Below are 56,449 nucleotides of genomic sequence, written 5' to 3' on the forward strand. Positions count from 1 at the left end.
ACCCCGCAAGTAGAAAACCAACAACCACCCAACCCCCCCCCCCCCCTCCCCCCCTCCCCCCCCCCCCCCCCCCCCCCCCCCCCCCCCACCGCCGTGTCCTCACCGGGTCACGGTGTGCCGTTCGTTCGGGACGCAGTGCGTCATGGTCAGCCCGCTCACGTCGCGCGGCGGGTTCTCCCCGAGGTTGGCCAGCCGCTTGCGGTCCTCCTCGGTCAGCTCCTGGCCCGCCAGTGGTTCGAGGCCCGCCACGTCCTTCGGGCCGACGCCGATGCCCTCGCCGACCTTCAGGCCCAGCTCGTTCTCGACGAGCAGGAAGTGCCACACCATCCGCTCCTGGACCTCCCGGGGGCACTGGGAGAGCAGGTCGACGAAGTTCCGCACGAGGTCGTCGCGCTCCCACTGCTCCATCAGGCAGTAGCGCTGGCCCGCCTGGAGGTAGTCGTTGGTGCGCGGGATGCGCTTGCGGGTGAGCCGGCCGCGGATCTCCGGCCCCTGCTCGTCCTCGGTCGCGTACGGCGCCTCGCGCAGGCCGCCGGTGATGGACGGCTCGTAGTTGACGATGGGGTTCTCGCCGCCGCCGTCGACGTGGTACGCCATCTGGCCGTCGCGCTGGTTCGTGCGCACGCGGGCGTTCTTGGCCTGGTTGACGGGCAGCTGGAGGTAGTTGGGGCCGACGCGGTAGCGCTGGGTGTCGCTGTAGGAGAAGGTGCGGCCGACGAGCATCTTGTCGTCGGAGAAGTCCAGGCCGTCCACGAGCACGCCGGTGCCGAAGGAGATCTGCTCGTTCTCCGCGAAGTAGTTCTCCGGCATCCGGTCGAGCACCATCCGGCCCACGGCCCGCGGCGGGAAGTCCTGCTCGGGCCAGGTCTTCGTGTCGTCGAGCGGGTCGAAGTCCAGCTCGGGGTGGTCGTGGTCGTCCATCACCTGGACGAGCAGCTCCCACTCGGGGTACTCGCCGCGCGCGACCGCCTCGTACAGGTCCTTGGTGGCGTGTCCGAGGCCCTCGGCCTGGACGTTGGCCGCGTCCTGTTCGGTCATGCTGCGCACGCCCTGCTTGGGCATCCAGTGGTACTTCACCAGGCGGGACTCCCCCTGCGCGGTGACCCACTTGTAGGTGTTGACGCCGAAGCCCTGCATGTGGCGGTAGTCCGCCGGGATGCCGCGCGGGCTGAAGAGGTTGACGAGCATGTGCATGGACTCGGGGGTCTGCGACATGAAGTCGAAGATCCGCCGGGGCTGCTGCTCGAAGGTCACGGGGTCCGGCTTGAGGGCGTGGATGACGTCGGGGAACTTGATCGCGTCCCGGATGAAGAACACGCCCAGGTTGTTGCCGACCAGGTCCCAGTTGCCGTCCTCGGTGTAGAACTTCACCGCGAAACCACGCGGGTCGCGGGCCGCCTCGGAGGAGTCGCGGCCGCCGATCACCGTGGAGAAGCGCACGGCGACGTCCGTGCGCTTGCCCGGCTCCTGGAAGAGCTTCGCGCGGGTGAAGCGGTGGATGGGCTCGTCGCCGAACTTCCCGTACGACTCGAAGTAGCCGTACGCGGTCACGCCCCGGGCGTGCACGACACGCTCGGGGATGCGCTCGCGGTCGAAATGGCTGATCTTCTCCAGGAACTGGTAGTTCTCCAGCGTCGCCGGGCCGCGGGCGCCGACGGTGCGCTGGTTCTGGTTGTCGTGGACCGGGTGGCCCTGCCGGTTGGTGAGCGTCTCGCGGTCGTCGCCCGAGGCGGGGCCCTTGCTCGATACGTCCGTCACGTTCGTCGACTCCTTCGACCCGTTCGTCCCTTGTTGCCGTGCGTGTGTGGTGCCGTGAGAGTTCCTCTTGCTCCGGTTTATCAAGTTATGCGACTTATGGGCTGTGCGCCCTTCTCCCGGGGTACCCGCCCCGGGCCGCGAACAGGCCTGCGAGTGAACCGACCCACGACTTGGAGGACCCCATGACCGTCCCCACCGCTTCCGCCACCGGGGTGGCCGTCGTCACCGGCGCCGACTCCGGCATCGGCCGGGCCACGGCCGTCCGGCTCGCCGAGGCCGGCCTGGACGTCGGCATCACCTGGCACAGCGACCGGGAGGGCGCCGAGAGGACGGCCGAAGAGGTGAGCGGGCACGGGCGGCGGGCCGCCCTCGCCCACATGGACCTGACCCGGCTGCCCGAGGCGGCGGACGCCGTCGACGACCTCGCCGAGCGGCTCGGCCGCATCGACGTCCTGGTCAACAACGCGGGCACCGGCACCGCGACCCCCTATCTCGACCTGAGCCTGGAGACGGTCCGCGAGGTCATCGACGTCGACCTCGTCGGCCCGTTCCTGTGCGGCCAGCGCGCCGCGCGCCGCATGATCGCGCAGGGCGGGGGCGGCCGGATCGTCAACGTCACCTCGGTGCACGAGCACCAGCCGCGCGTGGGCGCGGCCCCCTACTGCGCCGCCAAGGGCGGGCTCGGCCTGCTCACCCAGGTGATGGCCCTGGAACTCGCGGAACACGGCATCACCGTGAACTCCGTCGCGCCCGGCGAGATCGCCACCCCCATGACCGGGCAGGAGGACACCGACGTGCACGGCGAGCGCCGCCCCGGCATCCCCCTCGGCCGGCCCGGCGACGCCCGGGAGATCGCCGCCGTCATCGCCTTTCTCGCCGGGCCCGAGGCCTCGTACGTGACCGGCGCGTCCTGGGTGGCGGACGGCGGCATGGTGCGGATGGGCCCCCAGGCGGGCTCGCACCTGCGCGGCGACGAGTGGCGGCGCCCCTGAGGGGTGCCGCGCGAAGAGGTGGCGCCCCGCGCCCTGCGGTATAAGGGAAATCCGAGTACAACAACTGGCCCGTGTCGAACCCGGCGGTCCGGGTACCGGAGCTGCCTGGAGCAGGGATCGTCGGAGACCGCCGGCCGGCACGCGCAGTGCGGCGGCCGGCGTCCCGGAAACGGAGCAGCAGGTGACGCCGAACGCAGAAGACACCACCCCCGAGGCGCGAAAGCCGCTCACCGAACTGCCCCCGACGGGCGGGTGGGCCGGGGGGTCCACGCATCACGAGGTGCCCGCGGAGGAGCTTCCGCCCGACCTCAACCAGGCCATCCTGGAGGCGACCAAGCAGGTCGGGGCCATCCTCAAGAGGCACGACCACGATTTCGCCCTCGCGGGCAGCGTCGCCGTGTACGCCCATGGCGGCACCGGCAACCTCCAGCACGACGCCGACTTCTGCATCCGGCCCGAGGACGCCCCGGCGGTCGCGGCCACGTTGGAGGAGGCCGGGCTGCCGGTGTTCGCGCCGCCCGAGGACTGGCTGCTGAAGGCCAAGTGCCTCGGCCAGGACATCGACCTCATCTTCGAGCTGGCCGCTCAGCCGGTCACCACGGAGCTGCTGCGCCGCGCCACCCCGCTGCCGGTGGACTCGGTGCAGATGCCGGTGCTCGCGCCGACCGACCTGATGCGGTCGCTGCTCGCCGCCTTCTCCGCGCACCACTGCGACTTCGGCGCCGTGCTGCCGATCGCCCGGCAGCTGCGCGAGCGGGTCGACTGGGAGGCGGTCCGCGAGGAGTACGGGCACGCGCCGATGCCGGCCGCCTTCCTCTTTTTGCTGGAACGCCTGGAAGTCATCGCACCGCGAGGAGCAGACCGATGAACGACCACGCCAACGTCGAATACCGCATCGCCCATCTCAAGGAGCGGCTGGCCGCCGAGGAGCTGGGCGAACTGGGCATCCGCGTCGAGTCCCGCGGGTCGTCCGTGGCCGTCGTCGGGACGGTGCCCTCCTCGCACTGCCGTGAGGAGCTGCTGCGCACCGTGCACGAGGAACTGGCCGGGCAGACGGTCCACTTCGACGTCGTGGTGGCCGGTGCCGCCGCCCCCGACCACCCGGAGGAACTGGCATGATCCGCATCGCCGCCGTGGGCGACATCCACATGGGCCTGGACAGCAAGGGCCTGCTCCGCCCCGCCTTCGAGACCCTGCACGAGTGCGCCGACCTGCTGCTGCTCGCCGGGGACCTCACCCGCCACGGCACCGTGGAGGAGGCCGAGGTCGTCGCCGAGGAGGTGTCCGGGCTGCCGGTGCCGGTCGTGGCCGTGCTCGGCAACCACGACCACCACGACGAGCGGCCCGAGGAGGTCACCGCCGTCCTGCGCGAGGCGGGCGTCCAGGTGCTCGAAGGGCAGGGCACGGTCGTCGAGGTCGACGGCGCCAGGGTCGGGGTCGCGGGCACCAAGGGGTTCGGCGGTGGTTTCGTCGGGCGCAGCGGGAGCGAGTTCGGCGAGCCCCTGATGAAGGAGTTCATCCGCTACACCCGCCGCTGCGCGGAGGGGCTGCGGACCTCGCTGGAGGAGCTGGCCGCGCAGGGCTGCGACACGCGGGTGGCGCTCACCCACTTCGCGCCCGTGCCGGACACCCTCGCCGGGGAGCCGCTGGAGATCTATCCGTTCCTCGGCAGCTATCTGCTGGCGGAGGCGATGGACGCGGCGGGCGCCGACCTCGCCGTCCACGGCCACGCGCACGCCGGCACCGAGCACGGCATGACCAGCGGCGGCGTGCCGGTGCGCAACGTCGCCCAGCCCGTCATCCGCAAGGCGTTCAACGTGTACCACCTGTCGGGCAGCCACCCGGCCCAGGCGGCCACGGCCGCCCGCGGGAGCCGGTAGTCGCGGGCCCGGCGGGTCAGCCGCTGCTCTTGAGCAGCTTCTGCACGCCGCGCAGCACGTCCTGGGCGGTGACCTCGCCCAGGCAGGGGTGGCCGGGCACCGGGCAGTGGCGGGCGCGGGTGCCCGCGCACGGACTGTCGCGGTCCCCGAGGAGCACGGCGTCCACCCCGTAGGGGCCCCGGCGCTCCGCCGGGACGACCGGGGCGAACGGGGAGACGACCGGGGTGCCGGTGGCGGCGGCGAGATGGGCCGGTCCGGTGTTGCCCGCGATGACGACATCGGCGGCGCGCAGCACACCGGCCAGGGTCCGCAGGTCGGTGCGGCCGCCGAGGTCCACGGCCGCCTCGCCGCTCACCCGGCGTGTCAGGTCGGCCTCACCGGGTCCGCCGGTGACGACGACACGGTGGCCCGCGTCGGCGAGCAGGGCGACCGCCTCGGCCGCGCGGTCGGCGTCCCAGGTGCGCGCGGGGGTGCCGGCGCCGGGGTGCAGGACGACGTAGGGGCCGTTGCCGGTGAGGCCGGCCGTGTCGGGGGTGGGCAGGACGCGCAGCCGCCCGTCGTCCCCGGCGCGGGGCGGGAAGCCGAGGGCGGCGGCCGCGTCGAGCGCGGCCTCGGCGTCGTGCCTGCCGGGCAGCCGCCGGTGGGGTACGTCGATGAGGGTGCCGGAGTCGTCGGCACTGTCGGCGCCGATATGACGTACGTACGCCATGCGCAGCAGGAGCGCGGCGGGCAGCGGGCTGTGCCCGTAGGGGGTGCAGACGAGCGCGACGTCGTACGCCGTGTCCCGCAGCCGCCGCAGGAGGCCCTCGACGTCCGCCTCGTCCACCGTGGGCGGGCGGGGTCCCACCCACGGCGCCTCCCACACCAGGACGTCGTCGACGTCGGGCAGCAGCCGGGCGGCGGCCTCGCCGCGCGGGCCGCACAGCAGCGTCACGCGGTGGGCCCGGGTGGCGACGGCGCGGACGGCGGGTCCCGCCAGCAGGACTTCCGTCATGCCGTCCAGGCAGACGACGAGCGCCTTCACGCGGCCCTCCCCCGGTCACCAGGAGCACGCAAGGTGTCCACCTCCCCCGGCGTTCGGCGGGGTCGGGGGCCTGTTCCGCGCGGGTCGGTCGAGGAAGTCGGCGACGGTGCGCTTGAGCCCCTCGTCCAGCAGGACCCTCGGCGTCCAGCCGTAGATCTCGTGGGCGAAGCCGGTCTCGGGCAGGGGCGGTCCCGGCTCGTCGGTCCGCGTGCCGGTGCACTCCAGGCGGGCGTGCGAACCGGTCAGGGCGATCACCCGGCGGGCGATCCCGGCGACGGTCTCCTTGGGCTCGGCGCCGATGTCGACCGGCCGCACCGAGCGGCTCGCGGCCACCAGGAGCACGCCGTCGACCGTGTCGTCCACGTAGCACAGGGAGGGCGCCCGGCCGCCGTCGCCGGGGACGGTCACGACGTCGCCGCTAAGCGCCTGCCGGATGAGGGTGGGGATCAAGGGGCCGTCCTCGGGCTCCATGCGGGGGCCGTACGCGGGAAAGAGCCGCACGATTCCCGCGTCGGCGTCCTTCGCGGTGACGAACGCGGTGGTCAGCGTCTCCGAGGAACGCCGTGCCGCGTCGTGCGCCCGGTGACCGCCCGCCTCGCAGGTGGAGACGAGCAGGAAGCGCGCCCCGTCCCGGGCGGCGACGGCGAGGGCGTTGCGGGTGCCGGGGCTGCGTGCGTCGGGCGGCGCGGGCGGGGGCGCGGCACCGGCGGCGGACGCGGTGGGGCAGGCCAGGTGCAGGACGAGGTCGTACGGCCCGGCGAGGGCCGCACGGCAGTCGGGCCGCTCGATGTCCTGGCGCACGTAGCGGAAGCGGGGGGCGGCGGCCAGGTGCGCGACGTCGGGGGCCGCGTCGGCCGGTACGCCGTCCACGCACGTGACCTCGACGCCCGCGCCGAGCAGGCGTTCGCACAGGTGCGAGCCGAGGAACCCGGCGCCCGCGGTCACCAGCGCCCTCTCCCACGGGGGCGGGGCCGCCGGTGTCATGGAGAACATCGTCGGCGTCATGGGACGACCTTCCTTCCGCCGGTGAGACGTGCGGGAGCCCGGTGCCTCACGGCCAGGACGGCTCCCTGCGCGGCACGACGACCAGCTCGGAGACGGCGCTGCCCGCGGGGACCGACAGCGCGTACAGCAGCGCGTCGGCCACGATGTCCGGGCTCTGCAGCATGGACACGTCAGTGTCCGGGAAGCGCTCCATGATGAACGGGGTTTCCATGCCGCCGGCGATGATCCCCGTGACGCCGATCCCCACGCAGTCGCGCTGGGCCTCCTTGAACAGCGTGTGGGTGAACGCCCGCAGGCCCGATTTGCCCGCCGCGTACGGGCCGGCCTCGGTCCAGGTGCGGTTGGCGGCGGTGGACAGGATGTTCACGATGTGGCCGCCACCGCGGGCGACCATGCGCCGGTAGGTCTCCAGGCACAGGTACATCGGGCCGAGGAGGTTGGTCTCCACGACCCGGGTCACCTCGGAGGCGGTGAGGTGCTCGATCGGCTTGGAGACGTCCACGGCGGCGTTGTTGACCAGGATGTCGACCGCCTCCCCCGCCTCCTCCAGGTCCCGGAAGACGGCGGCGACCGCGGCGGCGTCCCGTACGTCCAGCTCCACGAAGCGGGCGTCGCCGCCCTCGCGGACCAGTTCCTCGCAGAGCTGCTGGGCGAGGTCCTTGCGGACGTCGGCGGCGAGCACCCTCGCCCCCGCCCCCGCGAGCTTCCGCGCGATCGAGGCGCCCAGACCGCGCGCCGCGCCGGTCACCAGCGCCTGCTTGCCGTGGAGGTCGACCTGCGCCGCGCCGCCCATGCCCGTGCCTTTCCTCGTACCGGTTGCCGCGGCTCGCGCTCGGCGGCCGCTCCGCCTCCCACTGTGACGCGGCGCGCACGCTCCGGCACCTCGGGGCGGCCGCCCGCGCGCCCCCTGCCGCTGTGTCCCCCGTCACCGACGCCGGGGCGCCGGCCCCTGCCAGGAGCCGTGTGAGCAAGCACACCAGAAGCGCGAACGAGCGCTGGCCGCCCGGGACTTGGCCTCTCTCGACGGGGCGCCCGGGCACACTGCGCCGGACCCTCCGAGAGCCGTCTGCCACCATGGTCGACGCCGTACTCCGCAACGTCCGCCCGCCCGGCGCGCCCCAGGAGACGCCCTTCCGGCGACACGGCGCCCCCCAGATCCGGTGGAGTGACCGCGCAGTGCTGCCGGTGCCCCGCAGCTCCTGCCGGTCCTCCGCCCCGCCCGAGTCCCTTCGGGCTGCCTCCGAGTCCCGAGTACCTGTGCCTTCCTCTCTCGCCTCCCCTGCCCCTGCCGCGCCCGCTTCCGTCCCGCCCGCCGACGGCTCGCGCTCCCCGTGGCGGTCCCTGAAGTACCGCAGCATGCGCTGGTGGTCCGTCGCCAACTTCGTCTCCAACGCCGGTACGTGGATGCAGCTGACCGTGCAGAACCTGCTGGTCCTGCAGATCACCGGGTCCGCCGCCGCCACCGGCCTGTCCATGTCCGTGCAGGCCGCGCCCGCCCTGCTCATGAGCGTGGCGGGCGGCGCCGCCGTCGACCGCTGGCCCCGCAAGGTGACCGCCGCCGTCAGCCAGACCCTGCTCGGCGCCATCGCCTTCACGACGGCCGCCCTCGTGGCGTGCGGGCGGCTCGACCTGACCGTGCTGCTGGTCCTGGCCGGCCTCACCGGCGTCGTCGCCACGGTCGACGGTCCCGCGTGCGCCCTGCTCGGCAACGATCTCGTGCCGCCGCAGGACGTGCCTTCCGCCATCGGCGTGGGCTCGCTCGTACACAGCGCGGGCCGCCTCGCCGGTGCCGCGCTCGGCGGTGTCACGGTCGGATTCCTCGGCACGGCGGCCGCCTACGCCGCCAACGGCGTGTCCTTCCTTTTCGTCGCCTCCGTCATCCCCTTCCTGCGTCCCGTCTACGGGGCGGTCCAGGCCGCCGCGCTCGTGCCGCGCGACCCCGAGCACGTAGACCCCGGGCCCGACCCCGACGGCCAGGACATGACCGTGCGCCAAGGTCTCGCCTTCTTCCTGCGGCGGCCCCGGCTGGTGGCCCTCGCGGGCATCACCGGCATCAGCGCCGTCTTCGGGCGCAACTACACGCTGACCCTGGCCGTGCTCGTCACCGGGCCGCTCGCCGGGGGCGCCGGGTCGTTCGGCACGGTCTCGACCGTCCTCGCCGTCGGGGGCATCGTCGGCGCCGTCCTCGGGGCCCGGCTGCGCCGGCCGTCGGTGCGGCTGGTGGGTCTGCTGGCCGCGGCGGGCGCGCTGCTCCAGGTGGTGGCGGGTTTGTCCCCCTCCTTCGCGGTGCTGCTGGTCCTGGTGCTGCCCATGGCGGTCGTGGAGACCGTCTCCGACACCGCGGGCACGACGATCCTCCAGACCGACCCGCCGGCGCGGCTGCGGGGCCGGGTGCTCGGCGTGTGGGGCAGTGTCAGCACGGCCTGGGGCCTCGCGGGCCCGCCCGCGCTCGGCCTCCTCATGGAACTGGCGGGGCCGCGGGGCGCGCTCGTCTCCGGGGGCCTGATCATCGCCGGTTCCATCGGCGCGGGCTTCCTCCTCCGCGGACGCGAAGACGTCCCGGTGCCCGTGCCGGTACTCCTCCGGAGCGACGACCCGACAGCCCGCCCGACGCTGGGCGCGGCAGCGTAACGCCGCCTTACACCTCCTCGCGCCCCTGATAGGGCGCACTGCCACCCCCCAAGGGGCACGGGGAACTGCGCGACCAGCCCACGACAACCCGCAGCGACCAACCCCGCGTCTGCCCCCGAACGCCTCGCCCCCACATGCGGCCCGGCTCACAGTTGCGCGCGCAGTTCCCCGCGCCCCCAACGGGGCGCCAGCGACGGGCCGCAAGAAGGTGGTCGCACGCCGGGCCCCGCGAAGGGGCCTCACCGCCCGCGCGCGGGCAGCGCTTCCAGCGTCGAGCCCCCCGGCAGCATCCGTACCGCCTCCAGCACCTCCTCCGGAGTGATCCGCAGCAACCGTTCATCCGGGCGGAGCCCATGCGCGTCGCCCGGGCGGGCGGCCCCGTCGCCGTCGGGGTGCCACAGCGCGCGATGCCGGGGACCGGGCGGCGGCCCCCAGAGCCGGGGGGCGACGGGGCCGAACAGCACCACCGAGGGCGTGCCCAGCGCCGTCGCCAGATGGGCGAGCCCCGTGTCCCCGACGATGACGCACCGCGCGTGGGCCACGAGCGCCGTGAGCCGGTCGAAGGGCACGTCCTCGGCGCCGCCCAGCATGGCCCCCGGGGCGAGACCGGCTTCCTCGGCCACGCGCCGCGCGGTGGCCTCCTCCCCCGCTCCCGCGGTCACGACGACCTCGTGGCCGTCCCCCCGCAGCCGCCGCGCCACGGTCGCGAACCGCTCGGGCGGCCACCGGCGGGCCCCGGCGTCGGCGCCGGGGTGCACGACGACCGCGCCGGGCGCCGGGGAGGGCGTCGCGGGCACGGGGATGCGCAGGTCGTCCGGGTCCGCGTGGACGCCGTACCAGGTCAGGAGCCGGCACCACCGCTCCCGTTCGTGCTCGTCGTCCCGCCAGGCGGGGCCCTCGATGTCGGGGGTCCCGGGATGCGCGTAGGCCAGGAGCCGCCGGGGACGCAGCCGTTGGAGCAGGAGGTGGCTCGGCGGGCCGTTGCCGTGCAGGTCCACGGCGAGGTCGGGGGGCGGCCCCGTCCAGGGGAGCAGGGCGGGCACCCGGCGGCCGGGCGCCGAGGCGGGCAGCAGCCGGTCCACCAGGCCGGTCGTGGCGGCGGCGGGGGCCAGGCGTTCGGGCGCGGCCAGCACGATCTCGTGGTCCGGCAGCCGCCGCCGCAGGGCGCGCAGCGCGGGTACGACGGTCAGCAGGTCGCCGAGCCCGAGCGCCCGCAGCACCAGCGCGCGCGGCCGGTGCGGGGTGCCGTCCGGCGGCCCGCTCACGTCGGTGTCCCGGCGGCCGCCGCCGCCCGCCGGGTCAGCAGCGTCGTGGAGCGGCCGTCGAGGTAGGGCAGGACGACGGCCTGCCCGCCCCAGGCCCGCAGCGCCCGCGCCTCGGGCAGGTCCTGGACGGAGTAGTCGCCGCCCTTGACCCATACGTCGGGCCGCAGCTTGTTCAGGAGTTCCTGCGGGGTGTCCTCCTCGAAGACGGCGACGGCGTCGACGCTGGCGAGCGCCCGGAGGACGCGTACACGGTCCGCCTCCTGGTTGAGGGGGCGGCCGGGGCCCTTGCGGCGGGCCAGTGACGCGTCGGAGTTGAGGCACACGATCAGGCAGTCGCCGATGGCCCGGGCGCTGTCGAGGAGGCCGACGTGCCCGGCGTGCAGCAGGTCGAAGCAGCCGCCGGTCGCGACCACCGTGCCGCCGCGCGCGCGGACCCGCTCGGCGAGTTCGAACGCGTCGGTGGCCGGTGTCTCCTCGGCGCCGGGGGCGGGCGTGACGCGCCACAGGCCGGGGTTGGTGGCGCCGCCCGCCGAGACGAACGCGGCGGCTTCGGCCACCGCCCGCTGGAGGGCCTCTTCGGGAAGCGCGCCGTCCGCGAGCGCCGCGGCCGTGGTGGCGGCGAAGCAGTCCCCCGCGCCGCAGGGGTCACCGCCGGCGCGGAACGGCGGGGGGACGAGCATCGGCGTCCCGGAGCCGGGCCGGGTCAGCAGGACACCGCGCTCGCCGAGGGTCACGGCGACGCCGCTCACCCGCCAGCGGTCGGCGAGTTCGGCGCCCCGTTCGGCGTACGCGCGCAGGGTCTCGCCGCCGCCGGGGCACAGGGCGCGGGTCTCGGCCGCGTTCGGGGTGACCAGCCGGGCGCCCGGCACGGGGGTGTCGCCCTTGGGGTGCGGGTCCCACACGAGCGGGGTGCGCGGGGTGACGGCCGCGAGGTGGTCGCGTACGGCGCTCGCGGTGTGCCGTCCGTAGTCGGCGACGAGGACCGCGTGGGCCTGGGCCAGCGCGTCGCGCACCGCCGCGTCGGGTTCGCCCGGTGTGCCGCCTCCCCGGTCGATGCGCACGAGGGGGCGGCCCGAGGCCAGGACGCGGGTCTTCACCGGCAGGGTGCCGTTCAGCGGCAACTCCACCAGCCGTACGCGGCCCGTCAGTTCCCGGCGGACGGCCTCGCTCGCGGGGTCGTCGCCGAGTGCGGTCACGAGGACCACTTCGCGGCCGCCGCGGGCCGCGAGCGCCGCGGCGAGGCCGGCGCCGCCGGGGTGGCGCCGGTCGACGGTGACGTCGACGACCGGGGCGGGCGCGTCGGGGGCGAGCCGGGTGGCGACTCCTTCGATGTCCTCGTCGAGCAGGACGTCCCCGACGACGACGAGCGGCTTCGGCCCGCTCACGGCGTCCTCCCGTGGACGGGGACCGCGGCGGGCGCGGCCCGGCCGACGGTGGTGGCGGCGGCGACGGGTGGTGCGGCGAGCGCCGCGTCGAAGGCCTCGCAGAGCAGGTGGACGGCGACCAGGTGGGCCTCCTGCACGGTGGCCGTGGTGTCGCCGTCGATGTACAGCGGCTCGTCGGCGGCCTCGCCGAGCGGGTTGGGGCCCGGCCCGGTGAGGGACCAGACGCGCAGGCCCGCGGCGCGGCCCGCGACCGCCGCGGTGATCAGGTTGGCGCTGCGGCCGGAGGTGGACAGCAGGAGGAGGATGTCGCCGGGCCTGCCGTGGGCGGTGACCTGGCGGGCGTACACGTGGTCGAAGCCGTAGTCGTTGCCGATGGCGGTCATGCTGGAGGTCTCCGCGTGCAGGGAGATCGCCGAGTACGCCGGCCGCTCGTGCCGGTAGCGGCCCACCAGTTCGGCGGTCAGGTGCTGGGCCTGGGCCGCGCTGCCGCCGTTGCCCGCGGCGAGGAGCCGGTTCCCGGAGGGCAGCGCGGCGGCGAGCCGCCCGCCCCACTCCGTGATCCGGCCGAGGCTGTCCCGGCGCAACCGCCGAAGCGCCTGCTCCAGTGACCGGCAGTGCAGATGCGCGGCGTCGAGTGCGGGGGTTTCGTTCATGCTGCTCGGGCGCGCCGCCGCGCTGACGGGCGGCGACGGGCCCTGCCTCCTTCGGATGTCGGTGCTCCGCGGTGGGTCGGGGCGGGGCTCACACCACGCCGGCGCCGGTCGTGACGGGCTGGGGGTCCAGGACCTCGCAGTACGCCGCCTCGGTGGCCGCGGCGACCCGGTCCCAGCCGAACCGGCGCAGGGTGCGGCGGCGTCCCGCCTCGCCGCAGGCCTCCCGGGCGGCGGGGTCGGCGAGGAGGTCGGCGACGGCGCGGGCGAGGGCCTCGGGGTCGCGGGGCGGCACCAGGCGGCCGGTGGCCGGGTCGGCGACCGTGTCGAGCTGGCCGCCGACGGCGCTGGCGACGACGGGCCTGCCGCACGCCATGGCCTCCAGGGGGACGATGCCGAACGGCTCGTAGTCCGCCGGGCACACCACGATGTCGGCCGCGCGCAGCAGCGCCGGCACGTCGGCGCTCGGCACGCCGCCGGTGAAGCGGACCCGGTCGGCGACGCCCGCCTCCCGGGCGAGTGCGCGCAGCCGCCGGACCTCGGGGTCCTGGTCGAGGCGGTCGGCGGGGGGACCGCCGACGACGACCAGCTCCGTCTCGGGCAGCCGGGCGAGCGCGGCGATGGAGACGGCCGCGCCCTTGCGCGGCACGAGGCGGCCGAGCTGGAGCAGTTGGTGCCGTTCGGTGCCGCGTTCGGCGACCGGGCCGCGCGGGGCGAACAGCTCGGTGTCGACACCGCAGGGCACGACGGTGGTCTTGGCGGCGGGGACGCCCATCCTGCCCAGTTCCATGACCTCGTCGCGGCAGGTGGCGATGATCCGGTCGCAGCCGGAGCCCACCTCGGTCTCCAGGGCGATCCGTCTCGGCGGGCTGGGGTCGGCGAGCTGCTGGTGGCGCCGCTTGACGGTGCCGAGCGCGTGATACGTGTGCAGCAGCGGCAGGCCCAGCTCGCGTGTCGCCCGCAGGGAGGCGAGCCCGGACATCCAGAAGTGCGAGTGCACCAGGTCGGGCGGCCGGTCGCGCCAGGTGCGGGCCAGGTAGCGGCCGAAGTCGCCCATGTGGGGCAGCAGTTCGTCCTTGGGGATCTGCTCGGGCGGCCCGGCGGGTACGTGGTGCACCCGCACGCCATCGCGCAGCGGCACCGTCTCGGGCAGCTCGCGGTCGTCGCGCCGGGTGTAGACGGTGACGTGGTGGCCGCGGTCGGCGAGGGCGCCCGCGAGCGCGGCGACGTGCACGTTCTGGCCGCCGGCGTCCACGCCGCCCATCGTGGCGAGCGGACTGGCGTGTTCGGAGACCAGGGCGACGGACAGCTTGTCGGGGCCGGTGGGCGCCGCGCCGAAGGTGCCGGGGTCGTAGGGGCCGAGGGACGAGGTCATGAGCACGCCTCCGTCATCACGCGCTCCCAGTCGCCCAGGAAGCGCTTCAGTCCGTACCGTTCGAGAGCGGCCTGGCGCGCGCGGGCGCCGTCCTCGGCCGCGGCCCGCGGGTCCTCCAGGTAGCGCCGGGCAGCACGGGCCAGGACCTCGGGCCGGGTGGACAGCGTGCCCGCGCCGGGCGGCACCGCCTCGATCGCCTCGGTGGTGGCGAGCGCCACGACGGGCATGCCCAGCTGCATGGCTTCGAGCAGGGACAGGCCGAGGGACGTCCAGCGCACGGGGTGCAGGTACAGGCGGCGCTGCGCCAGCGCGCCGTGCAGTTCGCTCTGGGGCAGGTCGGCGGTGCGGCACCGGTCCTCGGGAACGCCGAGGTGCGCGGCGAGCCCTTGGGTGCGCATGCCGAAGACGTCGAGCGGGGCCGCCTCGCTGAGGGCGGGGAGCAGGTCCGTGCCGGTGTAACGGCCGCGGCGCACCGGTTCGTTGACGACGACGGCGGCTCTGGCGAGGCGCCCGGTGTACTGGTGGCCTGGGTCGACGATGCCGTGTTCGATGACTTCGGTGCGGGTGCTGCCGCAGTCCCAGAACAGCCGGTTGAAGTGGGTGACGTGGACCAGCGTCAGGTCGTCGCGGTCCGCGCAGGGGTGCCGGGTGTCGGGGACGTCGCCGTCCGGCGCGTTGTGCTCCAGGTAGACGGCGGGTAGGTCCCGTCCGGGGCGCCGGCCGCCGAGCCAGCGTTCGGCCAGCTCCTGTTCGTGCGGGCGCTGGAGGACGACGAGGTCCACCTCGGCGTCCCGCAGCTCCTCGGGCGTCACTTCCCGTACGGAGGCGGGCCAGGAGAAGGTCCGGGCCCGGCCGAGCCCGTCGGGGCCGCGGTCCGGTGTCACGGGAACGAGGTAGGTGTGGGGGCCCTGGACGAACGCGGTCGTCCAGGAACCGTGCACGTGCCACAGCAGGATGTTCATACGCTTGCTCCTCGTTCCGTTTCTGGCGTGCCGTCCGGTGCGGTGACCCGGGCGGGCGCCGCCCGCGCGCGGCGTGTCCGGTCGGCCGCGCCCTCGGCGAAGGACGCCACCGCGGCGAGCACCTCGCCGTCGTCGATCCGTTCGAGGCAGGGATGGCCCGGCACCGGGCACTGCCGGGCCCGGCTGTCCGCGCACGCGGCGTGCTGGTCGCCGAGCACGACGTGGGGGACGCCGTACGGGCGCCAGCGCTCGGCCGGCACGACCGGCGCGAAGAGGCAGACCACGGGGGTGCCGACGGCGGCGGCGAGGTGCATGGGCCCGGTGTTGCCGGACACCACCGCCCTGGCCCTGGCCAGGACGCCCGCCAGGCGCCGCAGATCGGTGGCACCGCCGAGGTCGAGGGCGTGCCGCCCGGCGACCCTGGCGGTCAGTTCGCGTTCGTCGGGGCCGCCGGTGACCACGACGCGGTGGCCGGCGGCGCTGAGGGCCGCCGCGGCGCGTTCGGCGCGTTCGGGGCTCCAGGCGCGGGCGGGCACGGCGGCGCCGGGGTGGAGCACGACGTAGGGTTCGCCGCCGGTGAGGGGGGTGGTGTCCGGCGTCGCCTCCACGCGCAGGGCGCCGTCGTCGCCGGGCGGCAGGGCGAAGCCGCAGGCCTCGGCGAGGTCGAGGGCCGCCTGCGCCTCGTGGCGGTGGGGCAGCCGTTGGTGGCGCAGGTCGAGCAGGGAGCCGGGGTAGTCCTCGCTGTCGGCGGCGGTCCAGCCGACGCCGGCCAGCTTCAGCAGCAGCGCGGCGGGCAGCGGGCTCTGGTGGTAGGAGACCAGCACGAGGGCCCGGTCGAAGCGGCCCTGCGTCATCTCGTCGAGGAGGTGCCGCGTGGCCGTGTGCGACACCGGCGCCGGTTCGAGCCCCACCCACGGGGCGTCGTACACCAGTACGTCGTCCAGGTCGGGCAGCAGCCTGCCCGCCTCGACGCCCTGGGGGCCGCACAGCAGCGCGGTGTACGAGGAGCCGGCCGCGACGGCGCGCACGGCGGGCCCGGCGAGCAGGACGTCGCCCGCGCTGTCCAGGCGTACGACGAGTGTGCGCGGCAGGGTTCGGAAACCGGTCATCGCTCCTCCACCTCCACGGGGCGGTGACCGCCCTCGGGGTCGGGGGTCAGCAGCAGGCGTACGGCGGTGAGCAGGTCGGGGGCCACGGCGGGCGCGGCCTCGATCTCCTCGGCTTGCGTCACCGGGGTGGGGACGAGGACCCCGCGGGCCCCGGCGGCGCGGGCGGCGCCCATGTCGGCTCCGATGTCGCCGATCACGGCGGCGCGGGCGGCGGGGACGCCGAGGCGGCCGCAGGCGGCGAGGACGAGGCCGGGCGCCGGTTTGCGGCAGCCACAGCCGTCGGCGGGGCCGTGCGGGCAGATCGCCCACACGTGCAGCGGGCCGAGGAGTTCGTCCACGCGCCGCCGCACCGCCTCGACCTGGTCGCGGGTCAGCAGGCCGCGGGCGACGCCCGACTGGTTGCTGACCACACCGAGGGGGATGCCCGCGGCCCGTACGGCGGCGACGGCGTCCCGCGCGGTCGGCATGAGCCGTACGCGCGCGGGGTCGCCGTTGTAGGGCACGTCCTCGACGAGGGTGCCGTCGCGGTCGAAGAGGACCACCGCGGGCAGGGTGCGGGCGGCGCCGCGTCGGGCCGGGCCCCGGGCGGGCGGGCCGTCGGCGAGCCAGGGGCCGCGGCCGTCGTCCCCACGGGCGGGGGCGGCCGGGGACGGGGGCGGGGGTGTGACGAGGCGCCGGTTCATCGTTGGACCCGCTCTTCCTCGGTGGGCCGGGTGGGCGCAGGCGAGGGGCCACCGAGGGCGGCCGTACGCGGGTCGAGGCGTGCGGCGTCGCGGTGCGCGACCTGGCCGCGCAGCCAGTGCCAGACGGCGGCGGGCGGAATGAGCGCGCTGGTCAGCACCATGGTGAGGACCTCGTCCCGGGTGCGGGGGCCCGGCAGGATCCGCGCCAGGGCGAATTCGGCGGTGCCGGCCAGCCAGGCCGCCGCGCAGGTTCCGGCGGCCGCTGGGCGTCGCAGCGCGGCGCAGGCCAGGGCCCCGGCGGCCGCCGCGGTGACCGCGAGGTGGCCGGGCAGCCGCCCCCGTGGCGCGGCCGCCCTGGTCCACCAGTCGCGGCCGTGCAGCCGCGTCATGAGGACGTCGTCGGCGTTGCCGGCCTGGAGGCGCACGGAGGTCCAGCGGCCGGCCGGGCGTACCGGGTGGGTCGTGCCGCGGGTGCCCTCGGCGATCGACCAGCCGGCCGCGAGGACCCGCAGGGCGAGGTCCGCGTCTTCCCTGAAGGCGCGGCGGAAGCGCTCGTCGAAGCCGCCCACGGCTTCCAGCGCCGCCCGGCGGTAGGCCATGTCGGCGGTGATCCACCGGGCGGTGGCAAGTCCGGCGGTGTTGCGTTCCCAGTCCGTCGGCCTGCGGTCGGCGGGGAGCGGCACGTCGATGCGGGCGGTGACCGCGCCTTCCTCGGGGGGGGTGGCGGCCAGGTCGAGGGCGAGGTCGTCGCACCAGGTGGGGCCGGGCACCACGTCGTCGTCGAGGAAGACGATCCACGGCGCGCGGCCTGCGGCGCGCCAGCCGGTGTTGCGCGCGGCGGCGGGGCCGCGGGCCCCGCCGCCGACCACGAGGGTGACGGGGCGCAGGGCCGCCGGTATCCGGACGGGCAGCGGGGTCGTGCCGTCCGCCCCCGGGCGGTCGTCGACGAGGACCACGCGCAGCGGCCCGGGCCCCTCGGCTCCGGCCAGCGCGCGCAGGGTGGCGTCGAGGCTGGGCCTGCCGAGCGTCGGGATCACCACGGCGTACGCGCCCTCGGCGGCGACGACGTCACCGATGTCCGTCGCGTGGCCGGTCATCGGATCTCCTCTCCCTCGGGTGCCCGACCGTCGAAGAGGTCGCGGCGCCGGATCGCGTAGGGGCCGATGGCGAGGAGGTCGACGGGCGAGGAGCCGAAGCACTCCAGGGCGTCGCGCGGGTCGTCCACCATCGGGCGGCCGGCCGTGTTCAGGCTGGTGTTGACCACGACGGGCAGGCCGGTGAGCTTCTCGAACTCGCCGAGCATGCGGGCCACGAGGGGTTCGCACGCGGGGTCCACGGTTTGAACGCGGGCCGTCCCGTCGACGTGGACGACGGCCGGGATCCGCTCCCGCCAGGGCTCGGCCACGTCGTGCACGAAGAGCATGTACGGGCTGGGCAGCGGCCCGTCGAAGATCTCGCGGGCGCGGTCGGCGAGCACCATGGGGGCGACGGGCCGGAACTGTTCGCGGCCCTTGACGTCGTTGAGCCGTTCGAGGTTGCCGGCGTGGCCGGGGTGGGCCAGCAGCGAGCGGTGGCCGAGGGCCCGCGGTCCGTACTCCGAGCGGCCCTGGAACCAGGCCACGATCCGGTTCTCCGCCAGAGCCCGCGCGACGGTCGCGGCGATGTCCGGCGGGCGTTCGAAGGCCACGGCAGCGGTCTTGAGCCAGGCGCCGAGTTCGGCGTCGGACCAGTCGCGGCCCAGGTCGGCGCCGGTCATGGGGTCGATCTCGTCGCCCTGTCCGGCGGACAGCAGGAGCGCGCCGCCGAGGGCGGTGCCCGCGTCACCGGCCGCGGGCTGCACCCAGACGCGGGAGAAGGGGCCCTCGCGGGCTATTCGGGAGTTGGCGACGCAGTTCAGGGCGACCCCGCCGGCGAGGGTGAGGACGCTGTGGTGCGTCTTGCCGTGCAGCCAGCGCGCGAGGTCGAGCAGCGTCTCCTCCAGGACGGCCTGGGCACTGGCCGCCACGTCGGCGTGGTCCTGGGTCCAGGGTTCGTCGGCGTGGCGCGGCGCGCACAGCTCGTGCCAGGGCACGGCGGTGGCGCGGAACCCGCCGTCGCCGGTCGGGTACACGTGGCGGCGCAGTTCGGGCAGCATGCGCGGGGTGCCGTGGGAGGCGAGGGCCATGACCTTGAACTCGTCGCAGGAGCGGAGGAATCCGAGGTGCCCGGTCAGCTCCTCGTAGACCAGGCCGAGGGAGTGCGGCAGGTCCTGGGCGTACAGCGGTTCCAGCGTGTCGCGCACGCGCCGGGCGGCGAGGTGTGAGGCGCGCTCGCCGCGGCCGTCCAGGACCAGGACGGAGGAGTCCTCGGCGCCGGGCGCGGCGAAGGCGCTCGACGCGGCGTGCGCCATGTGGTGCGGCACGAAGCGGACGATGCCCGGGTCGAGGCCGGGCAGCGCGGCCTTGAGGAAGCCGGGCGCCTCACGGGCGTACGTCTGCCGCAGGTGGTCCCAGGGGTCGTCGAGCCCCATGTCGGCCGCGGGCCGGGCGAGCGCGGGGTCGTAGGAGTAGGCGACGGCGTCGAGGTCCTGGGGCCGCAGGCCGGCCCTGCGCAGGCACCAGGCGGCGGCCTGCTCGGGCAGTTCCCAGGCGGAGAACGGCACGGGGCGTTTGCCGTGCTTGCGCCGGGAGAACCGCTCCTCCTCCGCGGCGGCGACGGTCCTGCCGTCGATCACGAGGGCGGCGGCGGGGTCGTGGAAGAGTGCGTTGATTCCGAGGATGCGCATGAGGGATCCGAGGTTCTGTCGGCGGTACGGGGCACGGGGCCGGGGCACTGGGTCGGGAGCTGTGCTCCGGTGGGCGCCCGGCGGGGGCTCTCGCCGGTCCGGGTCAGGGGCGGGCCGTGGCGCGGAACCAGTCGATCGTGCGCCGCAGGCCTTCCTCGGCGTCCACGCGCGGTTCCCAGCCGAGCTTGTCGCGTGCCAGCGTGATGTCCGGGCAGCGGACGGCGGGGTCGTCCGTGGGCCGGTCGATGAAGCGGATCTGCGCCTCGGATCCGGTCAGGTCGATGATCAGGCGGGCCAGGTCGAGCATGGTGATCTCGCCGGGGTTGCCGATGTTGACCGGGCCGCGCATGCCGTGGGCGGCGGCGGCGAGGATGCCGCGCACGGTGTCGTCGACGTAGCACAGCGAGCGGGTCTGGTGGCCGTCGCCGGTGACGGTCAGGGATTCGCCGTCCAGTGCCTGACGGACGAAGGTCGGCACGGCGCGGCCGTCGTGGCCGCGCATGCGGGGGCCGTAGGTGTTGAACAACCGCACGATGGCCGTGTCGGTGCCCTCCGCGTCGGCGTGGGCCGTGGTCAGGGCCTCGCCGAAGCGTTTCGCCTCGTCGTAGACGCTGCGCGGGCCCACCGGGTTCACATGGCCCCAGTACCGCTCGTCCTGCGGGTTCTGCTGCGGGTCGCCGTAGACCTCGGAGGTGGAGGCGAGCAGGAAGCGGGCGCCGTGGCGGTGGGCGAGCCGCAGCGCGTTGCGGGTGCCGAGGCTGCCCGTCTCCAGGGTGTGCAGGGGCAGCCGCAGATAGTCGGCCGGGGAGGCGGGGGACGCGAAGTGCAGCACGAGGTCCGGCGGCCGGTCGACGTCCATCCCCTCGGCGACGTTCGCCCGTATCAGCGTGAAGCCGGGATGGTCGAGCAGCGGGGACACGTTCTCCGGGCGCCCGGTGCTGAAGTCGTCGACGCAGGTCACCGCCGTGCCCGCGGCCAGCAGGGCGGTGCACAGATGCGATCCGACGAAGCCCCCGCCGCCGGTGACGACGGCGTGCTCCCAGTTCCGTGCCGGCGCTGTGGTCATGCGGATCTCCTCCATACGCGGTGCCTTCGTACGCGGTGCCGCCGTACGGCGGCGGGCCCCGTCCAGTCTTCGAACAGCCTCTGTCAGTTGGGCGGGGACGGCCCGGCGGTGTACGGCAGACGGGTGAGTGCGCGGAGTGAGGGGGCGGGTGGCGCGGGCGCACGAGTGCGGGACCCGGCGGAAGTGTCCTCGCCAGGTCCCGAGGGGCCGCGTCCACTGCCTCCGGCGTGCTCCGGCGGCCCGTCGCACCGGGGCGTGGCCCGCGTCGAAGGAGCCGGTCAGTCGGTGGAGAGCACTTCGAGCAGGTCGCCCACCCGGGAGTCGGGGAGGCTGCGGGTGGCGTCCGCCTGGAGGACGACGGCGACGAGGTCGTGGCCGTCGATGACGGGCAGCCTGCGGACCTGGTGCGCGGTCATCGTGCGCATGACCTCCCCGGCGTCGGCGTCCGCGCCGATCGTGACGGCTTCGTCGCCCCGGGCGAGCTCGGAGTTGTCATGTCACTCCCTTCGTGTGTGCGGCCGAAAGCGGCCCGTCACGTGTGCGCGCAGGGGGTGAAGGGGCCCGGAATTGCGGCGTTCTCAGCTGCCCAGGCCGCCACTGCCGAAGCTGCCGCCGTCGCCTTTCCGGTGGTCCTTGGGATCCTGCGAGGCACAGCGGTGCGTGCTCGACTGCCCGTAGCCGCCTTTCAGCTCGTGCGGGTTGAGCCGGTGGCCGTCCTCGGACACCTCGTCGGGCTCCCGGTACTCCCGCTCTTCCCTGACGGGACCCCCGTACGGCCGCTTCGGCTGCTCTTCCGGGCGCGGGGTCCTGGACTCGCGCACGCGGACGCGCTGCCCCCAGAAAAAGGCGCCTAGAAGGACCGCGACCACGACGACACCGGCGATCCACATGAGGAGGGCGGCGGTGTGCGAAATGGCAAGTTCCCACTCCATGGATTCCATATGAGTGTTGTACCCGCCCCGGCCGGAAAATTAGCGGACCGTTACGCCTGCCGATTCATTCTTGATGCACCCGAAAGAAAAGCGGGACGGCGTCGCGGCGGCTTATGGAATGCGCGCACCGGGGCCCTGCGCGCCCTCGGCCGGGGGCGGGGCCCCGTCCTCCACCACACCCCCGGGCAGACTATGAACACCCTGTATACACGGCGCGTATACGCACTCTGTATAGTCATCGCATGCCCGTCGAGAACACGCCCGTCGAGAACGCGCCCGCGACCACGTCCGCCAGGGACGCGCGCGCGGTCGCCGCACCCCCCGCCGCCATGAAGATGGCCCGCGCGTCGAAAAGGTTGCCCCGCACCGCCGCCGCCCTCGCGGCGGGAGCGGCCCTCGTCCTCGCGGTGAGCGGGTGCACCAAGCTCGACACCACCTCGCCGAGCGCCGTACGCAAGGAGGGCGCCGCCGCCAAGGACGCGGACCAGGGCGCGTTCGGCACGGTCGACTGCCGCAGGGCCAAGTGCGTGGCGCTGACCTTCGACGCGGGCCCCAGCGAGAACACCCCGAGGCTGCTGAAGATCCTCAAGGACGAGAAGGTCCCCGCCACCTTCTTCACGCTCGGCAAGAACCACATCGAGAAGTACCCCGAGCTGGTGAAGCGGATGGACGCGGAGGGCCACGAGGTCGCCAGCCACACCTGGTCGCACAAGATCCTCACGAAGATCGGGCCGGCCGAGGCGCGCCGCGAGCTGGAGCGCCCCAACAAGGCGATCGAGAAGCTCATCGGCAAGAAGCCGACGCTGATGCGCCCGCCCCAGGGCCGCACCAACGACGACATCGACAAGCTCTCCGAGGAGCTGGGCCTCGCGCAGGTCCTGTGGACCGTCACGGCCAAGGACTACACGACCGATGACTCCGCGCTGATACAGAAGCGCGTCATCGACCAGACCAAGCGGGACGGCATCATCCTGCTGCACGACATCTACCGGGGCACGGTGCCCGCCGTACCCGGCGTCATCGCGGAGCTGAAGAAGCGGGGCTACGTCTTCGTGACGGTCTCCCAGCTGCTCGCGCCGGGCAAGGCGGAGCCGGGCAAGATCTACCGCTAGGGCGTCCTACGTACGGGCTCTGGCCTGTTGCCCCTGCGGCCCGAACAGGTGCAGGACCTCCACGGCGGCGTCCCCGGCGGGTCCGAACCAGTGGGGTTCGGTGGTGTCGAACTCGGCGACTTCGCCGGGACCGAGTTCCAGCTCCCGCTCGCCGATGATCAGGCGGAGCCGGCCGGACAGGACGTACAGCCACTCGTAGCCGCCGTGGGTGACGAGCCTCGGTTCGCGCGGGGCCAGGATCTGCTTGAACACCTGGAGGCGGCCGGGGTACTCCGTCAGCGGCACGATCACCCCGCCGCCCTTGCGCCGTCGGGGGGTCAGGTGCACCCGCGGATCGCCGGTCGCGGGAGCCGCGATGAGCTGGTCGATGGCGACCCGGTGGGCCCGGGCCAGCGGGATCAGGAGATCGAGGGTGGGCCGGCGGATGCCGGACTCCAGCCGGGAGAGCGTGCTGACCGAGATGCCGGTGGTCCCGGCCAGGGACTCCAGGGTGAGACCGCGGTCGCGGCGCAGGGCGCGCAGCCGCGGCCCGATGCCGTCGAGGATGGCGGGGATGTCGTCCACGCCCCCATTTTGCGGCCTTCGCAAAAAGCGTCGGGGATCGGGGGGCGTTCGGCGGAGTGTGGGGTCACCGACCGCCCCCGACCGAAGGTGCCGCACATGACCCTGACCACGCCCCCTGTCGAAGCCGGGGCCGCCCCCGTTCTCGGGGTCCGCAGGCGCCGGGCCGTCCTGGCGATCTGCGCCCTGAGCATGTTCCTGGTCGGCCTGGACACGACCATCGTCAACGTGGGCCTGCCCGCGATCGGCGCGGGTCTGGGAGCGGGCACCCGCCACCTGGAGTGGATCGTCGACGCCTACACCGTCGTCCTGGCCGGCCTGCTGATCACCTCCGGGGCGCTGGCCGACCGCTTCGGCCGGCGCCGGGTGTTCCGGCTCGGCCTGACCGTCTTCGGCGCGGCCTCCCTGGCGTGCGCGCTCGCCCCGTCCGCCGGTGTCCTGATCGCGGCCCGCTCCGTCCAGGGCGTCGGGGCCTCGATGCTGAGCCCCGTGGCCCTGGCGATCGTGGTCAACACCATGCCGGACGCGCGGGAACGCGCCCGTGCCATCGGTGTGTGGGCGTCGGTCTTCGGCCTGAGCATGGCCGCCGGGCCGGTCACCGGTGGCGCCCTCCTCACCGCCTTCGGCTGGCAGTCCCTGTTCTGGATCAACGTCCCGGTGATCGCCGCCGCACTCGTCCTGAGCAGACTGTTCGTCCCCGAGTCGCGGGCCCCGCGGCACCGCGCGCTCGACCTGCCCGGTCAGATCCTGCTCATGCTCGTCGTCGGCCTCACCGTCGCGCTCCTCATCGAGGGCCCGCACCTGGGCTGGGCCTCGCCGTCGGCCGGGGTCGGCTACCTGGTCGTCGCCGTGTCGGCCCTCGCCTTCGTGGCCGTCGAACGCCGGCGCCGCGCACCGCTGATGGACCTCGCGCTGTTCCGCGCGCCCGCCTTCGGCGCGGCCGTCCTCGGCGCCGTGGCCGTCTTCACCGCGCTGAACGTCACCTTGCTGCTGAACACCTACTACTTGCAGCACACCCGGGGTCTCTCCGCGCTCCTGGCCGGCTCCGCCACCCTCCCCATGGCGCTGGCGGCCACCGTGTGCGCGCCCGCGGCCGGCGCCATGGTCGCCCGCCGGGGGGCCCGCCGCCCGCTCGTGATCGCCGCCACGGCCCTGACCACGGGCGCGGCGCTGCTCACCGGCCTCGGCGCCCACACGCCGTTCGCCCTCCTGCTCAGCGCCTATCTGCTCATCGGCATCGGTGTGGGGTTCGCCAACGCGCCGATCACCGACACCGCGGTCAGCGGCCTGCCCCGCGAGCGCGCCGGTGTCGCGGGCGCCATCACCTCCACCGCCCGCCAGCTCGGCGCGGCGATCGGCGTCGCGGTGGCCGGGGGCCTCGTGGCCGGGCAGTCCCCCGGGCAACTCGCCCGGGCGTCCCACCCCGGCTGGTTCCTCGTGGCGCTCTGCGGGGCGACGCTGTTCCTCGTGGCCCGCACCGCCCGCCCGCCCCGCGGAACCGGCGCGGACCGCTGAGGTGCGGGGCGGGTGGTCCCAGGGCCGCTCTTTCGGATCAGGCCGGATCAGGGAGCGACGACAACGCGGCGAGCGTGCGTGCCGGACGCCGCGAGCCCGGCAAGATCCGGAAGAGAGGCCCTAGGCTCGAGAGCGTGGCCCTCTTCCAGTTCGCCAGACGTACGCCGCTGCCTCCCGCCGATGCCTGGCACCGCCTGACCTCGTGGGAGCGGCACGGCGAGGTCGTCCCGCTCACCCGCGTGACGGTGCGCACTCCCCCGCCCACCCGCGTGGGCACCGTCTTCGTGGCCCGCAGCGCGCTCGGCCCCCTCGGCTTCGACGATCCGATGGAGGTGGTCGAGTGGCGTCCGCCGCGGGGCACCTCGCCGGGCCGGTGCCGGCTGGCGAAGCGGGGGGCGTTCGTGACGGGCTGGGCGGAGTTCGAGGTGCGCGCCACGCCCACCGGCTCCACCGTGCTGTGGCGCGAGGAGCTGGCCGTACGGTGGCTGCCCGCGCTGTTCGACGGGGTGCTCGCCGCGACGGCCCGGCGGATGTTCGGCCGAGTGGTCGACCGGCTCACGGACACCCGCGAGGCCGGTTAGCCGGGACGCCGGGGCGTCCCCTCGGGGTGGATGGGGGTGTGCGCCCCGGTGAGCGGGGCCCCGCCGCCGCCCCGCCGGTGGGCGACGATCTCCGCGGCGATGGACAGGGCGGTCTCCTCGGGCGTACGGGCGCCGAGGTCGAGGCCGATGGGCGAGCGCAGCCGGGCCAGTTCCGGTTCGGTGACGCCGGTGTCGCGCAGGCGGGCGGCGCGGTCCTCGTGGGTGCGGCGGGAGCCCATCGCGCCGACATAGGCGACGGGCAGCCGCAGCGCGAGGCGCAGCAGCGGCACGTCGAACTTGGGGTCGTGGGTGAGCACGCACAGCACGGTGCGGCTGTCGACGTCGGTCTTCTCCAGGTAGCGGTGCGGCCAGTCGACCACGATCTCGTCGGCGTCCGGGAAGCGCTCGGGCGTCGCGAAGACGGGCCGCGCGTCGCACACGGTCACGTGGTGGCCGAGGAAGGCGCCGACCCGCGTCAGCGCGGCGGCGAAGTCGATCGCGCCGAACACGATCATGCGGGGCGGCGGCACGCCGGACTCCACGAGGACCGTCACCGGCCGACCGCACCGCGACCCGTCCTCGCCGACCTCGACAGTCCCGGTGCGTCCGGCGTCGAGCAGGGCGCGGGCCTGCTCCGCCACCGCGCGGTCCAGCCGCGCGGATCCGCCGAGCCCGCCCTGGTACGCGTGCGGGGACCCACCCGGCGACGCGCCCGAAGGACGTACGAGCAGGGCGCGGCCCACCAGTTCGGCGGGCCCGGACACGACGCGGGCGACGGCCGCCGCCTCCCCCGAGGAGAAGGCGGCGAGGGCCGCCGCGACGACCGGCCTGCACGCGGAGTCCGCGCGGACCGGGGTGATGAGGATGTCGATGACGCCGCCGCAGGTCAGACCGGCGGCGAAGGCGTCCTGGTCGCTGTGGCCGAAGCGTTCGAGGACGCTTTCGCCGTCCCGGAGCGCCTGGGCGCACAGCTCGTAGACGGCGCCCTCCACACAGCCGCCGGAGACCGAGCCGATGACCGTGCCGGCCGTGTCGACCGCGAGGGCGGCACCGGGCCGGCGGGGCGCGCTCCCGCCGACCGCCACCACGGTGGCGACGGCGAAGTCACGCCCCTGCTCGACCCACCGGTGCAGCTCGTCGGCGATGTCCAGCATGTCGGCCTCCTCGGGGGTGCGGGGAGGGCTCCGGCGTCAGTGGACGCCCAGCCATCCTTCGATGGGGTTGAGGGCGAAGTAGACCAGGAAGATCACCGTCAGACCCCACATGAAGGCGCCGATCTCGCGCGCCTTCCCCTGGGCGATCTTGATGGCCACCCAGGCGATGACGCCCGCCGCGACACCGGTGGTGATGGTGTACGTGAAGGGCATCAGGACGACGGTCAGGAAGACCGGGATGGCGGTCGCGCGGTCGGCCCAGTCGACGTGCCGCGCGTTCATCATCATCATCGCTCCGATGACGACGAGCGCGGCGGAGGCCACCTCCTGGGGCACGATCGCGGTGAGCGGGGTGAAGAAGAGACAGGCCGCGAAGAACAGTCCGGTGACGACGGAGGCGAGGCCGGTGCGGGCGCCCTCGCCGACGCCGGTCGCGGACTCGACGAAGACGGTCTGGCCGGAGCCGCCCGCCACGCCGCCGATGGCACCGCCGGCGCCGTCGATGAACAGCGCCTTGGACAGGCCGGGCATGCGGCCCTTCTCGTCGGCGAGGTTGGCCTCGGTGCCGACGCCGATGATGGTGGCCATCGCGTCGAAGAAGCCGGCGAGCACCAGCGTGAAGACGATCATGCCGACCGTCATCGCGCCGACCTGGCCCCAGCCGCCGAACTCGACCTCGCCGAAGAGGGAGAAGTCGGGGGTGGAGATCGCGCCGCCGTGCAGTTCGGGGGTTCCGTTCGCCCACTGGTCGGGGGCGATGACGTCCGCGGCGTTGAGGATGACGGCGACGACGGTGCCGGTGATGATGCCGATCAGGATCGCGCCGGGGATGTTGCGCGCCTGGAGCATGAAGATCAGCAGGAGGGTGCCCGCGAAGAGCAGGACGGGCCAGCCCGAGAGTTCGCCGGCCGGGCCGAGGGAGAGCGGGGTCGCCTTGCCCGGGTGGACGAAGCCGCCCTTGACCAGGCCGATGATCGCGATGAACAGCCCGATGCCCATGGTGATGCCGTGCTTGAGGGCGAGCGGGATCGCGTTCATGATCATCTCGCGGAGCCCGGTGACCACCAGAAGCATGATCACCACGCCGTACATCACACACATGCCCATGGCCTGCGGCCAGGTCATCTCGGGGGCGACCTGCGAGGAGATCACGCCGGACACGGAGAGCCCGGCGGCGAGGGCCAGCGGCACCTTGCCGACGAAACCCATGAGCAGGGTGGTGAGGGCCGCCGCGAAGGCGGTGGCGGTGATCACGGCCTTGGTGGCCATGGTGTCCCCCGCCGCGTCCTTGCCGGACAGGATCACGGGATTGAGCAGCAGGATGTACGCCATCGCCATGAAGGTGGTGACGCCGCCGCGCACTTCGCGCGCGACCGTGGAGCCTCTCCGGGATATGTGGAAGTACCGATCGAGCCAAGACCGGCCGGCCGGGACGCGAGAGCCGTTGCCCGCGTCCTCCGCGGTGGTCTTGGGCTCCACTGATGACTGGGTCATGGTGCCTAACTCCCAAGGTTCACAGGGGCACCCGCATGTTTGCGGGATTTGGGATGGTGCGTTGGCTGCACGACCCGGGGGACGGCCCGAGACGAACGAAACGTGGTGCCGGACCTGGGCCGACCCGAGGTGAACGGGTCCGTCGCGGTCCGGTGCCGGGGGTGAGCTACACCGTGCCCGTGAGGTGCTCCGGGCGGACCGGTGTTCTGGTCGGCTCAAGACCCGTCGCGCCCCGGATGGCCGCGCGGACCGCCGGGGTGGACGACAGGGCCGGGGCCTCGCCGGCGCCGCACAGCCCGTAGGGGGCGTGCGGGTCGGCGAGTTCGAGCACGTCGACCGGGACGGGCGGCGTGTCGAGGATCGTGGGGATGAGGTGGTTCCGCTCGCGCGGGTCGGCGACGCGGCTGAGGTCAAGCAGGAACTCGGGGCGAGGGCGGTCGAAGTCGATCTCGACCAGCACGTCCGTGCCACCCGCAGTCGGCACAGCGGTCGGGTGCGCCGCCTCGGCGGCGAGCGCCTCCTCCCCACTGGCGGGGCGAAGGAAGTCCATGAGGTCTCTTCTTCGGGTCGGGGGTCGCGCACTGCGAGGGAGGCATTCCGTATCGGCCACTCGGGCCCTTCGCCCCCTCGACTGCTTGTTCATCTGCTGTTAACGCGGAGTGGAGCAAGTACACCGCCCGCTCCTCCGGTCGGGTCAGTCACCGAAACCATGAAGGAGTTGGCTGGCCAACCCGCGCGTCTTGTAGATTCGTATGAAGAACGGGCCCCAGAAGCCTCTCGGGTTCCCCCGGAAAACCGCTGACGCCCGGCGCCACAGTGCCCCGGCCTCACCGGAGCCCACTTGCTTGTACACCACATTCGAGACAGATCGGCGGCGACGACACCATGCGGCTGCGCGCACTCCTTGACACCGACGCGCTGGGCCTGCGGCTGCTCGGCGGCGAGGACGAGCTGGACCGCACCGTGCGCGGTGTGATGACCACGGACCTGCGGGACCCCAGCCGCTACCTGGCCGGCGGCGAGCTGGTCCTCACCGGCCTCGCCTGGCGCCGCGACGCCTCGGACACCGAACCCTTCGTCCGCGTCCTCGCGGGCGCCGGGGTGGCCGCGCTGGCCGCCGGCGAGGCCGAGCTGGGCGACATCCCCGCCGACCTCGTCGAGGCCTGCACTCGCCACCGGCTGCCGCTCTTCGCGGTCAACGAGTCCGTGGCCTTCGCGACGATCACCGAACACGTCGTGCGGCAGGTCTCCGGCGAGCGCGCCGGCGACCTGGCGGCCGTCGTGGACCGGCACCGGCGCCTGATGACGTCCGGCCCGGCCGGCGGCGGCCCCGACGTCGTCCTCGACCTGCTCGGCACCGACCTGGACCTGCGCGCCTGGGTGCTCTCCCCCGCGGGGCGCGCCATCGCGGGGTCGAGCGCGGGCGGCACGGCGCTGCCGGCGGCCGTGTGCGCGCGCCTGGCCGGGGAGCACCTGGCCGCCGCGCGCACCGGGCGGCGCGGGCCGCACCGCGTGTCCGTCGACGGGGTGACGTACTCCCTGTTCCCCGTGCGGACCAGCGGCCGGGGAGCCGGCGGTGTGGCGCGCGACGTGCGCGAGACGGTGCTCTCCGACTGGGTGCTCGCCGTGGAGGCCGACGCCGGCGACTGGCCCGAGGAGCGGCTGGACCTGCTCCAGGGCGTGACACAGCTGATCGCCGTGGAGCGGGACCGGCGCGACGCCGCCCGCACGGTGCGCCGCCGCCTCGCCCAGGAGGTCCTGGAACTGGTGCAGACGGGCGCGGCCCCGGCGGAGATCGCCGCGCGCCTGCGGGTCGCGGCGCCCGTACTGCTGCCGGGGCTCGGCACGGCCCCGCACTGGCAGGTCGTGGTGGCCCGCGTGGAGTGGGAGGGCGGGGGCATCGACGGCGGTCGGGTCGCCCAGTCGCTCTTGGAGGAGATCCTCGTCGACCCCGCCCCCCGTTCCCGGACCGACGCGAACAGGGGAGGCACCTCCTCCTCCTCGGGGGCGGAGCCGTTCGACCGGATCGCGGTCGCGCACACCGGGGACGAGGCCATCGCGCTGGTGCCGCTGCCCGCGGTCTCGACGGAGCACGACGGCTCGGAGGCGGGCCTGCTCGCCGACGCCCTCCTGGAGTCGGTCCGCGCACCGCTGTCGGCGGGCCTGGACGGTGACGGCCGCCTGACGCTCGGTGTCAGCGCGTCCGTGCACTCGGCGGAGGGACTGCGCGGCGCCCTGGAGGAGGCGCGGCACGCCCGCCGGGTCGCCGCCGCCCGCCCCGGCCGGGTCTGCGCGGCCGGCCACCAGGAGCTGGCCTCCCACGTCCTGCTGCTGCCCTTCGTGCCGGACGACGTGCGCCGGGCGTTCACGGCACGGCTCCTGGACCCGCTGCGGGAGTACGACCAGCGGCACCGGGCGGAGCTGATCCCCACCCTGGAGGCCTTCCTCGACTGCGACGGCTCCTGGACGCGCTGCGCCGCGCGGCTGCACCTGCACGTCAACACGTTGCGCTACCGGGTGGGCCGGATCGAGCAGTTGACGAGCCGTGACCTGTCGCGGCTGGAGGACAAGCTCGATTTCTTCCTCGCGCTGCGGATGAGCTGAGAAAAAGGGGGACCTGCCGCCCGGGAGCAGGTGGGCGGCAGGTCCCTCCCCCGTCCGCCCTTTGTGAATTCTTTCACCCGGCCCCTTGGCCGGACGCCGCCATCCATGCTGAGATTCGCCCACGACTCAACAGCTCAATGGTGTGCTCGGGGAGGGCAACGTGGCGCATACCGCCATGTCTGGTACCGGAACGATTGCAGGGGACGATCCACTCCAGACCGCGGTATGGCGGCTGCGCTCGCGCGGCTGCTGGACCGACGCGGCCGCGCTGCTGGCCTCGCGGGCCGGGGCGGCGCCGGCGCTCCAGCGGGCGGCGCTCCTCGTCGAGCGCTGCCTGTTCACGGGGGACGGCTGGGCCGAGGCCGAGGACGGTCTGCGGACCGCGGAGGCGCTGGCCGAGGACGACGACGACCGCGGGGGCGCGGCCTGCGAGCGGGGCCATCTCGCGTACGCGGCCACGGTGTTGGGCGTACGGGACCGGGCCGACGAGGCGCGTACGGCGCTCGGCAGGGCGGCGGCGCTGCTCGCCCCGGACGCGGCGGGGCGACCGCTCCTCGACTACCGGCGGGGTCTGATCGCCGAGCACATCGCCGACTCGCCGCAGGCCGCGAGGGCGGCGTACCAGCGGGCGCACGCGGGGGCCACCGCGCGCGCCGACCCGCTCCTGCTCTCCTTCACCTGGCGGCACCTGGCCGGACTCGCCCTGCGGGAAGGGGAGTTGGCGCAGGCGCGGCAGGGTTTCGCGGAGTCGCTGCGGTTGCGGGAGGAACTGGGGTACCTGGTCGGCACCGCTCCCGCGTTGGCGGCGCTGGCCGATGCGGAGCCGGAGCCGGAGGCCTCGCGGTTACGGGCCGAGGCCAAACGGCTCTTCCGCCTCCTGGGCGGAGTCCCCACCTGGCTCTCCCCCCACCTGACCCCTCCGCCCCCGACCCCCTGAGCCCCGGGGGGTGGGGGGCTCCCACCCACCTGTCCCCCGCACCACGCCCCGAGGCAATACGCCCCCGGCGGCCCGCCACGGACACACGGTCGGATACGCCCGCTCACCACGGACCAACGGGCGTCTCCCACCCACCCACCCGTTGCCCTGGGTCCGGGTGCCGGTGCCGGGTGGGAGACGCCCCGGGGAGGGGCACACGCCGGCACGAAACCGGGAGCAGAGGGGGCAAGCGCAGGCCCCCAGCAGCCCGACGCAGAGCAACGGGCGGGTGGGTGGGAAAACGCCCGGTGAGGGGGCGCACCGCGGCACGGAACCGGAAACAGAGGGGCAAGCGCAGCCACCCCCAGCAGCCCGACGCGGAGCAACGGGCGGGTGGGTGGGATACGCCCCGGCAGGGGCCACACCGCGGCACGGAGCCACAGGCCGAAGGGCCAAGCGCCGGCCCCCGCAACCCGACCCCGAGCAACGGGCGGGTGGGTGGGAGACCCCCCGGCGAGGGGGCAACCGCGGCACGGACCCAGAGACGGACCGGCAAAGGCAACCGCTAGGCCCCCGAGCCAGACCCCGCGAAGTGTTCCGCCACCAACCCCGGAACCACCCCCAACTCCCCCGCCACCAACGCCTCCAGCAACGCCACATGCTCCGCCGCGTCCGCCACCAGCTCGGCCCGTCGGCCCGAGACGGGGGCGCCGGCCAGGGGCCACTGCGCCCGCCGGTGGAGGGCGTCCGCGACGTGGACCAGCTGCCGGTTGCCCGACAGGGAGAGCATCGCGCCGTGAAAGGCCCGATCGGCCTCGGCGTAGCGCGTGACGTCGCCCTCGGCGGCCGCCGCGACGGTCGCCTCGGCCAGCGGCACCAGCTCGCCCCACCGCTCCGCCGGCACCGTGCGGGCCAGCCGCAGCACGACCGGCACCTCGATCAGCGCCCGCACCTCGGCCAGCTCGGCCCGTTCACGGGCCCCTCGCTCCAGAACCCGGAAACCCCGGTTGGGGACGACTTCGACGGCCCCTTCGGCCGCCAGCTGCTGCATCGCTTCGCGCACGGGCGTCGCGGAGACGCCGAAGCGTTCGCCGAGCACCGGCGCGGAGTACACCTCGCCGGGTGCCAGCTCACCGCCCACGAGCGCGGCCCGCAGCGCGTCGAGGATCTGTCCGCGTACGGAGGTGCGCCCCACCGCCCGGCGCGCCGCCTGCTCCGGCACCCGCCCTCCGGCCTGCCCCACGACGTCCACCCGCGTCCGCCCCGCCCCGTCTCCGTGTGCTGTGAAAGGTACGAGAGGCACCATAGGCGGACACGCCCGCGGTTGAAACCTCGATCATGTTGGGTAAGGTAAGGCTTACCTGCAATCGATCGCGATTCGGTGGTCCCCGCATGTCCGTGCCCACTTTGGCCGCGCCCGCCCAGAGCGCCTTCGGCGCCGTCGCGGACTCCTACGCCCGCCTCGCCGAGGTGTTCCCCGGACTCCGCGTGACCGAGCTGGGCGCCGAGGAGCGGGCCCCGCACGGCGGCGGCTGGGTGAACGCCGCCCGGCTCGTCCAGGGCGGGGCCGACCTGGACGCGTTCGTCGCGTGGGACGACGCGCAGGTACTGAAGGACTACGGCACCCAGGCCCGCCCCGACGTGGTGGCCGGCTTCGGCCTGCACCGCTACGCCTGGCCGGCCACCCTGCTGTTCACGGTCCCGTGGTTCCTGCACCGCCGCGTCCCCCGCTTCCCGGTGGCGGACGTCTCCTTCCAGCGGAGCCTCGGCCGCCTGGCCGTGCGCACCGAGTCCTTCGCCTGCCTGCCGGACGACCCGGCCGCCGTACTGCCCGGCGCCCATGTCGTACCGGACGAGGAGGCGCTGCGCGCCCAGGTGCGGGCGGCGGTCGCCGAGCACCTGGGTCCGCTCCTGGACGGCTTCGGCCCCCGGATGCGCCGCCGCTCCCGCGCCCTGTGGAGCCTCGCCACCGACGAGGTCGTCGAGGGCCTGTGGTACATCGCGCACCTCCTCGGCGAGGAGGGCCGCGCGATGACGGAGCTGGAGCGGCTGCTGCCCGGCGCCACGAAGCCGTACGTCGGCACGGCCGGTTTCCGGGAGCTGACGGGGCCGAACGGAGAGAAGCTGCCCACCCGCGACCGCGCGAGCTGCTGCATGTTCTACACGCTGCGCCCCGACGACACCTGCGTCACCTGCCCGCGTACGTGCGACGCGGAGCGCATCGCACGGCTGAGCGCCGACGCCGGCCCGTCCGCCTCCGCTTGAACCACCCTTTCGGTCCCGTTTAATCGAACTCAACACCCATTCGTATGAAGTGAGTTCGAGTAAATCCGGGTTCTGTGTGCTCTCTGGCACCCCCTTGGCGTTCTCTTGCCCCGAAACCCCCGTGCGGGCCGTCCGAATCGGGTCACTATGGCGCCCGAAACGCCCTACCGCGACGCAAGGGACCCCAGATGAGACTGACCGATATATCGCTGGATTGGCTGCTCCCCGGCGCCGTCCTGCTCCTGGGCATGCTGGTGGCGGTGGCGGTGCTCGCGCGCGGCAAGCGAGGCCACGACAAGGCGGCGAAGGCAGGCACGGGCGACGAATCGTGGGAACGCAGCGAGGAGCGCCGACGGCGCAAGGAAGCGGTCTACGGCACCGCCTCCTACGTCCTGTTGTTCTGCTGTGCGGCGGTCGCCGCCGCACTCTCCTTCCACGGCCTGGTCGGCTTCGGGCGGCAGAACCTCAGCCTCTCCGGTGGCTGGGAGTACCTCGTGCCGTTCGGCCTGGACGGCGCGGCCATGTTCTGCTCCGTCCTCGCCGTGCGCGAGGCGAGCCACGGTGACGCGGCGCTCGGCTCGCGTCTGCTCGTGTGGACGTTCGCCGGGGCGGCGGCCTGGTTCAACTGGGTCCACGCGCCCCGGGGGCTCGGCCACGCCGGTGCCCCGCAGTTCTTCTCCGGCATGTCGCTCTCGGCGGCGGTCCTCTTCGACCGCGCGCTGAAGCAGACCCGCCGGGCGGCGCTGCGGGAGCAGGGCCTGGTACCGCGTCCGCTGCCGCAGATCCGTATCGTGCGGTGGCTGCGTGCGCCCCGGGAGACCTTCGGCGCCTGGTCGCTGATGCTCCTGGAAGGCGTCCGCACGCTGGACGAGGCCGTCGAGGAGGTCCGGGAGGACCGCCGGGAGAAGGAGCAGACCCGGCTGCGCAGACGCGACCAGGAGAAGCTGGAGCGGGCTCGGCTCAAGGCGATCAGCCGCGGCCACCGGGGTTATGGCCGGGGCGGCGGCCGGCAGGTCGACGTGCAGGCCGTCCCGGCGGCCACGGGGTCCGCGCAGGTCGGCGCGGACCCTGCCATAGCAACGCAGGAACAGCTGCCGCTACGCGCCCGTCCCTCCCTCCAGGCCGTCAGGAGCGACTCTGACCAGGCCGCTCCCGTCGCCGTCGACCTCACCGCGGAGGACGACACGCAGACCCTGCCCCGGCTCGACTCGCTGGAGCAGAAATTGAAGGACCTGGAGCAGCAGTTCGGCTGATCGCGCCAGGAACCCGTCCCGGGCCGGGCGGTGGCGGCAGGGTGTCACACCCTGCCGCCGCCGTTCAGCTCGAACCACACCACCTTGCCCACGCCGTGCGCGCGCACGCCCCACGCGTCGGCCAGGGACTGCACCAGCACCAGGCCCCTGCCGTTCGTACCGTCGTCGGCGTCCGGTACGCGTGGCTCGGGGCGGCGCGCCACGAAGTCCCGCACCTCGACGCGCAGCCCGCGCGGCCCCAGGGTGGCGGTGACGATCGCGTCATGGTCGGTGTGCACCAGTGCGTTGGTGACGAGCTCGCTGGTGAGCAGCTCGGCGGTGTCGGCCCGCGCCGGCTGGCCCCAGCGCCGCAAGAACTCCCTCAGGGCGCCCCGGACCTCGGGCACCGCCGACAGATCCGCCCTCCCCAGTCTCCGCCTGAGCTGGGCGTGGTCCGGTCCGACCGGTGCCTCCTCGATCCACTCGTCGCGTACGTTCGGCGAAGAGGCCCCGAATCCCCCGGGGCCGCCCCCACGTGACTGCCTCGTCATGACCCCCGCCCACCAAGCGATGACCTTGCCTCCCTGCTCGAACAACCTCACGGAATGCATGCCCCGGCCCACAGACGGCACTCCTGTCGAATCGTCAACCAACGGTGTGGGTGTGCCGAGGCGCGGAGGGGAAGTGAAGCGGTGGACCCCGCCACCGAGCGTTCGGAGGAGCCCTGGTGCACGACGACAGACTGCTGGTGGAGGGCCGCCTGGAGCGGGCCCTGCGCCAGTTCATCCGCCCCGCCCAGTACACGCACAGGGTGCCGCTCGCCCTCTCCGTCTGGCATGCGCCGGCCGTGACCGGCTCCCCCGTCCACGGAGGGCCCGGAGCCAGCGGCACGGTGCCCGCGTCGGCCGCACTGGAAGCGTCGTACGAACCCTTCGAGACCGGTACGGAATGGGGAAGTCCCTGGTCGACGAGTTGGTTCCGGCTTCAGGGGCGAGTGCCGCAGGAGTGGCGCGGGCGCCGCGTCGAAGCGGTCGTGGACCCCGGATTCACCGGGGACGGCCCGGGATTCCAGGCGGAGGGCCTGGCCTACGACGCGACGGGGGTGCCGCTGAAGGGGGTCCATCCCCGCAATCGGCATATTCCGGTGGCCTCTCCCGCGCGCGGCGGGGAGGCGGTGCACTTCCTCCTGGAAGCGGCGGCCAATCCGGCGGTCCTGCACGACTTCCTGCCGACACCCCTCGGCGACGTACTGACCGCAGGCCCTACCCCCATCTACCGATTCGTGTCTGCCGATCTCGCCGTACTGAACGAGGACGTATGGCAGCTGACGCTGGACATCGAGGTCCTGTCCGAGCTGATGGCCGAACTGGACGCCGACCGTCCGCGTCGCCACGAGATCCTGCGGGCTCTGGAGGACATGCTCGACGCGCTCGATCTGCACGACGTGCCGGGCACGGCCGTAGCGGGGCGCGCGGCCCTCGCCGACGTCCTGGCCCGGCCCGCCCACGCGAGCGCGCACCGCGTGTCGGCGGCCGGGCACGCGCACATCGACTCGGCCTGGCTGTGGCCCCTGCGCGAGACGGTGCGCAAGGCCTCGCGCACCTTCGCCAACGTGACGGCGCTGGCGCGGGAGTACCCGGAGCTGGTCTTCGCCTGCTCGCAGGCGCAGCAGTACGCCTGGGTGCAGGAGCACCAGCCGCACATCTGGGAGCGGATCAAGAAGGCGGTGGCGGACGGCAACTGGGCGCCGGTGGGCTCGATGTGGGTGGAGTCGGACGCCAACATGCCGGGTGGCGAGGCGCTCGCGCGCCAGATCACGCACGGCATGCGCTTCTTCCGCGAGGAGCTGGGGGTCCGGACCCAGGAGATCTGGCTGCCCGACTCCTTCGGATACACCGCCGCCTTCCCGCAGTTGGCGAAACTCGCGGGCGTCCGCTGGTTCTTGACGCAGAAGCTGAGCTGGAACCAGTCCAACAAGATGCCGCACCACACCTTCTGGTGGGAGGGCATCGACGGCACCCGCGTCTTCACCCACTTCCCGCCCGTGGACACCTACAACTCGCAGTTTCACGGCGCCGAACTCGCCCACGCCGAGCGGAACTTCGCCGACAAGGGCCGGGCGAGCCGCTCGCTGGTGCCGTTCGGCTGGGGCGACGGCGGGGGCGGCCCCACCCGCGAGATGATGGAGCGGGCCCGGCGCCTGAAGTCCCTGGAGGGTTCGCCCCGCGTCGAGATCGAGAAGCCGTCGGCGTTCTTCGCGGCGGCCGAGGAGGAGTACGGCGCGCGGGCCCCGATCTGGTCGGGCGAGCTGTACCTGGAGCTGCACCGGGCGACGTACACCACGCAGGCGGCGACCAAGCGCGGCAACCGCCGCAGCGAACACGCACTGCGCGAGGCGGAGTTGTGGTGCACGGCGGCCGCGGTGCGCGAGCCCTCCTACGCCTATCCGTACGACGCGCTGGACCGGCTGTGGAAGACGGTCCTGCTGCACCAGTTCCACGACATCCTGCCGGGTTCGTCGATCGCCTGGGTGCACCGCGAGGCGCGGGAGACCTATGCGCGGGTGCTGGCGGAGCTGGAGGCGATCACCGCGTCGGCCGTACGTCACCTCGGCGCGGGCGGTCGCGCGGTCCTGAACGCCTCGCCCTACCCCCGCAGCGAGGTCGTGGACGGCGGGGACGGCGCGCTGGTGCGGGTCGACGTCCCGGCGCTCGGCACCCGGAGCCTGGACGCCGCACGGGGTTCGGGCCCGGCCGCGGTCGCGCACACGAGCGGCGACGCCATCCTGCTGACCAACGAGCACGTGAGCGTGCGCGTGGACGCCGCCGGGCTGCTGACCTCCGTACGGGACCTGGACGCGGCCCGCGAGGTGCTCGCGGCACCCGGCAATCTCCTCCAGCTGCACCCCGACCATCCCACGCACTACGACGCGTGGGACCTCGACCGGCACTACCGGCACCGGCACACCGATCTCACGGACGCCGAGTCCGTCGAGCTGGTCGAGGACGGGCCGCTGCGGGTCGCGGTGCGGGTGGTGCGCGCGTTCGGCCGCTCGCGGATCACCCAGGAGATCCGGCTGGCGGCGGGCAGCCGGCGCGTGGACATCGTCACGGACGTCGACTGGCGGGAGTCGGAGAAGGTGCTCAAGGTGGCCTTCCCACTGGACGTGCACGCCGAACGGTCCGCCGCCGAGATCCAGTTCGGTCATGTGCACCGGCCCACGCACGCCAACACCGGCTGGGACGCGGCGCGTTACGAGATCTGCGCGCACCGCTGGCTGCGGGTCGCCGAGGAGGGGTACGGTGTCGCGCTGCTCAACGACGCCACGTACGGCCATGACGTGACGCGCGCCGAGCACGGCGGCACGCTCGGCACCACCGTGCGGCTGACCCTGCTGCGGGCCCCGCACAGCCCGGACCCGCTGACCGATCAGGGCGCGCACCGCTTCACGTACGCGCTGCTGCCCGGCGCGGGCACGGGGGACGCGGTGGCGGAGGGCCTCGCGCTCAACCTGCCGCTGCGGGTGGCCGACGCGCCCGCCCTGGCGCCGCTGGTGAGCGTGGACAACCCGGCGATCACGGTGGAGTCGGTGAAGCTCGCCGACGACCGGGGCGGCGATGTGATCGTACGGCTCTACGAGTCGCGCGGCGGGCGGGCCGAGGGCACGCTCGGCACGTCGTTCCCGGTGGAGCGGGCCGAGGTGACCGACCTGCTGGAGCAGCCGCTGCACGAGGCCGACACGGGCGTGAGCGGGCTGGCCCTCGCGCTGCGGCCCTTCCAGATCGTCACCCTGCGGCTGCGGCCCGCCTGACCGGGGCGGCCGGGGGATGTGCCGGGGCCGGTGTCAGGGCCTCGGCACGTTCCGCAGGTTCGAGCGGGCCATCTGGAGCATCCGGCCCACCCCGCCGTCCAGCACGATCTTGCTGGCGGAGAGCGCGAAGCCGGTGACCATGTCCGAGCTGATCTTGGGCGGCATGGAGAGGGCGTTGGGGTCGGTGACGATGTCCACCAGTGCCGGACCGTTGTGCGCGAAGGCCTCCCTGAGGGCGCCGGCGAGCTGCTTGGGCTTCTCCACGCGGATGCCGTGGGCGCCGGCGGCGCGGGCCACGGCGGCGAAGTCGGGGTTGTGGTTCGCCGTGCCGTAGTTCGGCAGTCCCGCGACCATCATCTCCAGCTCCACCATGCCCAGGGACGAGTTGTTGAACAGGACGACCTTCACCGGCAGGTCGTGCTGGACGAGGGTGAGGAAGTCGCCCATCAGCATGGAGAAGCCGCCGTCGCCGGACATCGAGACGACCTGCCGTTTGCGGTCCACGAACTGGGCGCCGATCGCCTGCGGCAGGGCGTTGGCCATCGAGCCGTGGCTGAAGGAGCCGATGATGCGGCGCCTGCCGTTGGGGGTGAGATAGCGGGCCGCCCAGACGTTGCACATGCCGGTGTCGACGGTGAACACCGCGTCGTCGGCGGCCACTTCGTCCAGGACCGAGGCGACGTACTCGGGGTGGATCGGGACGTGCTTGTCGACCTTGCGGGTGTACGCCTTGACGACGCCTTCGAGGGCGTCGGCGTGCTTCTTCAGCATCTTGTCGAGGAACTTGCGGTTCGACTTGGCCGCGACGCGCGGGATGAGGCAGCGCAGGGTCTCGCGCACGTCGCCCCAGACCGCGAGGTCGAGCTTCGAGCGGCGGCCGAGGTTCTCGGGGCGCACGTCGACCTGGGCGATCTGGACGTCGTCGGGCAGGAAGGCGTTGTACGGGAAGTCCGTGCCGAGCAGGATCAGCAGGTCGCATTCATGGGTGGCCTCATAGGCCGCGCCGTAGCCGAGCAGGCCGCTCATGCCGACGTCGAACGGATTGTCGTACTGGATCCACTCCTTGCCCCGCAGCGCGTGGCCCACCGGGGACTTGATCTTCTCGGCGAACTCCATCACCTCGGCGTGGGCGCCCGCCGTGCCGCTGCCGCAGAAGAGGGTGACCTTGCGCGCCTTGTCGATCATCTTGGCGAGCTTGTCGATCTCCTCGTCGCCGGGGCGCACCGTGGGCCGCGAGGTCACCAGGGCCGTCTCGGCGGCCTTGTCCGGCGCGGGCTCGGAGGCGATGTCGCCCGGCAGCGACACGACGCTGACCCCGGAGCGGCCCACCGCGTTCTGGATGGCGGTCTGGAGCAGCCGGGGCATCTGCTGGGGGCTGGAGATCAGCTCGCTGTAGTGACTGCACTCCTGGAACAGCCGGTCGGGGTGGGTCTCCTGGAAGAAGCCGAGGCCGATCTCGCTGGAGGGGATGTGCGAGGCGAGGGCGAGGACCGGGGCCATGGAGCGGTGGGCGTCGTACAGGCCGTTGATGAGGTGGAGGTTGCCCGGGCCGCAGGAGCCCGCGCAGGCGGCGAGCCTGCCGGTGATCTGGGCCTCCGCGCCGGCCGCGAAGGCGGCGGTCTCCTCGTGCCGGACCTGGACCCAGTCGATCTCCTTGGTACGGCGGATGGCGTCCACGACCGGGTTGAGACTGTCGCCGACGACGCCGTACAGGCGCTGGACCCCCGCCCGGACGAGGATGTCGACGAACTGCTCGGCGACGTTCTGCTTGGCCATGCGGTACGCACCTCTTCACCCTTGGAACCTGCGGGCCTCTCGGAGCCCTTTGGGCCCCTTGTAACCCCTCGGTCCCCCCTTGAACCCTTTGGTCCGGGAACGGGGAACCCTTCGCTCCATGAATTCACAGGTACGGCGGTCATGCCTCCCAGACCGCGGCGGCCGTCCGGTCGTCGGCGTACCCCTTCACCCTGACCTGCACGTCGGCCAGGAAGGCGGCGAGCCCCGGCGGGGCGCTCTTCTCCCATCGGCGGGTGAGGTGTTCGGCCAGGGCGGGCTCGTCGCGCAGCGGTTCGGCGAGGCCTGCGCTGCACAGCAGGAGCGTGTCACCCGGCCGGGCGACCGAGGCCCGGAAGCGGAACGGCTCGTGAGGCCGCTCGGGGGCCGGTTCGTAGGGACTCGGGGGCGTGGTGATGCCCAGGTCCATGGTGAGCCGGTCGCCCTCGGGGGTCCGCGGCGGCGGTGAACCGAAGCCGACCACGGCGTCCCCGACGGCTTCGGCGACACGCGGCTCGATGTCCTGCCACTCGCCCTCGCGCAGCCGGAACAGACCGCCCGCGCCGACGCCGAAGAAGACGCGCGTACGGCACCGGGGGTCGGCCGGCAGCAGCAGGCAGCGCAGGGAGGCGGCGTACTCGTCCGGCTGGAGGCCGAGGTCGGCGGCGCGGGCGCGGAGCTTGCCGAGACTGCGGTCGGTCAGGCGGTGCAGGCCCGATTTCAGGTCGCCGCGCCGGGCGGCCCTGATGTCCTCGGCGAGCCGCTGATGGCTGCGTCCGACGGCCCGGCCGATCCACGCGCAGGCCTCGGCGGCCGCGCGGTGCGCCCCCGGGGTCGCGCGGGCGCCGGTGGCCATCGCGACCAGCACCAGGGCGCTGTCGCCGGAGCCGAAGCGGGCGGTCAGCAGGGAGTCGCGGCGGGGGTCGCCGCGGTAGCGGGCGGAGTCGCCGCGCACGGAGGCGGCGCGCAGGGTGGCGGAGCCGTGGCGCGCGCCGTCGAGCACGGTGTCCGCGACGAGACCGGCGAGGTCGTCGGGGTCGGCCGCGGGCAGGGCGGTGGGCTCGGGCTCGTACGTGGGGGGTCCGTCGCCCACGTGCGCCGGGCCGGCGGGGTCGGGGCGCTCGGCCTGGTCCCGCGGGGCGCCCGGCCCGTCCGCGCCTTGGAGGCGTCCGCCGGGCGGTGCGGCCTCCTCGGAGCCGTGCGGGCCGGGCGCGGGTCCTGCCACCGGCCCCGACCCCGATCCGAAGGTCACCGGTCCGCTGGGGCCGACGAGGGGTTCCCAGGGGGCGGGGCTGACGGGGGTGCGTGGCGTGTCGGGAGTGGGGGCGGCGGAGGTACGGGGCGTCTCAGGAGCGGGAACGACGGGGGTGCCGGGCGTGTCGGGGGCGGGGTCGACCGGGGTGCGGGGCGTGTCAGGAGTGGGGACGACCGGTGTGCGGGGCGTGTCGGGGGCGGGCGGGGTGTCGTCGCGGCCCCGTGGCGAAGGGAGTCTCTCCTGCACGGTGTCCGCCGCGGAGGCGAACCTGTCGTCGAGGCTGTCCGGTGCGGGCGTCGGGCCCGTGTCCTCGGTGGTGTCGTCGTACAACTGCCCCCACCAGTCGTCGTCGCGACCGGTGCGCCTCTCCCCCTGCTGGCTCATGCCCCTATTTTCCACCGCGGAGGCCGCCCGAAAACGGTGCATCCGGAAATTCCGGCCATCCTGGCCACGGCGGGGCGGCGGAGGGGCCGCCGGGCGGACCCACCCCCCACAGGGGGACCGCCCGGCGGCGTCTGTTCGGCGCGCGCACGTCAGGGGCGCGGGCCACGGCCTGGGGTGACGGAGGTGGGTGCTCCCGGCCTGTAGGCCCGCGTGCCCAGTGGCGCCGGGTTCAATCCACGTACCGCCCCCTTCCCTGGGCCCTTGTCATCGGGCGGGGAGGTGCGGGGATGATGTCCTCCGGCGGATGCGCGCCGTGGCTGTTTTCCGCCACGGCGCCGTCGGAACGGAGTTCGGGGAGGGACGACGCCGCATGCTGGCAGCGATAGGGCTGGACGAGACGCACGAGTCGGCGTACCGGGCGCTGGTGTCGGTGGGCGCCGCCGATGTGCCGAGCCTCGCGCGCAGACTCTCCCTCGGCGAACCGGAGACGGAACGGGCGCTGCGCCGCCTGGAGCGCCACGGCCTGGCCGCGCAGGCCTCCGGCAGGGCGGGTCGCTGGGTGGCCGCGCCGCCCGGTGTGGCGCTCGGCGCCCTGCTCACGCAGCAGCGGCACGAGCTGGACAAGGCGGAGTTGGCGGCGAAGGTGCTCGCGGAGGAGTACCGCGCGCGGGCCGTCGAGCCCGGCGTCCACGATCTGCTCGAGGTGGTCACCGGCGCGGCCGCCGTCTCGCAGCGCTTCCTGCAGTTGCGGCTGGGGGCGAGTCGGGAGGTGTGCGCGCTGGTCAGCGGCGGTTCCGACGGAGCCGGCGGCATGGGGGGCAGCGCCGAGGAGCAGGCCGTGGGCCGGGATGTCGGCCACCGCGTGGTGGTGGAGCGGGCCGTCCTGGACACACCGCTGGGGCTCGGCGGGCTGTCGGCGGCGCTCGGCCGAAAGGAGCGGGTACGGGTCGTGGACCGCGTCCCGACGAAGCTGGTGATCGCCGACGGTTCGCTGGCGATGGTGCCGCTGACCTCGCGGACCGCGGAGCCCGCCGCGCTGGTCGTGCACGCCAGTGGGCTGCTCGAAGCGCTGACGGGGCTCTTCGAGGCGGTCTGGCGGGAGGCGCTGCCGCTGCGTCTGGGCGAGGGCGCGGGCGCGGTCAGTGAGGACGCCCCCGAGGGGCCGGACGGCACGGACCTGGAGATCCTCTCGCTGCTCCTCGCGGGCCTGACGGACGCGAGCGTCGCCAAACAGCTCGACCTCGGGCTGCGCACGGTGCAGCGCCGGGTGAAGCGGCTGATGGAGCTGACCGGTGTGACGACGCGGCTCCAGCTGGGCTGGCACGCGTACGAGCGGGAGTGGGTGTCACGGCGCGTCCGCGTTCCGCAGGACTAATTTGACCTGCGGTTTCGCCGGATCTGCGGCACGCTGGACAGATGGGAGCGTGGGAACTCCTGCTGGTCGGTGTGGTGATGCTGCTCGGCCTGTGCGGAGTGCTGGTGCCCGGGGTGCCGGGGCCGTGGCTGGTGTGGGCCGCGGTCCTGTGGTGGGCGCTGCAGGACCCCGACGGCCTCGCCTGGGGCGTGCTCGTCGGCGCGTCCGTCGTCCTGCTCGCCGCGCAGGCCGTGCGCTGGCAACTGCCGCCCCGCCGGCTGCGCCAGAGCGGCGCCACGCGCCGGATGGCCGTCTTCGCCGGGGCGGGCGCGCTGCTCGGCTTCTGCGTGGTGCCGGTGCTCGGCGCCATCCCGGGCTTCGTCGGCGGGATCTACGCCGGGGAGCGGCTGCGGCTCGGCGGCCACGGCGAGGCGGCCGCGGCCACCCGCACGGCGATGCGGCTGGGCGGCACGAGCATCCTGACCGAACTCTTCGCCTGTCTGCTGATCCTCGCGGCGTGGCTGGGGGCGGTCTTCTGGGGTTAGGGCGCGCCGGGGGTCGAACTGCTCACCGGTTCGCTTGGGTTGGGGCCGCGCTGCCGGCGGCTCTGAGGTGGCGCGTGGCGTAGGAGCGCCAGGGGCGCCAGTCGTCGAGGGACGGTTCCGGCTCGCCGGGCAGGGGTACGTCGGGGTCGCCCAGCGCCCGCATCCTGATGAGGGCGGCGGTGCGCGTGTCGATGCCGGGCAGGGCGAGCAGCGCCGCCTCGGCGTCGTCCCGGTCGGCTCCCGCGTCCAGGCGCAGCGCGCCGTCCGCGAGCGCCGTCGCCAGCGCGCCGAGCGGGCCTGGTTCGGCGGCCAGTTCGGCGGGGGCGGGGAAGACGTGGGTGAGGCGTCCGCACGCGGCGTCCAGCGTCTTGCCGTAGCGCTCCACGAGCCGCTGGGCGCCGGTCCGTCCCACGAGCGCGCGCACCGCGAACTCCTCCGGGTCGGCCGCGCCCGGGGAGCGCAGCCCGGGCCGGGCGGCGACGAGCGGGGCGAGGCGGGGGTCGCGGGCCAGCCGGTCGTCCACGGCGTACGGGTCGGCGTCCAGGTCGAACAGGCGGCGCAGCCGCTGTACGGCCGTGGTGAGGTCGCGCAGGTCGGTGAGGTGCAGGCGGGCGTCGAGCCAGCCGCCGCGGTGTACGGCCCGCGTGCTCGGGCCACCCGTGCCCGCGACCCGGGAGAAGGCCTCCTCGACGGCCACGATCGCCGTCCCGTAGGGCAGGCGGAGCGTACGCCGGTAGGTGCGGGTGCCGCGCTCGCCGGTGACTTCCTCGACGCCGGGGACCGCTTGGTCCGCGAGCAGGTCGAAGACCGGTGCCGCCTGGTAGGGGCCGCGGTGGGCGAGGCGCAGGGGGATGCCGGCGGCGGGGGTGGCCCGTGCCGTGCCGCGCTGTGGGGCGGCGGCCCGCAGGGCGGTCGGGGTGAGCGCGTACACGGCCTTGATGGTGTCGTTGAACTGCCGGACGCTCGCGAACCCGGCGGCGAACGCGATCTCCGTGACGGGCAGATCCGTGGTCTGCAGCAGGACGCGGGCGGTGTGCGCCCGCTGCGCGCGGGCCAGCGCGACGGGGCCCGCGCCCAGCTCGGCGGTGAGCTGGCGCTGCACCTGCCGGGCGCTGTAGCCGAGGCGCCCGGCGAGCCCGGGGACGCCCTCACGGTCGACGACGCCGTCACCGATCATGCGCATGGCCCGGCCCACGACGTCGGCGCGGACGTTCCACTCGGCGGAGCCCGGGGCGGCGTCCGGCCGGCAGCGGCGGCAGGCGCGGAAGCCGGAGGTCTGGGCGGCGGCGGCCGTGGCGTAGAAGCGGACGTTGCGCCGTTTGGGGGTGATGGCGGGGCAGCTGGGGCGACAGTAGATGCCGGTCGTCTCGACGGCGAAGAAGAACGCGCCGTCGAAGCGGGCGTCCCGGCTGCGCACGGCCTCGTATCCGGTCTCCTCATCGATCACGCCTCCCAGTGTGGGACCTGGCGGCGCGGGAGGCTGGCGGGATTCGGACACGGAACTCCCGGGGAGCCGGTTCCGGGTCGTGTGCCGTTGGCCCAGGGCCGTGCGGCCCCGCGCGGACCTGGCGGTCCCCGGGCGACCCCGCCAGGCTGTACGGTCCCGACAGGCCCGAGGCGGCCCTCGACCGGGCCCCCCGGACCTGCCCCAGGCACGCCCTTTGCGGGCCCCGCCGGGCGCGAGCAACCGCGACACGCACGCCGCGACTCCCCCGCCCCGGCGAAGCCCGCCCGGCCCCGCCCCGCGGGCCACTACCGGAGGCGCCCCCGCTTCACCTCCAGGGCCGCGCGGCCCTCCGCGTGCCGCAGCCGCCACACGCGGCGCAGCTCCGCGCGGGCCCGGACGTCCGTCTTGGCGACGATGCGCTGGTTCTCGCGGATCAGCTTGCGGTAGCTGTCGAGACGGCGTTCGGGAAGCGTGCCGTCCGCGACGGCGGCGAGCACCGCGCAGCCGGGCTCCGCGCCGTGGGCGCAGTCGTGGAACCGGCAGTTCTCCGCCAGCTCCTCGATCTCGGAGAAGACCTGCCCGACGCCCGTCTCGGCGTCCCACAGGCCGACGCCGCGCAGCCCCGGCGTGTCGATGAGGACACCGCCACCGGGCAGCGGCAGGAGGTTGCGGGTCGTCGTGGTGTGGCGGCCCTTGCCGTCGACGTCACGGATCGCCCGGACCGCCATGATGTCGGCCCCGGCGAGCGCGTTGGCCAGCGTGGACTTGCCCGCGCCGGACTGGCCGAGCAGCACCGAGGTGCCCCCGGAGACGACCGCGGCGAGGATGTCGACGCCGGTGCCGGTCGTGGCGCTGACCGTCAGCACCTGTACGCCGGGGGCGGCGGTCTCCACGTCCTCGACCAGGTGGGCGAGTGTGGCGTCGTCCGGCACGAGGTCGGCCTTGGTGAGCACGACGACCGGCTGCCCGCCCGACTCCCAGCCGAGGGCGAGGAACCGCTCGATGCGGCCGAGGTCCAGCTCGACGGAGAGCGGGACCGCGATGATCGAGTGGTCGACGTTGGCGGCGAGGATCTGTCCCTCGGACCGCTTGGACGAGGTGGAGCGCACGAAGGACGTACGCCGCGGCAGATACGCGCGTACGTAGCGGGGGTCGCCGCCGTCCGGGTCGACGGCGGCCCAGTCACCGGTGCAGATGACCTTCAGCGGGTCGCGGGGCGTGACGAACTCGGTGTCGGCGCGCACGGTCCCGTCGGCGGTGACGAGGTCGCACTGCCCGCGGTCCACGCGCACGACCCGGCCGGGCAGCAGCCCCTGGGCCGCGTAGGGCGCGAACTCGGCCTCCCAGCCCGCGTCCCAGCCGTAGGGGGCCAGGGGGTGGGCGGCGGAAGCTGCGGGAGAGGGGGACGAACCCGTGTAAGACGGGGTGGAACCCAGCGCGGAGGAGAACGGCAGAGAGGAGAAAGACAAGGGGTGACCCTTCACAGGGGTGGCCCCGGCGCGCGCGCCGACAGACGCGCGGCGACATGACGGTTGGTCAGCCGGTGGCCACGGAGGTGGAGTTGACGTACTTCCTGATGTGGGCAACGCCCGTCACGACGACAGCCATCGGTCACACCTCCTGGTTCTGCCGGGCCGATACCGGCGGCCGGGACTCCGGCCGCCGAGGAACGAGACGCAGCTTAGATCCCCTGCCTCTCGGGGCGCCAACGATTTAATCGTCGGGGCCGGACCCGCTATCGGCCGGGGCCGGACCCGTCGCCCCGGTCCTGTCGCGCGGCCCGCCACTCGGGGGCGAGCACCGCCCAGACCTCGGTGTCCTGCCGGACGCCCCGGTAGAGGTCGTTCTCCCGCTGGACGCCTTCCAGGCTCATGCCGAGCCGCTTGGCCACGTTGACGCTGGGGCGGTTCTCGGGGGCCACCAGCCACTCCACCCGGTGCATCCCGCGCACCTCGAACGCCCAATCGATGAGAACGCGCACGGCGCGTGTGACCAGGCCGCGCCCCGCGGCGGACGGTTCAAGCCAGCAGCCCGCCTCGCAGGTGCCGGCGGCGGCGTCGAAGGCCCGCAGGAGGACGCCGCCGACGAGGCGCCCGTCCAGCCAGATGCCGCACAGCCGGCCGGAGTCGGCGGCGGTCTTGTCGGCGTAGACCTGGAGCCAGGCGCGCACGGCCGCCAGGTCGGCCGTGATGTCGGGGAGGCCGACGTACTGGCCGATGAAGTCGCGGCCACGGTCCATGTGGGCGAGGAACTCCTCGGCCCGCCACGGCTCCAGCGGGCGCAGTTCGGCTCCGTCACCCAGCGATGTCGCGAACATTTCCCTCGTCCTCTTCGATGGCCGCGCGGTCGTCGTGGATCTTCGCACGGCCGGTGGCCGCGTCCCGGGGGCGTTCGGAGCCCCGGACGGGGAGGGCTCAATTCCGGACAGATCAATGACCCCGGCGATCTGGCCGGTTGTGTGGTGTACGAAATAGATGCCCCAGGCATCCACTGGGGGCAGGTACCGGGAACATCCGCGCTTGCGAGGTATATCCATGACGAAACCGGCCGAACCGATGCGGCGGACCGCCCCCATCGACTTCCCCCAGGACCGCACCTGCCCCTACCACCCGCCCACCGCCTACGCGCCCCTGCGCGAGGCCCGGCCGCTCGCCCGCGTCACCCTCTTCGACGGCCGCGAGGTGTGGGCGGTGACCGGGCACGCGGTGGCCCGCGACCTGCTCGCCGACCCACGGCTGTCCGCCGACCGCACCCACCCCGACTTCCCCGCGCCCACCGAACGCTTCGCCCGCGTCCGCAACCGCAGCGTCGCCCTGCTCGGCGTGGACGATCCCCGGCACAACACCCAGCGCCGGATGCTGATCCCGAGCTTCTCGGTCAAGCGCGTCGCCGCCCTGCGTCCGGCGATCCAGGAGACCGTCGACCGGCTCCTGGACGCCATGGAGGCGCAGGGGCCGCCCGTCGAGCTGGTGGAGGCGTTCGCGCTGCCGTTGCCGTCCATCGTGATCTGCGCCCTGCTCGGGGTGCCCTACGCCGACCACGACTTCTTCGAGGAGAGGTCACGGCGGCTGCTGCGCGGCCCGAGGGCCGAGGACACCGAGGCGGCCCGGGACGAACTCGACGCCTACTTCCACCGGTTGATCGACCACAAGCGCGCGAACCCGGGTGACGGCCTCCTGGACGAGCTGATCCACCGGCAGCTCGCGCAGGGCACGGTGACCCCCGAGGAGCTGGTCAGCTTCGCCACGATCCTGCTCGTCGCGGGGCACGAGACCACGGCGAACATGCTCTCCCTCGGTACGTTCACCCTGCTCCGGCATCCCGAGCGGCTCACCGAGATGACGGCCGGGCCCGGCCGCGAGGAGCGGCTGCTGCCCGCCGTGGTCGAGGAGTTGCTGCGCTATCTGTCCATCGCGGACGGGCTGCTGCGGGTGGTGAAGGAGGACATCGAGATCGCGGGCAACACCCTGCGCGCCGGTGACGGCGTCGTCTTCTCCACCTCCCTCATCAACCGCGACGACGCGGCCTTCGAGGCACCGGAGGAGCTGGACTGGCGCCGTGCCACCCCGCACCACCTGGCCTTCGGGTTCGGCGTCCACCAGTGCCTGGGCCAGAACCTCGCCCGCGCGGAGATCGAGATCGCCCTGTCCTCCCTCTTCGATCGGCTGCCGGGCCTGCGTCTCGCCGCACCCGCCGAGGACATCCCCTTCAAACCCGGCGACACGGTCCAGGGCATGCTCGAACTCCCGGTCACATGGTAGGAGTTGCTCCCATGACACAGGGCGCGGCGGACAGGGCGATACGGATCGACACGGACCGGTGCGTGGGCGCGGGCATGTGCGCGCTCACCGCGCCGGGCGTCTTCACGCAGGACGACGACGGCTTCAGCCAGGTGCTGCCGGGCCGCGAGGACGGCGGCGGCGACCCGATGGTGCGCGAGGCCGTTCGGGCGTGCCCGGTGCAGGCGATCACCGCACCGGGGGCCGCCGAGGACTGAACGGGCGGCACGCGACCTCCGCCCAACGGGGGTTCAGGCACGCAGGGTGACCGTGAAGCTCCTGCCGTACGCGTGGTGCGTGTCGACGTCGATCCGGGTGCCGCCGGGGGCCCGGCTCACCCGCACGCCCGGGTCCGCGGCGACCTTGCGCAGGCCGCGCCCCCGGAGGAGGACGGTGATCGTGTCCCGGCCCGTCGTCGGGTCGGACACCGCGACGGTGACGCCCCGCCCAGGACGTGCCTCACGGCGCACGATGACCGAGGCGGGGCCTTCGACGCGCACGCCCGCGGCCTCGTGCCGTCCGGGCGTGAAGGTGTTGACGGCGGTCAGGCCGAGGCCGGTGTGGGAGAGGGCCTGCGACCGGGTCGAGTTGGCGAGGACCCTGAGCGGGCCGTGCCGGGTGTGGGCGCGCAGCCGGTCCTCGGTGGCGTTCGGCACGAGGGCGTAGGCCAGGCGGGCCGGGCCGGCCCCGGCGGGAGTGTCGAGGCGCACGCCGAGGACGGAACGGGTCACCTGCGTATCGGCGTTGGCGGTGCGCACGAGGCGGCGGCTGCGGGTGACCCGGTCCAGGCTCACCCGCACCGGCGGGGTGTCGAGGAAGACATAGCCGACGGCGGTGTCCCGGGTGGCGTTGGCGTACCGCAGCCACCACAGGTCGGCGGTGCCGGGGCCGGACCAGGCGCGGCCGTCACGGCGCGCGCCGGTGAGCGAGGTCAGGTCGTCGGGGGCGGCGGTGCGGGCGTCGACGGTCGTGGTCACGGCCCGTCCTCCGCCGTCGCCGACCCCCGCGGCGAGCACCACGATCTCGTCGTCCAGCAGGAACCACGACTTGGTCGCCGTCGCGCCCCGGTACACCACGAAGTCGTCCGGGAGCAGGGCCCGGTCGCGGTAGGCCGCGTCACTGGACTGCACCATGCTCGCGGTGCCGTACGCCCCGAGGACGGCGCCACCCGAGTGGGCGTTCGTGCCGCGCGGGAAGTACACGTACTTGTTCTGCGACTCGGAGGACGCGGTGAAGTGCAGCGGGTGACCGGGGTTGTCGTAGAAGGCCTTGCCGTACAACTCCGGTACCGTGCGCCGCTGTTCCACGGGGGCGGTGACGCCGGCGAGGCCGTAGGGCGAGACGGTGGTGTAGTGGTCGACGCCGTACGCCTGGGTCTGGTCCTGGCCGGAGAGGTAGAGGTAGTAGGCACCGTCGCCCTGGAACCACGGCATGAGGTTCTCGCCGTTCATGTACTCGTACTTGCTGATCCGCTCGGAGCTGCGCGCGAGGGCGAAGGCGTAGCCGGGCCTGCGGTGCACCGTCCGGTCCATGGCGTTGAAGGCGACGCTGCGTTCGGCGGGGTTGAGGTCGGCGGGGCGCACGGCGGGGTCGCCGAGGATGTCGGCGTGGCGCACGATGCTGACCGGGGAGACGAACCGGGCCGGGTCGAGGGGCGCCCGCGAGGTGGCCGCGATGTGCTTGACGTAGCTCTTCAGCGCGTCGGCCGCGCGCTCCAGGGCGCTGGTCCCGGCTCGGGCCGCCAGGGAGGCGAGGTCGACGACGGCCTCCACGACCACCGCCACGTCGGCGTATCCGGAGTCGGCGCGTGCCACGGCCCGGCCCTTGACGATCTCCATCATCCAGCCCTCGAAGATCAGCGGGGCGAAGCCGTCCTTCACCCAGCCGTGGACGGTCGGCAGCAGTTCCCCGCCGTGCGCGAAGCCGGTGCCGTCGAGGAACTTGAGGGTCTGCACGACGCGGGTGAGCAGGCCTTTGCCGTACGAGCCGGTGTAGGCGACGGAGGCGTGCTGGAGGAACGAGCCGTCCGCGTAGTGGCCGTCCGTCACCCCGTGGCGCGGCCGGTAGGGGTCGACGGTGAGGAACACCGTCAGCTGGTCGGTGAGCGCCTTGCGGACGCGGGCCTCGCCGCCTTCGTCGAGGAGGGCGCCCTGGAGGATGCGGTTGGTGGTGATGTCGGCGAGGTTGGCGCCGGTGTGGAAGCGGGAGTCGAGGTTCACGTCGCCGTCGGTGCCGTTGCGCAGGTAGGCGTCCATCGAGGCGACGTAGGTGCGCACGAGGGAGGGACGGTGGGCGCGCACTTCGTCGGCGAGCAGCACCAGGGTCCTGCTGATGTGCTGGGAGATGCCGATCTCCCAGTGGAACCAGTTGCCGTAGTAGCCCTTGGTCTGGTCGCCGTAGTGGCGCTCGTGCAGCCAGGCCAGGCCGTCGATCACCCGGCGCTGCACGGCGCTGTCGCCGTACAGCCCGGACGGGCCGGGCGTGCGGGTGGCCAGGGCGATCTCGTACAGCCGGCGGAAGGCGGTGTCGAGGTTCGTCTCGTCGGTGCCGAGCGGCAGGCCGGCGAACAGCTCGCCCTGGCCCGCGCCGTCCATCGCCCTGAGGTTCGCCCGCGCCGTCCGGTCGACGGCGGCGAGCTTCGCCGCCGTCTCCGGCCGGGCGTTGGAGGCGGCGGTCCCCGCGAGGACGGCCACCGTGTTGGCGATCAGCAGGGCGCGTCCCTCCGCCACGGCGGCGGCGTCCGCGCGGCCCGCGGGGACCACCGCCAGGAGTCCGGCGGCCGACAGGGCGGACAGCAGTTGTCTGCGGGTGATCTCCATGGCGGCCTCCGCCGGGGGTGTGAGGGGGGCGTTCAGGCGGGCGGAGTCAAGCAGATGCCCCCACCGGCTACAAGGGTCCGCGCGCCGACGCGCCGGACGGCATTGATAGCGTCCCTGTGATCTTGACGCGGTGCGCGGGGGAGACACGGGGGAAAGGGGAGCGCCATGCCCGGGACGGGCGCGCCGCGTGTGGCGCGGGCCGGCACGAAGTGGCTGGTGGCCGCGCTGGCCGCCCTGGTGGTGGCCGTGGCCTGCGTGACGTGGGTCGCCGTGGCGCGCTCCGCGGACGGCGCGGACCGGCTCGCGGCCGGTCGGCGGCAGTTGGCACGGGCCTGTGCGGGCCTGCTCCCGCCGGAGCTGGGCTCCCTCGTGCCGGACGACGGGCCGGGCGTACGGGAGGAGTTCGGCACGATGCTGCGCTCCCGCGAGGAGAGCCGCGCGCTGCTCGACTGCACTCTGTCGTGGGGCGGCGGGGGTGACGCGTGGGAGCCCGACGCGCGCGTGCGGGTGCGGGCCGAGGCCGTCCTCACCCGCGCCTCCCCGCCCGCGCTCGACGCCGGCTTCGCTCTGCCGCTGCCCGAGAGCGCGCTCGGCGCCGTGTCGACCGACGGCCGGCTGAAGGGCAGCACGGTGTCGGCGTCGCTGCTCGCCGACTGCCCCAAGGGCCTGACCGGCCGGATGCGTCCGGCGCGCGACCTGCTCGTCACGGTGGACCTGCCCTCGGCCGCCGACGAGTACCACGTCCCCAGGGCCGACCGCCTCCTCGCCGCCCGTACGGCGGTGCGGGTGGCCGACTGGGTGGCGAAGAGGCAGGGCTGCGGCGGCGCGCCCCTCAAGGCCGCCGCCCACGCGGCACCGGCCAAGGCGCCGAAGCTCTGCGCCTGGCTCTCCCCCGAGGCGCTGCGGTTCGCCGAGGGCGACTGGACCTTCGACCGCGTGGCACCGGCGTTCAGCAGGCGCGCCGGCGCGTGCGGCGGGCGGTGGGAGGACACCGCGGGGCAGCCCGCGGAACGCGCGATCAAGGCCGCGAGCGCGGAGAGCTGGTCGGGGGTGCTCGCGGCCGGGGCGTACGACAGGTTCCGCGGTGAGTCCCAGGTGCCCGGCGCCCACGAGCGGCAGGGCGCCGCGGAGCCCGGTCGCTCCGACGCCGGAAAGCCCGTGACGATCGCCGAGTCCGGCGACGATCCGCTGCTCGCGCTGTGGGCCCGGTCGCGCTGTGCGGCCGGACCGACGTACCACCGGGTCACGGTCACCCCCCGGCTGAGCTTCACGGACGGGCCACAAGAGGGCCGGGCGGTGCTGGAGCCGACGGAGCTGCGGCGGCTGTCGCGGCAGGCCCGCGCCGTCCTCGACCGCTATCTGGCGGCGCCCGGCGGCTGGCCGGAGCGCGCCCGGTGCCGGGACACGGAGATCATGGGAGAGGTACGGCAGTGGCACGACTGACGTGGGGGACGAGGGCGGGGCGTGTGGTCCTCACGTCCTGCGGGGCGCTGGTCGCCCTGGCCCTGCTCGCGGGCGGCTTCTACTGGTGGGGCGGGCCGCGCGAGCGGCACGAGGCCCAGCGGGTGCTCGACGAGGCGTGCGGGGGTGTGCTGCCCTCGGACGAGGTGCGGGCCGTGCTCGGCGAGGGGCCGTTCGCGAGCGGGCCCGGCAGGGTGGGCGTGGTGGCCGAGGACCGGGGCGTACAGGCCGACACGCGCGCGGTGACGTGCACCGTCCGCCGCGACATCGAGCACGGCGCGGGCCGTCCGACGCACGACGCGTCGGTCGGGGTCACCGTGCAGCGGGTGCCGGAGCGGCGTGGGAGCGGCGCGGCCGCGGAGCGCGCCGACCGCCTCCCGCGTGGCAGTGCGTCGTTGTATCCGCAGCTGGCGATCGATCTGCCGCCCGCCGCGCTCGGCCACGGCTGGCGGGGCCTGTTCACCACCGGGGAGAGGCCCGGGGAGAGCGGCACGGGCCTGGCCGGCGGCGGGGCGGCGACCACCGCGGTGTTCCTGGACTGTGCCCGGGGGCGCGGCGGCCTGCTCGTCACCGTCGACGTGGAGGAGGAGGACGCCACGCTCGACGACCCGAGGCGTCGCACCGCCTTCGCGCGCGTCGCCACCGCGACGGCCGCGAAGGCGTCCGGGAAGTGGGGCTGCGACGCCCGGCTCGGCAGGTCGCCGCGGACCGTGGCGCTGCCGGTGAACGCCGACGAGGACGTGCGGCTCGCCGACGCCTCCGGCTCGTGCCGGGGCGTCCCGGGGCCGGGCGCGCGGGGCTCCCGGGCGTGGGAGGGCGCGGGCGCCGGCAGCCCGGTCGAGGTGTGCGTGCTCGCGGCCGGCCGGGTCGGCACGCCGCCCGTCGCCGGGGCCGGCCCGGCGCGCCGCCACCGGCTCGTCGCCTACTACGGGCCGTACGCGGCCGAGGAACGCCTGCGTCAACAGGACCGCTACGGCGGGTACTCCGATGCCCCCGTCCCCGGCGAGGCCCCGGCGGGGAAGCTGGCGGACGGCGGCCACTGGGCGAGCGCGGTGTGCCACGACGGCGCCGGCCCGGCACTGTTCACGGCGCGGCCGGACGACGCGACGCCCGGGACGGACGGTGGGCGACGCTCCCCCAGGGCCTCCGCCACCGACCTGGCGTACGAGCGCGCCGCGCTGAAGGCCTTCGCACGCCGCTCGGCACGCGCACACGGCTGCGAGGCGCCGGAACTGCCCTGAACCGGACGGAGGCCAACGGGCGGGGCGCCGCTCCCCCAGAACCACCGCCGCCGATCCGGCGTACGAGCGCGCCGCGCTGAAGGAGTTCGCGCGCCGCTCGGCACGGGCACACGGCTGCGAGGCGCCGGAACTGCCGTAAGGCAATCGCTCGTTCTCACCCCTGCCGGGTGCCGCCGCGCGCGGTGATGTGGGGCGGTGGCGTGATCCCGGCGGGGAGCAGGGGGTCGGCGACGGGCTCGCCCCAGGTGGCCGTCAGCGGGAGGTTGCCCGCCCAGACGTCGAGCGCGGCGTCCGGTCCCCGCCCGTCCTCCGGCGGTCCGACGGCGGTCTTGACGGAGGCCTCGGCCAGGGAGAGCGCGAGCAGCGTGGTCGCGGCCAGCTCCTTGCGGCTGGGGCGGCGGGCGTAGTCCCACTGGCCGGGCGTGGCGTGTTCGGTGAGCAGGCGCAGGCCGCGCAGTTTCTCGTCGGGGTCGGTCACCTTGCGCGGGACGCCGTGGATCATCGCGCTGCGGTAGTTGACGCCGTGCTCGAACACCGACCGGGCCAGGATCAGCCCGTCGATGTGGGTGACGGTGACGCAGACCGGTGCCCCCGGGTCGGCGGCCAGGCTGCGGCTGGCGACCGAGCCGTGCAGGAAGAGGTGCGTGTCGTCGCGGCCGTAGACCGTGGGCACGACCACCGGGTGGCCGTCGACGACGACGCCTAGGTGGCAGACGAAACCGGCGTCCAGGATCGCCTCGAGGTCGGCGCGCTCCAGGCTGCCCTGTGCGCGCAGGCGGCGGTGGCGGGTGCGGTCGGTCACGGGCAGTTCCGGGGGCAGCGCCGGCGGCTGAGATGGACTGTTCACACGGCGACAAGTTACCGATACCGCGACGCAGTTGCCATCCTTCAACGGATTCAGTTCCTCCGCACACATGCTTCCGCGATATCCGTACCCCGTGCCCCTTCTGTCCAAGTGGCGCCCGCAAAGTCCATCGACTCCCGCTCCGAAACGATGGTCGGCCCCGGCCCCGGCGCGGTCTGATGGAAGGCATGGTTCGCATCGCTCTCCCCCACGACGACGTGTCCCCCGGCACCGGTTGCCTCCCGCCCCGCGCGTGGTACGCCACGTCGGACGCCCCCGCCCTCTGCCTCAACGGCAGTTGGCGCTTCCGCCTCTCCCCCACCGCCGACGCCGAGGACGACGCCTTCGCCGCCGACGGCTACGACGCCGACGACAGCGGCGCCTGGGGCGAGATCACGGTCCCCGGCCACTGGGTGCTCCAAGGGCACGGCACACCGCACTACACCAACCAGCTCTACCCCTTCCCGGTGGACCCGCCGCGGGTGCCGACGGACAACCCCACCGGCGACCATCTGCGCGTCTTCGACCTGCCCGGCGACTGGCCCGCGGCGGGCACGACGGCGCTGCGTTTCGACGGCGTGGAGTCCTGCGCCCGCGTCTGGCTCAACGGCACGGGGCTGGGCGACTTCAAGGGCTCGCGGCTGCCCCACGAGTTCGACGTGGGCCCGCTGCTGCGCCCCGGACGCAACGTCCTCGCGGTCCGCGTCCACCAGTGGTCCGCGGGCTCGTACCTGGAGGACCAGGACCAGTGGTGGCTGCCGGGCATCTTCCGCGACGTGACATTGCTGCACCGGCCCGAGGGCAGCGCGGGCGACCACTTC

Annotated in this window: 47 protein-coding genes and 2 pseudogenes (1 of these 49 running past the window's edge); 20 read left to right on the forward strand and 29 right to left on the reverse strand. The window is 74.3% G+C overall.

Features of this window, described 5'->3' with window-relative positions; translation table 11 throughout:
- Positions 1-99 precede the first annotated feature (99 nt).
- Entirely contained in the window at positions 100-1,758 is a 1,659-nt protein-coding gene (locus ACZ5GP_RS26565; RefSeq protein WP_468753200.1) for a catalase, read from the reverse strand.
- 182 nt (positions 1,759-1,940) lie between these two features.
- On the opposite strand from ACZ5GP_RS26565, the gene ACZ5GP_RS26570 reads away from it, so the two are divergent.
- The 4 genes from ACZ5GP_RS26570 (at position 1,941) to ACZ5GP_RS26585 (ending at position 4,630) form a co-directional block, all read left to right on the forward strand.
- On the forward strand, positions 1,941-2,750 hold the full coding sequence (locus tag ACZ5GP_RS26570; RefSeq protein ID WP_468753201.1) for an SDR family oxidoreductase: 810 nt from the start codon (positions 1,941-1,943) through the stop codon (positions 2,748-2,750).
- 181 nt (positions 2,751-2,931) lie between these two features.
- Complete coding sequence (locus tag ACZ5GP_RS26575) at positions 2,932-3,618, forward strand: nucleotidyltransferase family protein (protein ID WP_468753202.1); 687 nt, start codon at positions 2,932-2,934, stop codon at positions 3,616-3,618.
- On the forward strand, positions 3,615-3,869 hold the full coding sequence (locus ACZ5GP_RS26580; RefSeq protein ID WP_358911127.1) for a hypothetical protein: 255 nt from the start codon (positions 3,615-3,617) through the stop codon (positions 3,867-3,869). The genes ACZ5GP_RS26575 and ACZ5GP_RS26580 overlap by 4 nt, the downstream gene beginning before the upstream one ends.
- Positions 3,866-4,630 (forward strand): metallophosphoesterase family protein, encoded by a 765-nt coding sequence (locus ACZ5GP_RS26585; RefSeq protein ID WP_468753203.1) that lies wholly within the window; start codon positions 3,866-3,868, stop codon positions 4,628-4,630. Before ACZ5GP_RS26580 ends, ACZ5GP_RS26585 begins: the two co-directional genes overlap by 4 nt.
- 16 nt (positions 4,631-4,646) lie before the next feature.
- Here the strand turns inward: ACZ5GP_RS26585 and ACZ5GP_RS26590 are convergent, their stop codons facing one another.
- Genes ACZ5GP_RS26590 through ACZ5GP_RS26600 form a run of 3 tightly spaced genes read right to left on the reverse strand, consistent with a single transcriptional unit; the run spans position 4,647 to position 7,452 of the window.
- Positions 4,647-5,654, reverse strand: coding sequence for a glycosyltransferase family 9 protein (locus tag ACZ5GP_RS26590; protein ID WP_468753204.1), 1,008 nt, complete (start codon positions 5,652-5,654; stop codon positions 4,647-4,649).
- 15 nt (positions 5,655-5,669) lie between these two features.
- Positions 5,670-6,659, reverse strand: coding sequence for an NAD-dependent epimerase/dehydratase family protein (locus tag ACZ5GP_RS26595; RefSeq protein ID WP_468753205.1), 990 nt, complete (start codon positions 6,657-6,659; stop codon positions 5,670-5,672).
- A gap of 46 nt (positions 6,660-6,705) precedes the next feature.
- The gene (locus ACZ5GP_RS26600) at positions 6,706-7,452 is read right to left on the reverse strand and encodes an SDR family oxidoreductase (protein WP_468753206.1); all 747 of its coding nucleotides are present in this window, start codon (positions 7,450-7,452) and stop codon (positions 6,706-6,708) included.
- 563 nt (positions 7,453-8,015) lie between these two features.
- On the opposite strand from ACZ5GP_RS26600, the gene ACZ5GP_RS26605 reads away from it, so the two are divergent.
- On the forward strand, positions 8,016-9,290 hold the full coding sequence (locus tag ACZ5GP_RS26605; protein ID WP_468753207.1) for an MFS transporter: 1,275 nt from the start codon (positions 8,016-8,018) through the stop codon (positions 9,288-9,290).
- A gap of 239 nt (positions 9,291-9,529) precedes the next feature.
- On the opposite strand, the gene ACZ5GP_RS26610 is transcribed toward ACZ5GP_RS26605, so the two are convergent.
- The 12 genes and pseudogenes from ACZ5GP_RS26610 to ACZ5GP_RS26665 all read right to left on the reverse strand — a co-directional run bounded on the left by ACZ5GP_RS26610 (position 9,530) and on the right by ACZ5GP_RS26665 (position 21,490).
- Positions 9,530-10,555: a glycosyltransferase family 9 protein gene (locus ACZ5GP_RS26610; protein WP_468753208.1), complete on the reverse strand. Its 1,026-nt coding sequence runs from the start codon at positions 10,553-10,555 to the stop codon at positions 9,530-9,532.
- The gene (gene rfaE2 / locus ACZ5GP_RS26615; protein WP_468753209.1) at positions 10,552-11,940 is read right to left on the reverse strand and encodes a D-glycero-beta-D-manno-heptose 1-phosphate adenylyltransferase; all 1,389 of its coding nucleotides are present in this window, start codon (positions 11,938-11,940) and stop codon (positions 10,552-10,554) included. Before rfaE2 ends, ACZ5GP_RS26610 begins: the two co-directional genes overlap by 4 nt.
- Positions 11,937-12,593 (reverse strand): D-sedoheptulose-7-phosphate isomerase, encoded by a 657-nt coding sequence (locus ACZ5GP_RS26620; RefSeq protein ID WP_468753210.1) that lies wholly within the window; start codon positions 12,591-12,593, stop codon positions 11,937-11,939. Before ACZ5GP_RS26620 ends, rfaE2 begins: the two co-directional genes overlap by 4 nt.
- An 88-nt stretch (positions 12,594-12,681) precedes the next feature.
- Complete coding sequence (locus tag ACZ5GP_RS26625; protein WP_468753211.1) at positions 12,682-13,965, reverse strand: glycosyltransferase; 1,284 nt, start codon at positions 13,963-13,965, stop codon at positions 12,682-12,684.
- Positions 13,962-14,927 (reverse strand): glycosyltransferase, encoded by a 966-nt coding sequence (locus ACZ5GP_RS26630; RefSeq protein ID WP_468753212.1) that lies wholly within the window; start codon positions 14,925-14,927, stop codon positions 13,962-13,964. Before ACZ5GP_RS26630 ends, ACZ5GP_RS26625 begins: the two co-directional genes overlap by 4 nt.
- Positions 14,924-16,036 carry a glycosyltransferase family 9 protein gene (locus ACZ5GP_RS26635; protein ID WP_468753213.1) on the reverse strand — a complete coding sequence of 371 codons (1,113 nt, stop codon included), beginning with the start codon at positions 16,034-16,036 and terminating at the stop codon, positions 14,924-14,926. The genes ACZ5GP_RS26630 and ACZ5GP_RS26635 overlap by 4 nt, the downstream gene beginning before the upstream one ends.
- A complete protein-coding gene (locus ACZ5GP_RS26640; protein WP_468753214.1) occupies positions 16,033-16,719 on the reverse strand; it encodes an HAD-IIIA family hydrolase in 687 nt (228 codons plus the stop codon). Before ACZ5GP_RS26640 ends, ACZ5GP_RS26635 begins: the two co-directional genes overlap by 4 nt.
- Positions 16,716-17,816, reverse strand: a complete 1,101-nt coding sequence (locus ACZ5GP_RS26645) for a glycosyltransferase family 2 protein (RefSeq protein WP_468753215.1) — start codon at positions 17,814-17,816, stop codon at positions 16,716-16,718. Before ACZ5GP_RS26645 ends, ACZ5GP_RS26640 begins: the two co-directional genes overlap by 4 nt.
- A complete protein-coding gene (locus ACZ5GP_RS26650) occupies positions 17,813-19,483 on the reverse strand; it encodes a carbamoyltransferase family protein (protein WP_468753216.1) in 1,671 nt (556 codons plus the stop codon). The genes ACZ5GP_RS26645 and ACZ5GP_RS26650 overlap by 4 nt, the downstream gene beginning before the upstream one ends.
- Positions 19,484-19,586: 103 nt before the next feature.
- The gene (locus ACZ5GP_RS26655; protein WP_468753217.1) at positions 19,587-20,549 is read right to left on the reverse strand and encodes an NAD-dependent epimerase/dehydratase family protein; all 963 of its coding nucleotides are present in this window, start codon (positions 20,547-20,549) and stop codon (positions 19,587-19,589) included.
- A gap of 278 nt (positions 20,550-20,827) precedes the next feature.
- Positions 20,828-21,034 (reverse strand): annotated as a pseudogene (locus ACZ5GP_RS26660) (CBS domain-containing protein); the annotation flags it as partial.
- A gap of 93 nt (positions 21,035-21,127) precedes the next feature.
- Entirely contained in the window at positions 21,128-21,490 is a 363-nt protein-coding gene (locus ACZ5GP_RS26665; protein WP_468753218.1) for a DUF6479 family protein, read from the reverse strand.
- 320 nt (positions 21,491-21,810) lie between these two features.
- Here ACZ5GP_RS26665 and ACZ5GP_RS26670 point away from each other — a divergent pair, with 320 nt between their 5' ends.
- The gene (locus ACZ5GP_RS26670) at positions 21,811-22,593 is read left to right on the forward strand and encodes a polysaccharide deacetylase family protein (RefSeq protein ID WP_468753423.1); all 783 of its coding nucleotides are present in this window, start codon (positions 21,811-21,813) and stop codon (positions 22,591-22,593) included.
- Positions 22,594-22,599: 6 nt separating this feature from the next.
- Here the strand turns inward: ACZ5GP_RS26670 and ACZ5GP_RS26675 are convergent, their stop codons facing one another.
- Complete coding sequence (locus ACZ5GP_RS26675; protein WP_468753219.1) at positions 22,600-23,157, reverse strand: helix-turn-helix domain-containing protein; 558 nt, start codon at positions 23,155-23,157, stop codon at positions 22,600-22,602.
- A 96-nt stretch (positions 23,158-23,253) separates the two neighbouring features.
- On the opposite strand from ACZ5GP_RS26675, the gene ACZ5GP_RS26680 reads away from it, so the two are divergent.
- Positions 23,254-24,669 (forward strand): MFS transporter, encoded by a 1,416-nt coding sequence (locus ACZ5GP_RS26680; RefSeq protein ID WP_468753220.1) that lies wholly within the window; start codon positions 23,254-23,256, stop codon positions 24,667-24,669.
- A 134-nt stretch (positions 24,670-24,803) separates the two neighbouring features.
- On the forward strand, positions 24,804-25,250 hold the full coding sequence (locus ACZ5GP_RS26685; protein ID WP_468753221.1) for an SRPBCC family protein: 447 nt from the start codon (positions 24,804-24,806) through the stop codon (positions 25,248-25,250).
- On the opposite strand, the gene ACZ5GP_RS26690 is transcribed toward ACZ5GP_RS26685, so the two are convergent.
- The 3 genes and pseudogenes from ACZ5GP_RS26690 to ACZ5GP_RS26700 all read right to left on the reverse strand — a co-directional run.
- The gene (locus ACZ5GP_RS26690) at positions 25,247-26,404 is read right to left on the reverse strand and encodes an XdhC family protein (protein ID WP_468753222.1); all 1,158 of its coding nucleotides are present in this window, start codon (positions 26,402-26,404) and stop codon (positions 25,247-25,249) included. The genes ACZ5GP_RS26685 and ACZ5GP_RS26690 overlap by 4 nt on opposite strands.
- Before the next feature lie 36 nt (positions 26,405-26,440).
- Complete coding sequence (locus ACZ5GP_RS26695) at positions 26,441-27,898, reverse strand: NCS2 family permease (protein ID WP_358911101.1); 1,458 nt, start codon at positions 27,896-27,898, stop codon at positions 26,441-26,443.
- 166 nt (positions 27,899-28,064) lie between these two features.
- Positions 28,065-28,274: pseudogene (locus ACZ5GP_RS26700) on the reverse strand (hypothetical protein); the annotation flags it as partial.
- Positions 28,275-28,783: 509 nt separating this feature from the next.
- Here ACZ5GP_RS26700 and ACZ5GP_RS26705 point away from each other — a divergent pair.
- Positions 28,784-30,502 (forward strand): PucR family transcriptional regulator, encoded by a 1,719-nt coding sequence (locus ACZ5GP_RS26705; protein ID WP_468753223.1) that lies wholly within the window; start codon positions 28,784-28,786, stop codon positions 30,500-30,502.
- A 160-nt stretch (positions 30,503-30,662) separates the two neighbouring features.
- Positions 30,663-31,439 carry a hypothetical protein gene (locus ACZ5GP_RS26710; protein ID WP_468753224.1) on the forward strand — a complete coding sequence of 259 codons (777 nt, stop codon included), beginning with the start codon at positions 30,663-30,665 and terminating at the stop codon, positions 31,437-31,439.
- 544 nt (positions 31,440-31,983) lie between these two features.
- Here the strand turns inward: ACZ5GP_RS26710 and ACZ5GP_RS26715 are convergent.
- Positions 31,984-32,724 carry a GntR family transcriptional regulator gene (locus tag ACZ5GP_RS26715; protein ID WP_468753225.1) on the reverse strand — a complete coding sequence of 247 codons (741 nt, stop codon included), beginning with the start codon at positions 32,722-32,724 and terminating at the stop codon, positions 31,984-31,986.
- An 86-nt stretch (positions 32,725-32,810) separates the two neighbouring features.
- Here ACZ5GP_RS26715 and ACZ5GP_RS26720 point away from each other — a divergent pair, with 86 nt between their 5' ends.
- Complete coding sequence (locus ACZ5GP_RS26720) at positions 32,811-33,683, forward strand: (2Fe-2S)-binding protein (RefSeq protein WP_468753226.1); 873 nt, start codon at positions 32,811-32,813, stop codon at positions 33,681-33,683.
- 188 nt (positions 33,684-33,871) lie between these two features.
- Entirely contained in the window at positions 33,872-34,936 is a 1,065-nt protein-coding gene (locus ACZ5GP_RS26725; RefSeq protein WP_468753227.1) for a DUF2637 domain-containing protein, read from the forward strand.
- 44 nt (positions 34,937-34,980) lie between these two features.
- On the opposite strand, the gene ACZ5GP_RS26730 is transcribed toward ACZ5GP_RS26725, so the two are convergent.
- Entirely contained in the window at positions 34,981-35,466 is a 486-nt protein-coding gene (locus ACZ5GP_RS26730; RefSeq protein ID WP_468753228.1) for an ATP-binding protein, read from the reverse strand.
- Positions 35,467-35,642: 176 nt separating this feature from the next.
- Between ACZ5GP_RS26730 and ACZ5GP_RS26735 the strand changes: the two genes are divergently transcribed.
- Positions 35,643-38,726 carry an alpha-mannosidase gene (locus tag ACZ5GP_RS26735; protein WP_468753229.1) on the forward strand — a complete coding sequence of 1,028 codons (3,084 nt, stop codon included), beginning with the start codon at positions 35,643-35,645 and terminating at the stop codon, positions 38,724-38,726.
- A 33-nt stretch (positions 38,727-38,759) separates the two neighbouring features.
- On the opposite strand, the gene ACZ5GP_RS26740 is transcribed toward ACZ5GP_RS26735, so the two are convergent.
- Together ACZ5GP_RS26740 and ACZ5GP_RS26745 are read right to left on the reverse strand one after the other, a co-directional pair.
- On the reverse strand, positions 38,760-40,502 hold the full coding sequence (locus ACZ5GP_RS26740) for a pyruvate dehydrogenase (RefSeq protein WP_468753230.1): 1,743 nt from the start codon (positions 40,500-40,502) through the stop codon (positions 38,760-38,762).
- Between the two features lie 139 nt (positions 40,503-40,641).
- Positions 40,642-42,138 carry a protein phosphatase 2C domain-containing protein gene (locus ACZ5GP_RS26745; protein ID WP_468753231.1) on the reverse strand — a complete coding sequence of 499 codons (1,497 nt, stop codon included), beginning with the start codon at positions 42,136-42,138 and terminating at the stop codon, positions 40,642-40,644.
- Positions 42,139-42,508: 370 nt separating this feature from the next.
- On the opposite strand from ACZ5GP_RS26745, the gene ACZ5GP_RS26750 reads away from it, so the two are divergent.
- Together ACZ5GP_RS26750 and ACZ5GP_RS26755 are read left to right on the forward strand one after the other, a co-directional pair.
- The gene (locus ACZ5GP_RS26750; RefSeq protein WP_468753232.1) at positions 42,509-43,513 is read left to right on the forward strand and encodes a helix-turn-helix domain-containing protein; all 1,005 of its coding nucleotides are present in this window, start codon (positions 42,509-42,511) and stop codon (positions 43,511-43,513) included.
- Between the two features lie 41 nt (positions 43,514-43,554).
- Complete coding sequence (locus ACZ5GP_RS26755; RefSeq protein ID WP_468753233.1) at positions 43,555-44,037, forward strand: DUF456 domain-containing protein; 483 nt, start codon at positions 43,555-43,557, stop codon at positions 44,035-44,037.
- Positions 44,038-44,059: 22 nt separating this feature from the next.
- Here ACZ5GP_RS26755 and ACZ5GP_RS26760 read toward each other — a convergent pair whose 3' ends face one another.
- The 3 genes from ACZ5GP_RS26760 to ACZ5GP_RS26770 form a co-directional block, all read right to left on the reverse strand.
- A complete protein-coding gene (locus ACZ5GP_RS26760) occupies positions 44,060-45,481 on the reverse strand; it encodes a DNA-3-methyladenine glycosylase 2 family protein (RefSeq protein WP_468753424.1) in 1,422 nt (473 codons plus the stop codon).
- Between the two features lie 308 nt (positions 45,482-45,789).
- Positions 45,790-46,920, reverse strand: a complete 1,131-nt coding sequence (gene rsgA / locus ACZ5GP_RS26765; RefSeq protein ID WP_468753425.1) for a ribosome small subunit-dependent GTPase A — start codon at positions 46,918-46,920, stop codon at positions 45,790-45,792.
- 299 nt (positions 46,921-47,219) lie between these two features.
- Entirely contained in the window at positions 47,220-47,801 is a 582-nt protein-coding gene (locus ACZ5GP_RS26770) for a GNAT family N-acetyltransferase (RefSeq protein WP_468753234.1), read from the reverse strand.
- A 217-nt stretch (positions 47,802-48,018) separates the two neighbouring features.
- Here ACZ5GP_RS26770 and ACZ5GP_RS26775 point away from each other — a divergent pair, with 217 nt between their 5' ends.
- Entirely contained in the window at positions 48,019-49,245 is a 1,227-nt protein-coding gene (locus tag ACZ5GP_RS26775; protein ID WP_468753235.1) for a cytochrome P450, read from the forward strand.
- An 11-nt stretch (positions 49,246-49,256) separates the two neighbouring features.
- On the forward strand, positions 49,257-49,481 hold the full coding sequence (locus ACZ5GP_RS26780; protein ID WP_468753236.1) for a ferredoxin: 225 nt from the start codon (positions 49,257-49,259) through the stop codon (positions 49,479-49,481).
- 33 nt (positions 49,482-49,514) lie between these two features.
- Here ACZ5GP_RS26780 and ACZ5GP_RS26785 read toward each other — a convergent pair whose 3' ends face one another.
- Positions 49,515-52,082, reverse strand: coding sequence for a polysaccharide lyase family 8 super-sandwich domain-containing protein (locus ACZ5GP_RS26785; RefSeq protein ID WP_468753237.1), 2,568 nt, complete (start codon positions 52,080-52,082; stop codon positions 49,515-49,517).
- A gap of 165 nt (positions 52,083-52,247) precedes the next feature.
- Here ACZ5GP_RS26785 and ACZ5GP_RS26790 point away from each other — a divergent pair, with 165 nt between their 5' ends.
- Both ACZ5GP_RS26790 and ACZ5GP_RS26795 read left to right on the forward strand, forming a co-directional pair.
- On the forward strand, positions 52,248-53,525 hold the full coding sequence (locus ACZ5GP_RS26790) for a hypothetical protein (RefSeq protein WP_468753238.1): 1,278 nt from the start codon (positions 52,248-52,250) through the stop codon (positions 53,523-53,525).
- Positions 53,513-54,784, forward strand: coding sequence for a hypothetical protein (locus ACZ5GP_RS26795; RefSeq protein ID WP_468753239.1), 1,272 nt, complete (start codon positions 53,513-53,515; stop codon positions 54,782-54,784). The genes ACZ5GP_RS26790 and ACZ5GP_RS26795 overlap by 13 nt, the downstream gene beginning before the upstream one ends.
- A 154-nt stretch (positions 54,785-54,938) precedes the next feature.
- On the opposite strand, the gene ACZ5GP_RS26800 is transcribed toward ACZ5GP_RS26795, so the two are convergent.
- Positions 54,939-55,631, reverse strand: a complete 693-nt coding sequence (locus ACZ5GP_RS26800) for a pyridoxamine 5'-phosphate oxidase family protein (protein WP_468753240.1) — start codon at positions 55,629-55,631, stop codon at positions 54,939-54,941.
- A 185-nt stretch (positions 55,632-55,816) separates the two neighbouring features.
- Here ACZ5GP_RS26800 and ACZ5GP_RS26805 point away from each other — a divergent pair, with 185 nt between their 5' ends.
- Positions 55,817-56,449, forward strand: the 5' end (the start) of a protein-coding gene (locus ACZ5GP_RS26805; protein ID WP_468753241.1) for a glycoside hydrolase family 2 TIM barrel-domain containing protein. It continues 2,277 nt past the right edge of the window; the window shows 633 of its 2,910 coding nt (coding positions 1-633); its start codon is at positions 55,817-55,819; the stop codon falls past the right edge of the window.

This window comes from Streptomyces sp. NPDC031466 (genome assembly GCF_055581265.1).

Coding starts and splice junctions, on each gene's coding strand:
- ACZ5GP_RS26570 (WP_468753201.1), top strand. CDS start 1,941: ATGACCGTCCCCACCGCTTCCGCCACCGGGGTGGCCGTCGTCACCGGC.
- ACZ5GP_RS26580 (WP_358911127.1), top strand. CDS start 3,615: ATGAACGACCACGCCAACGTCGAATACCGCATCGCCCATCTCAAGGAG.
- ACZ5GP_RS26585 (WP_468753203.1), top strand. CDS start 3,866: ATGATCCGCATCGCCGCCGTGGGCGACATCCACATGGGCCTGGACAGC.
- ACZ5GP_RS26595 (WP_468753205.1), bottom strand. CDS start 6,659: ATGACGCCGACGATGTTCTCCATGACACCGGCGGCCCCGCCCCCGTGG.
- ACZ5GP_RS26600 (WP_468753206.1), bottom strand. CDS start 7,452: ATGGGCGGCGCGGCGCAGGTCGACCTCCACGGCAAGCAGGCGCTGGTG.
- ACZ5GP_RS26605 (WP_468753207.1), top strand. CDS start 8,016: ATGCGCTGGTGGTCCGTCGCCAACTTCGTCTCCAACGCCGGTACGTGG.
- ACZ5GP_RS26620 (WP_468753210.1), bottom strand. CDS start 12,593: ATGAACGAAACCCCCGCACTCGACGCCGCGCATCTGCACTGCCGGTCA.
- ACZ5GP_RS26625 (WP_468753211.1), bottom strand. CDS start 13,965: ATGACCTCGTCCCTCGGCCCCTACGACCCCGGCACCTTCGGCGCGGCG.
- ACZ5GP_RS26630 (WP_468753212.1), bottom strand. CDS start 14,927: ATGAACATCCTGCTGTGGCACGTGCACGGTTCCTGGACGACCGCGTTC.
- ACZ5GP_RS26635 (WP_468753213.1), bottom strand. CDS start 16,036: ATGACCGGTTTCCGAACCCTGCCGCGCACACTCGTCGTACGCCTGGAC.
- ACZ5GP_RS26640 (WP_468753214.1), bottom strand. CDS start 16,719: ATGAACCGGCGCCTCGTCACACCCCCGCCCCCGTCCCCGGCCGCCCCC.
- ACZ5GP_RS26645 (WP_468753215.1), bottom strand. CDS start 17,816: ATGACCGGCCACGCGACGGACATCGGTGACGTCGTCGCCGCCGAGGGC.
- ACZ5GP_RS26650 (WP_468753216.1), bottom strand. CDS start 19,483: ATGCGCATCCTCGGAATCAACGCACTCTTCCACGACCCCGCCGCCGCC.
- ACZ5GP_RS26655 (WP_468753217.1), bottom strand. CDS start 20,549: ATGACCACAGCGCCGGCACGGAACTGGGAGCACGCCGTCGTCACCGGC.
- ACZ5GP_RS26665 (WP_468753218.1), bottom strand. CDS start 21,490: ATGGAATCCATGGAGTGGGAACTTGCCATTTCGCACACCGCCGCCCTC.
- ACZ5GP_RS26670 (WP_468753423.1), top strand. CDS start 21,811: ATGAAGATGGCCCGCGCGTCGAAAAGGTTGCCCCGCACCGCCGCCGCC.
- ACZ5GP_RS26680 (WP_468753220.1), top strand. CDS start 23,254: ATGACCCTGACCACGCCCCCTGTCGAAGCCGGGGCCGCCCCCGTTCTC.
- ACZ5GP_RS26690 (WP_468753222.1), bottom strand. CDS start 26,404: ATGCTGGACATCGCCGACGAGCTGCACCGGTGGGTCGAGCAGGGGCGT.
- ACZ5GP_RS26695 (WP_358911101.1), bottom strand. CDS start 27,898: ATGACCCAGTCATCAGTGGAGCCCAAGACCACCGCGGAGGACGCGGGC.
- ACZ5GP_RS26705 (WP_468753223.1), top strand. CDS start 28,784: ATGCGGCTGCGCGCACTCCTTGACACCGACGCGCTGGGCCTGCGGCTG.
- ACZ5GP_RS26715 (WP_468753225.1), bottom strand. CDS start 32,724: ATGGTGCCTCTCGTACCTTTCACAGCACACGGAGACGGGGCGGGGCGG.
- ACZ5GP_RS26720 (WP_468753226.1), top strand. CDS start 32,811: ATGTCCGTGCCCACTTTGGCCGCGCCCGCCCAGAGCGCCTTCGGCGCC.
- ACZ5GP_RS26725 (WP_468753227.1), top strand. CDS start 33,872: ATGAGACTGACCGATATATCGCTGGATTGGCTGCTCCCCGGCGCCGTC.
- ACZ5GP_RS26730 (WP_468753228.1), bottom strand. CDS start 35,466: ATGACGAGGCAGTCACGTGGGGGCGGCCCCGGGGGATTCGGGGCCTCT.
- ACZ5GP_RS26740 (WP_468753230.1), bottom strand. CDS start 40,502: ATGGCCAAGCAGAACGTCGCCGAGCAGTTCGTCGACATCCTCGTCCGG.
- ACZ5GP_RS26745 (WP_468753231.1), bottom strand. CDS start 42,138: ATGAGCCAGCAGGGGGAGAGGCGCACCGGTCGCGACGACGACTGGTGG.
- ACZ5GP_RS26750 (WP_468753232.1), top strand. CDS start 42,509: ATGCTGGCAGCGATAGGGCTGGACGAGACGCACGAGTCGGCGTACCGG.
- ACZ5GP_RS26755 (WP_468753233.1), top strand. CDS start 43,555: ATGGGAGCGTGGGAACTCCTGCTGGTCGGTGTGGTGATGCTGCTCGGC.
- ACZ5GP_RS26770 (WP_468753234.1), bottom strand. CDS start 47,801: ATGTTCGCGACATCGCTGGGTGACGGAGCCGAACTGCGCCCGCTGGAG.
- ACZ5GP_RS26775 (WP_468753235.1), top strand. CDS start 48,019: ATGACGAAACCGGCCGAACCGATGCGGCGGACCGCCCCCATCGACTTC.
- ACZ5GP_RS26780 (WP_468753236.1), top strand. CDS start 49,257: ATGACACAGGGCGCGGCGGACAGGGCGATACGGATCGACACGGACCGG.
- ACZ5GP_RS26785 (WP_468753237.1), bottom strand. CDS start 52,082: ATGGAGATCACCCGCAGACAACTGCTGTCCGCCCTGTCGGCCGCCGGA.
- ACZ5GP_RS26790 (WP_468753238.1), top strand. CDS start 52,248: ATGCCCGGGACGGGCGCGCCGCGTGTGGCGCGGGCCGGCACGAAGTGG.